Origin of the sequence: Brevibacillus sp. HB1.2 (assembly GCF_013332495.1) — a bacterium.
GTDB lineage: Bacteria > Bacillota > Bacilli > Brevibacillales > Brevibacillaceae > Brevibacillus > Brevibacillus porteri.
Window position 1 is genome coordinate 1 of the sequence record NZ_JABMIU010000017.1, and the last position, 57,671, is coordinate 57,671.

The 57,671-nt window shown below is 48.3% G+C and carries 54 protein-coding genes (1 of these 54 running past the window's edge); 41 read left to right on the forward strand and 13 right to left on the reverse strand.

The window, feature by feature from the left end; translation table 11 throughout:
* Positions 1 to 316 precede the first annotated feature (316 nt).
* Positions 317 to 1,180, reverse strand: a complete 864-nt coding sequence (locus tag HPY28_RS26125; RefSeq protein WP_017250666.1) for a helix-turn-helix transcriptional regulator — start codon at positions 1,178 to 1,180, stop codon at positions 317 to 319.
* Between the two features lie 135 nt (positions 1,181 to 1,315).
* On the opposite strand from HPY28_RS26125, the gene fabF reads away from it, so the two are divergent.
* The 3 genes from fabF (at position 1,316) to HPY28_RS26140 (ending at position 4,270) form a co-directional block, all read left to right on the forward strand.
* Positions 1,316 to 2,548 carry a beta-ketoacyl-ACP synthase II gene (fabF, locus tag HPY28_RS26130; RefSeq protein ID WP_173623792.1) on the forward strand — a complete coding sequence of 411 codons (1,233 nt, stop codon included), beginning with the start codon at positions 1,316 to 1,318 and terminating at the stop codon, positions 2,546 to 2,548.
* A gap of 125 nt (positions 2,549 to 2,673) precedes the next feature.
* Positions 2,674 to 3,222, forward strand: a complete 549-nt coding sequence (locus HPY28_RS26135; RefSeq protein WP_174231705.1) for a sigma-70 family RNA polymerase sigma factor — start codon at positions 2,674 to 2,676, stop codon at positions 3,220 to 3,222.
* A complete protein-coding gene (locus tag HPY28_RS26140; protein ID WP_174231706.1) occupies positions 3,197 to 4,270 on the forward strand; it encodes a DUF4179 domain-containing protein in 1,074 nt (357 codons plus the stop codon). Before HPY28_RS26135 ends, HPY28_RS26140 begins: the two co-directional genes overlap by 26 nt.
* Positions 4,271 to 4,335: 65 nt before the next feature.
* Here HPY28_RS26140 and HPY28_RS26145 read toward each other — a convergent pair whose 3' ends face one another.
* Both HPY28_RS26145 and HPY28_RS26150 read right to left on the reverse strand, forming a co-directional pair.
* A complete protein-coding gene (locus tag HPY28_RS26145) occupies positions 4,336 to 4,566 on the reverse strand; it encodes a DUF1128 domain-containing protein (RefSeq protein WP_007722824.1) in 231 nt (76 codons plus the stop codon).
* 31 nt (positions 4,567 to 4,597) lie between these two features.
* A complete protein-coding gene (locus HPY28_RS26150) occupies positions 4,598 to 7,090 on the reverse strand; it encodes a U32 family peptidase (RefSeq protein WP_017250662.1) in 2,493 nt (830 codons plus the stop codon).
* 182 nt (positions 7,091 to 7,272) lie between these two features.
* Between HPY28_RS26150 and HPY28_RS26155 the strand changes: the two genes are divergently transcribed.
* Genes HPY28_RS26155 through HPY28_RS26165 form a run of 3 tightly spaced genes read left to right on the forward strand, consistent with a single transcriptional unit; the run spans position 7,273 to position 10,414 of the window.
* A complete protein-coding gene (locus HPY28_RS26155; RefSeq protein ID WP_017250661.1) occupies positions 7,273 to 8,601 on the forward strand; it encodes an ATP-binding protein in 1,329 nt (442 codons plus the stop codon).
* Positions 8,561 to 8,734, forward strand: coding sequence for a hypothetical protein (locus HPY28_RS26160; RefSeq protein ID WP_017250660.1), 174 nt, complete (start codon positions 8,561 to 8,563; stop codon positions 8,732 to 8,734). Before HPY28_RS26155 ends, HPY28_RS26160 begins: the two co-directional genes overlap by 41 nt.
* 3 nt (positions 8,735 to 8,737) lie before the next feature.
* The gene (locus HPY28_RS26165) at positions 8,738 to 10,414 is read left to right on the forward strand and encodes a peptide ABC transporter substrate-binding protein (protein WP_174231707.1); all 1,677 of its coding nucleotides are present in this window, start codon (positions 8,738 to 8,740) and stop codon (positions 10,412 to 10,414) included.
* 39 nt (positions 10,415 to 10,453) lie between these two features.
* On the opposite strand, the gene HPY28_RS26170 is transcribed toward HPY28_RS26165, so the two are convergent.
* Complete coding sequence (locus HPY28_RS26170) at positions 10,454 to 11,047, reverse strand: TetR/AcrR family transcriptional regulator (protein WP_017250658.1); 594 nt, start codon at positions 11,045 to 11,047, stop codon at positions 10,454 to 10,456.
* A 200-nt stretch (positions 11,048 to 11,247) separates the two neighbouring features.
* Here HPY28_RS26170 and HPY28_RS26175 point away from each other — a divergent pair, with 200 nt between their 5' ends.
* From HPY28_RS26175 to HPY28_RS26225, 11 genes are all read left to right on the forward strand, one after another.
* Positions 11,248 to 11,721 (forward strand): N-acetyltransferase, encoded by a 474-nt coding sequence (locus HPY28_RS26175; protein WP_007722846.1) that lies wholly within the window; start codon positions 11,248 to 11,250, stop codon positions 11,719 to 11,721.
* A gap of 121 nt (positions 11,722 to 11,842) precedes the next feature.
* Positions 11,843 to 13,924: a methyl-accepting chemotaxis protein gene (locus HPY28_RS26180; protein ID WP_173623787.1), complete on the forward strand. Its 2,082-nt coding sequence runs from the start codon at positions 11,843 to 11,845 to the stop codon at positions 13,922 to 13,924.
* 133 nt (positions 13,925 to 14,057) lie between these two features.
* The gene (locus HPY28_RS26185) at positions 14,058 to 14,789 is read left to right on the forward strand and encodes a GTP pyrophosphokinase (protein ID WP_017250656.1); all 732 of its coding nucleotides are present in this window, start codon (positions 14,058 to 14,060) and stop codon (positions 14,787 to 14,789) included.
* Positions 14,776 to 16,212: a dipeptidase PepV gene (gene pepV, locus HPY28_RS26190; RefSeq protein ID WP_017250655.1), complete on the forward strand. Its 1,437-nt coding sequence runs from the start codon at positions 14,776 to 14,778 to the stop codon at positions 16,210 to 16,212. The genes HPY28_RS26185 and pepV overlap by 14 nt, the downstream gene beginning before the upstream one ends.
* Positions 16,213 to 16,362: 150 nt before the next feature.
* Entirely contained in the window at positions 16,363 to 16,965 is a 603-nt protein-coding gene (locus HPY28_RS26195; protein WP_017250654.1) for a TetR/AcrR family transcriptional regulator, read from the forward strand.
* Between the two features lie 75 nt (positions 16,966 to 17,040).
* Positions 17,041 to 18,342, forward strand: coding sequence for an MFS transporter (locus tag HPY28_RS26200; RefSeq protein ID WP_174231708.1), 1,302 nt, complete (start codon positions 17,041 to 17,043; stop codon positions 18,340 to 18,342).
* A 141-nt stretch (positions 18,343 to 18,483) separates the two neighbouring features.
* Positions 18,484 to 19,560, forward strand: a complete 1,077-nt coding sequence (locus HPY28_RS26205; protein WP_017250653.1) for a M42 family metallopeptidase — start codon at positions 18,484 to 18,486, stop codon at positions 19,558 to 19,560.
* A gap of 284 nt (positions 19,561 to 19,844) precedes the next feature.
* Positions 19,845 to 21,335: a DEAD/DEAH box helicase gene (locus tag HPY28_RS26210; RefSeq protein ID WP_174231709.1), complete on the forward strand. Its 1,491-nt coding sequence runs from the start codon at positions 19,845 to 19,847 to the stop codon at positions 21,333 to 21,335.
* A gap of 624 nt (positions 21,336 to 21,959) precedes the next feature.
* Positions 21,960 to 22,394, forward strand: a complete 435-nt coding sequence (locus tag HPY28_RS26215) for an Lrp/AsnC family transcriptional regulator (protein WP_173623784.1) — start codon at positions 21,960 to 21,962, stop codon at positions 22,392 to 22,394.
* Between the two features lie 5 nt (positions 22,395 to 22,399).
* Positions 22,400 to 23,038, forward strand: coding sequence for a LysE family translocator (locus HPY28_RS26220; RefSeq protein WP_174231710.1), 639 nt, complete (start codon positions 22,400 to 22,402; stop codon positions 23,036 to 23,038).
* A gap of 153 nt (positions 23,039 to 23,191) precedes the next feature.
* Positions 23,192 to 23,437, forward strand: a complete 246-nt coding sequence (locus HPY28_RS26225) for a hypothetical protein (RefSeq protein WP_017250648.1) — start codon at positions 23,192 to 23,194, stop codon at positions 23,435 to 23,437.
* 77 nt (positions 23,438 to 23,514) lie between these two features.
* Here HPY28_RS26225 and HPY28_RS26230 read toward each other — a convergent pair whose 3' ends face one another.
* Complete coding sequence (locus HPY28_RS26230) at positions 23,515 to 24,927, reverse strand: RsmF rRNA methyltransferase first C-terminal domain-containing protein (protein WP_017250647.1); 1,413 nt, start codon at positions 24,925 to 24,927, stop codon at positions 23,515 to 23,517.
* Between the two features lie 84 nt (positions 24,928 to 25,011).
* Here HPY28_RS26230 and HPY28_RS26235 point away from each other — a divergent pair, with 84 nt between their 5' ends.
* A complete protein-coding gene (locus tag HPY28_RS26235; protein ID WP_017250646.1) occupies positions 25,012 to 25,767 on the forward strand; it encodes a hypothetical protein in 756 nt (251 codons plus the stop codon).
* Between the two features lie 24 nt (positions 25,768 to 25,791).
* Positions 25,792 to 26,736, forward strand: a complete 945-nt coding sequence (locus HPY28_RS30580) for a methyl-accepting chemotaxis protein (RefSeq protein WP_174231711.1) — start codon at positions 25,792 to 25,794, stop codon at positions 26,734 to 26,736.
* Between the two features lie 221 nt (positions 26,737 to 26,957).
* Here HPY28_RS30580 and HPY28_RS26245 read toward each other — a convergent pair whose 3' ends face one another.
* Positions 26,958 to 28,631 carry a M14 family metallopeptidase gene (locus tag HPY28_RS26245; protein WP_174231712.1) on the reverse strand — a complete coding sequence of 558 codons (1,674 nt, stop codon included), beginning with the start codon at positions 28,629 to 28,631 and terminating at the stop codon, positions 26,958 to 26,960.
* A gap of 133 nt (positions 28,632 to 28,764) precedes the next feature.
* Between HPY28_RS26245 and HPY28_RS26250 the strand changes: the two genes are divergently transcribed.
* The 6 genes from HPY28_RS26250 (at position 28,765) to HPY28_RS26275 (ending at position 35,644) form a co-directional block, all read left to right on the forward strand.
* The gene (locus HPY28_RS26250) at positions 28,765 to 30,183 is read left to right on the forward strand and encodes a hypothetical protein (RefSeq protein ID WP_017250643.1); all 1,419 of its coding nucleotides are present in this window, start codon (positions 28,765 to 28,767) and stop codon (positions 30,181 to 30,183) included.
* Between the two features lie 157 nt (positions 30,184 to 30,340).
* Entirely contained in the window at positions 30,341 to 31,000 is a 660-nt protein-coding gene (locus HPY28_RS26255; protein WP_017250642.1) for a response regulator transcription factor, read from the forward strand.
* Position 31,001: 1 nt separating this feature from the next.
* Positions 31,002 to 32,444: a sensor histidine kinase gene (locus tag HPY28_RS26260; protein ID WP_174225995.1), complete on the forward strand. Its 1,443-nt coding sequence runs from the start codon at positions 31,002 to 31,004 to the stop codon at positions 32,442 to 32,444.
* 15 nt (positions 32,445 to 32,459) lie between these two features.
* A complete protein-coding gene (locus HPY28_RS26265) occupies positions 32,460 to 32,993 on the forward strand; it encodes a hypothetical protein (protein WP_173623779.1) in 534 nt (177 codons plus the stop codon).
* A 28-nt stretch (positions 32,994 to 33,021) separates the two neighbouring features.
* Positions 33,022 to 34,209, forward strand: a complete 1,188-nt coding sequence (locus HPY28_RS26270; RefSeq protein ID WP_017250639.1) for a hypothetical protein — start codon at positions 33,022 to 33,024, stop codon at positions 34,207 to 34,209.
* Between the two features lie 169 nt (positions 34,210 to 34,378).
* Positions 34,379 to 35,644 (forward strand): hypothetical protein, encoded by a 1,266-nt coding sequence (locus HPY28_RS26275; RefSeq protein WP_174231713.1) that lies wholly within the window; start codon positions 34,379 to 34,381, stop codon positions 35,642 to 35,644.
* 51 nt (positions 35,645 to 35,695) lie between these two features.
* Here HPY28_RS26275 and HPY28_RS26280 read toward each other — a convergent pair whose 3' ends face one another.
* Entirely contained in the window at positions 35,696 to 36,376 is a 681-nt protein-coding gene (locus HPY28_RS26280) for a class I SAM-dependent methyltransferase (RefSeq protein WP_174231732.1), read from the reverse strand.
* An 89-nt stretch (positions 36,377 to 36,465) separates the two neighbouring features.
* Positions 36,466 to 36,882, reverse strand: coding sequence for an RrF2 family transcriptional regulator (locus HPY28_RS26285; protein WP_017250636.1), 417 nt, complete (start codon positions 36,880 to 36,882; stop codon positions 36,466 to 36,468).
* A gap of 290 nt (positions 36,883 to 37,172) precedes the next feature.
* On the opposite strand from HPY28_RS26285, the gene trxA reads away from it, so the two are divergent.
* The 6 genes from trxA (at position 37,173) to HPY28_RS26315 (ending at position 43,095) form a co-directional block, all read left to right on the forward strand.
* Complete coding sequence (gene trxA, locus HPY28_RS26290; protein ID WP_174225992.1) at positions 37,173 to 37,490, forward strand: thioredoxin; 318 nt, start codon at positions 37,173 to 37,175, stop codon at positions 37,488 to 37,490.
* A gap of 225 nt (positions 37,491 to 37,715) precedes the next feature.
* A complete protein-coding gene (gene hppD / locus HPY28_RS26295; RefSeq protein ID WP_017250633.1) occupies positions 37,716 to 38,807 on the forward strand; it encodes a 4-hydroxyphenylpyruvate dioxygenase in 1,092 nt (363 codons plus the stop codon).
* 170 nt (positions 38,808 to 38,977) lie between these two features.
* Positions 38,978 to 39,580, forward strand: coding sequence for an RNA polymerase sigma factor (locus HPY28_RS26300; RefSeq protein ID WP_174231714.1), 603 nt, complete (start codon positions 38,978 to 38,980; stop codon positions 39,578 to 39,580).
* A 42-nt stretch (positions 39,581 to 39,622) separates the two neighbouring features.
* Positions 39,623 to 40,450 (forward strand): GNAT family N-acetyltransferase, encoded by an 828-nt coding sequence (locus tag HPY28_RS26305; protein ID WP_174231715.1) that lies wholly within the window; start codon positions 39,623 to 39,625, stop codon positions 40,448 to 40,450.
* A gap of 160 nt (positions 40,451 to 40,610) precedes the next feature.
* A complete protein-coding gene (locus HPY28_RS26310) occupies positions 40,611 to 42,338 on the forward strand; it encodes a sensor histidine kinase (protein WP_017250630.1) in 1,728 nt (575 codons plus the stop codon).
* Positions 42,313 to 43,095, forward strand: a complete 783-nt coding sequence (locus HPY28_RS26315) for a LytR/AlgR family response regulator transcription factor (protein WP_017250629.1) — start codon at positions 42,313 to 42,315, stop codon at positions 43,093 to 43,095. The genes HPY28_RS26310 and HPY28_RS26315 overlap by 26 nt, the downstream gene beginning before the upstream one ends.
* A 63-nt stretch (positions 43,096 to 43,158) precedes the next feature.
* Here HPY28_RS26315 and HPY28_RS26320 read toward each other — a convergent pair whose 3' ends face one another.
* Positions 43,159 to 43,644: an LPXTG cell wall anchor domain-containing protein gene (locus HPY28_RS26320; protein WP_017250628.1), complete on the reverse strand. Its 486-nt coding sequence runs from the start codon at positions 43,642 to 43,644 to the stop codon at positions 43,159 to 43,161.
* Positions 43,645 to 43,901: 257 nt separating this feature from the next.
* Between HPY28_RS26320 and HPY28_RS26325 the strand changes: the two genes are divergently transcribed.
* The 4 genes from HPY28_RS26325 (at position 43,902) to HPY28_RS26340 (ending at position 48,544) form a co-directional block, all read left to right on the forward strand.
* Complete coding sequence (locus HPY28_RS26325) at positions 43,902 to 45,992, forward strand: carbon starvation CstA family protein (RefSeq protein ID WP_174231716.1); 2,091 nt, start codon at positions 43,902 to 43,904, stop codon at positions 45,990 to 45,992.
* Positions 45,989 to 46,201: a CstA-like transporter-associated (seleno)protein gene (locus tag HPY28_RS26330; RefSeq protein WP_017250626.1), complete on the forward strand. Its 213-nt coding sequence runs from the start codon at positions 45,989 to 45,991 to the stop codon at positions 46,199 to 46,201. Before HPY28_RS26325 ends, HPY28_RS26330 begins: the two co-directional genes overlap by 4 nt.
* Positions 46,202 to 46,469: 268 nt before the next feature.
* Positions 46,470 to 47,294, forward strand: a complete 825-nt coding sequence (locus HPY28_RS26335; RefSeq protein WP_017250625.1) for an inositol monophosphatase family protein — start codon at positions 46,470 to 46,472, stop codon at positions 47,292 to 47,294.
* A gap of 167 nt (positions 47,295 to 47,461) precedes the next feature.
* Positions 47,462 to 48,544 carry a glycoside hydrolase family 15 protein gene (locus tag HPY28_RS26340; RefSeq protein WP_174231717.1) on the forward strand — a complete coding sequence of 361 codons (1,083 nt, stop codon included), beginning with the start codon at positions 47,462 to 47,464 and terminating at the stop codon, positions 48,542 to 48,544.
* A gap of 92 nt (positions 48,545 to 48,636) precedes the next feature.
* Here the strand turns inward: HPY28_RS26340 and HPY28_RS26345 are convergent, their stop codons facing one another.
* On the reverse strand, positions 48,637 to 49,563 hold the full coding sequence (locus tag HPY28_RS26345; RefSeq protein WP_174231718.1) for a helix-turn-helix transcriptional regulator: 927 nt from the start codon (positions 49,561 to 49,563) through the stop codon (positions 48,637 to 48,639).
* A 45-nt stretch (positions 49,564 to 49,608) separates the two neighbouring features.
* Here HPY28_RS26345 and HPY28_RS26350 point away from each other — a divergent pair, with 45 nt between their 5' ends.
* Positions 49,609 to 50,472 carry an alpha/beta fold hydrolase gene (locus tag HPY28_RS26350; protein ID WP_174231719.1) on the forward strand — a complete coding sequence of 288 codons (864 nt, stop codon included), beginning with the start codon at positions 49,609 to 49,611 and terminating at the stop codon, positions 50,470 to 50,472.
* Here HPY28_RS26350 and HPY28_RS26355 read toward each other — a convergent pair.
* Positions 50,437 to 51,339: a DMT family transporter gene (locus tag HPY28_RS26355; RefSeq protein WP_174231720.1), complete on the reverse strand. Its 903-nt coding sequence runs from the start codon at positions 51,337 to 51,339 to the stop codon at positions 50,437 to 50,439. The genes HPY28_RS26350 and HPY28_RS26355 overlap by 36 nt on opposite strands.
* A gap of 165 nt (positions 51,340 to 51,504) precedes the next feature.
* Between HPY28_RS26355 and HPY28_RS26360 the strand changes: the two genes are divergently transcribed.
* Together HPY28_RS26360 and HPY28_RS26365 are read left to right on the forward strand one after the other, a co-directional pair.
* The gene (locus HPY28_RS26360; protein WP_174225985.1) at positions 51,505 to 52,932 is read left to right on the forward strand and encodes an aminotransferase-like domain-containing protein; all 1,428 of its coding nucleotides are present in this window, start codon (positions 51,505 to 51,507) and stop codon (positions 52,930 to 52,932) included.
* Between the two features lie 29 nt (positions 52,933 to 52,961).
* Positions 52,962 to 53,741: a GNAT family N-acetyltransferase gene (locus HPY28_RS26365; RefSeq protein ID WP_017250619.1), complete on the forward strand. Its 780-nt coding sequence runs from the start codon at positions 52,962 to 52,964 to the stop codon at positions 53,739 to 53,741.
* Between the two features lie 21 nt (positions 53,742 to 53,762).
* Here HPY28_RS26365 and HPY28_RS26370 read toward each other — a convergent pair whose 3' ends face one another.
* Complete coding sequence (locus tag HPY28_RS26370) at positions 53,763 to 54,644, reverse strand: LysR family transcriptional regulator (RefSeq protein WP_174231721.1); 882 nt, start codon at positions 54,642 to 54,644, stop codon at positions 53,763 to 53,765.
* 125 nt (positions 54,645 to 54,769) lie between these two features.
* Here HPY28_RS26370 and HPY28_RS26375 point away from each other — a divergent pair, with 125 nt between their 5' ends.
* Positions 54,770 to 55,552, forward strand: coding sequence for a SagB/ThcOx family dehydrogenase (locus HPY28_RS26375; protein ID WP_173623766.1), 783 nt, complete (start codon positions 54,770 to 54,772; stop codon positions 55,550 to 55,552).
* A 45-nt stretch (positions 55,553 to 55,597) separates the two neighbouring features.
* Here the strand turns inward: HPY28_RS26375 and HPY28_RS26380 are convergent, their stop codons facing one another.
* Positions 55,598 to 56,314 carry a GDSL-type esterase/lipase family protein gene (locus HPY28_RS26380; RefSeq protein ID WP_173623765.1) on the reverse strand — a complete coding sequence of 239 codons (717 nt, stop codon included), beginning with the start codon at positions 56,312 to 56,314 and terminating at the stop codon, positions 55,598 to 55,600.
* Between the two features lie 157 nt (positions 56,315 to 56,471).
* On the opposite strand from HPY28_RS26380, the gene HPY28_RS26385 reads away from it, so the two are divergent.
* Positions 56,472 to 57,023 carry a nitroreductase family protein gene (locus HPY28_RS26385; RefSeq protein ID WP_017250615.1) on the forward strand — a complete coding sequence of 184 codons (552 nt, stop codon included), beginning with the start codon at positions 56,472 to 56,474 and terminating at the stop codon, positions 57,021 to 57,023.
* 119 nt (positions 57,024 to 57,142) lie between these two features.
* Positions 57,143 to 57,671 carry the 5' portion of a DUF3841 domain-containing protein gene (locus tag HPY28_RS26390; RefSeq protein ID WP_254613205.1) on the forward strand. The gene runs 104 nt beyond the window's last position, so 529 of the gene's 633 nt are visible here — the first part of the coding sequence; it begins with the start codon at positions 57,143 to 57,145; its stop codon lies off the right edge, out of view.

Here is a 57,671-nt window from a genome sequence, read left to right on the forward strand (position 1 = left end):
TTGCCGTTGGGCTGGTTTTCCTTTTGCGTGCAAGTTTTAGAAGGCCTCGATCTACGGACAAGGCTAGTGAGAAGAAAAAGCACAGGGCTCGCAGACCTTGACAACGCCTACCCAGTCGGAACTTCAAAAAGGGGACCACGCTTGTCGAACACTTCTTCCTCGAGAAACATCCGCCCGTAGGGTGGCTTTGGCTCGACGGTCCCCTTTTTGAAATGGAGACGTCCAGTCAATTCCCCCTGCTGGCGTGTCAGAGTCGAAGAGAACTGTGCTTTTTCTTCTCCTCCACTATGTTAACTCAAACCAGAAAGAGCTTCGGTCACGGTTTGGTAGAAGAACCCGGCCGATCAATCAGCTGCCGCAGCTTTGTCTCCGTTGCAGAATTCGGGTCAGGCGTGTAAATGCTGCACTGCAAATCCGCGCTCCCGGAAACTTGCAGCGAAGTCAGATCAAAGAGCATTTTCCCTGCCTTTGCATGACGGAATTCCAGTAAAACCTCCGGGGCTGAGCTGACGCGGCTTTGCTCCCATAGATCGTGAAAGTCGGGATGAACCTGCCGCATTTCGCTTAAAAACTGCTCATACCACTCATCCTCCACATACTGACCATAATTCGCGCGAAAAATTGCGAGAAAGCCGCTGACGAAATGCTCCCAGTTAACGGCCAGCCGTCGCAATTCCTTTCGCGTAAACACCAGGCGGATCAAATTGCGCTCTTCATAAGGGATTTGTTCAAAATCGAGAAAGACATGTGCAGCTGCCTCGTTCCAGCCGACAATATGACTGCGCCGATCTGAAATGATGGTTGGACACGAGCGCAACTCTTTTAAGATTCGTTTCAGGGCAGGATTGATCTTCGGCGGCTCATCTTTTGGCAAACCTTGCCCGACTCCCGTGCCTGTCTCCAGTGCCAGCGCATACAAATATTTGCGCTCATCGACGGTGAGCTGCAAGGCTCTCGCTACCGCATCCAGAACAGAAGGCGAGACCTTGATGTCGCGGCCTTGTTCCAGCCATGTATACCAGGTGGAGCTGACCCCCGCAAGCTGAGCAACCTCTTCTCTACGTAGCCCGGGTGTTCTTCTGCGAGTCCCAGGAGCCAGCCCGACCGATTGTGGCAGGATTTTGGCGCGCTGCGCTTTCAAGAAAGTAGACAGTGCTTGCAAACGCGTTTGCTGATTCATGGTACACTCTCCATTTCCTCAACTGGTTAAGTTTGTTAGACTAGTACTTATTATACTAGGATAAACAACAACTTGTAATAGGATAACCCGTGTGACAAGATGATTCCCATAAGGCACTCAAATAGGAGGCTTACCATGGAAAAAGTCGTTGTTACAGGTATGGGAGTGATTTCCCCGATAGGGAATACAGTAAAGCAGTTTTGGAACAGTCTCGTCCAAGGGAAGTCTGGAATCTCGCATATTGACACGTTTGATACAGCTCGTAATAAAACGAAAATCGCCGGTTTGGTGCGAGATTTTGATCCGGTAGAGCGGTTTGGGCGCAAAGAGGCGCGACGAATGGATCGCTTTTGCCAGTTTGCCCTTGCTGCGGTAGAAGAAGCGTTAGAGGATGCAGAGCTTCGGCTGGACGAGTTGGACCGCGAGAGAATCGGGGTATATGTAGGTTCTGGCATTGGTGGGGTAGAGACGCTCCTTGAGCAGCATGATGTCCTGCGTGAGCGAGGTCCAGAGCGGATTAGCCCGACGCTAGTTCCCATGCTCATCTCCAACATGGCAGCAGCGATGATCAGCATCAAGTACGGTCTGTACGGACCGACGATGTCCCCTGTTACTGCTTGCTCGATTGGGAATACGTCCATCGGCGAGGCTTTCCGACTCATTCGATCGGGCGGGGCGGATATCGTCATCGCTGGTGGTTCTGAGGCAGCCGTGACGGACATATCTCTCGCCAGCTTTAGCAACGCGACGGCATTGTCCACGAGAAATGATGATCCAGCAGGAGCGAGTCGGCCATTTGATTCCAAGCGGGATGGGTTTGTCATGGCAGAGGGTGCCGGAATTGTGATTTTGGAATCAGAATCACACGCCAAAAAAAGAAACGCCCGCATGTATGCCGAGGTGATTGGCTACGGGGCAAGCTCTGATGCCTATCATATGGTGGCGACACATCCAGAAGGAATCGGTCCCTATCGCGCGATGAAATGGGCCCTCCAGGAAGCAGGGGTGCAAGCGACAGATGTGGATGTCATCAGTGCGCACGCTACCAGCACAGAAATCGGAGATCGCTCCGAGACATTGGCGATCAAAAAGCTGTTTGGCGAGGATGCTTACCGTGTACCGATCACCGCCAACAAATCGATGACTGGTCATATGTTTGGTGCAGCCGGGGGTGCGGAGGCGATCGCCCTGATTAAGAGCTTGCAGGAAGGAATCATTCCCCCGACGATCAATCAGGAGGAGCAAGACCCGGCCTGCGATCTGGACTATGTGCCAAATACAGCCCGCAGAGCTAGTCTCACCATCGGCATGTCCAATTCCTTTGGCTTTGGCGGTCATAACGCAGTCATCGTGTTGAAAAAAGTGTAACGGATAGAGTCTGTTTCCGTAGTCTCCGGTAGACTATGTGAGCAGGCTTTTTTCATTTCGGTAAAAAATGTGAAACGTTTTACAGTCCTGATTTCTCTAACTGGGGAGAAAAGGAGGGGAACAGATTGAACAAAACGCTTGGTCTCGTTGCACGCGCCAAGAACGGTGATTCAGAGGCATTCCAAATGCTCATGCACCAGGAAAAAGCCAATCTGTATAAGATGGCTTTCGTGTACACGCGCAATGAAGAGGATGCACTGGAGGTTTTTCAGGAAACGGTCTATAAAGCTTTGATCTCCATTTCAACCGTAAAGGATGATCAATATTTTACGACATGGCTGACGCGAATTTTGATTAACACGGCGATTGCCTATTTGGCTAAAAAGCGAAAGGTAATTTCGCTGAGTACAGACATGATCGAAAATATACGAGATACAGAAGGGGTAAGGCTGGAAGAACGAATCGACCTTCTGGAAGCAATGGGAGAGCTCGAAGAAAAGTATGTAACGGTTCTCTTGCTGCGATTTTATAAGGACTATTCTGTAAAGCAAATCGCAGCCTTTCTAGATTGCCCGGAAGGCACCGTGAAAACGAACATACACAGAGGTCTTACTCTATTAAGGAAGAAGCTGAAAGGGGAGTATTTCCATGAGAGAAAAAATTCATGCCTATAAAGAGCAAGTAGATCGCATTCCGGTCCCTACAGAGAAGCTGGACGACATTATCACCAAAACGGTTCGAGAAGCAACGCCACAAAGAAAACGCCTAAACAAAACGAAGCTGGTGTATAGCACAGGGGCTGCAGTCGTTGCTCTAGGTATCTTGTTTAGCTCAGCGACTGTCTCACCCGCGATGGCAAACCTAGTCTCCAAGGTGCCTTTGATCGGATCGATATTCGCGACTTACGGTGACAGCGGATTGAAGCAAGCGAGTGAAAAAGGCTTAACAACTGTCATCGGCGAGTCGCAGGACGTGGGTGGCAATGCGATTACCGTCAATGAAGTCTACTATGATGGGACACGCTTTACGATTGGGTACACATTGGAAACGAAGGAGACAGTTGGAGAGCATTATTTAGGCTCCTCACCGGATTTGACAGTGAACGGGGAAGCGTTTGGATACGCAGGAAGCAGCAAGCAAACACAAATCACACCGACGCTTGCGACCGGAATTGTCGATATCGACGCAATGAATGACTTGCCTCAGGAGTTCAAGCTAGGGTTGAGCTTCCAGGGGGAGGACGGCAAGAAGTGGAGCTTCTCCCTACCAATCAGTGAACGTACAGATACGAAACGCATTCCGATTAATCACCAGCAACAAGCTGGAGGCATTGACCTGACCGTTTCGGATGTCACACTGGGTCCAGCGGGGCTGGTTGTGAGCTTCCAGGCAGTAACCGAGGAAATTGGGTATTTATCGAGCTATTTGGAATTCAAGGTCGTTGATGAAAAAGGGAACGAGCTGGGAGCGTACTCAGGTGGCAGCCAAGGCAAAAAGTCCGACGGCAAAGAGTATCTCACGGGTACAAGACGTTTCGACCCAGTGACAGCAGATGTAAAAGAATTAACGATCACGCCATATATGTCATTTCCTACGAACGGTGGCGGTGTCGAAATGGATGGCAAGGGGAAAGAAACACTGATCCAATCAGCAATCGAGACGATACAAAAGCATGGAAAGAACATCAAGTTCCATACGTTTACCATTTCCTTGCAAAAATAAAACCACACAAAAAAGCGTCCCTCCACATACTGGAGCGACGCTTCTTTACTTGATCAGGGCAAAAACTAGGATTGCTTTCTCATCGCACCTAGCTCTTCAACGATGGCGGTCATTTCATTGATACCAAACGCCGCTTTTTTCTGCACCATGTTGTACAGGTACAGCAAATCCTCGTAATGAACGAGATCGAAATCCTCCGGGCGCATCACCGCCGTATTCGCCATGTTCAGCTTTGCTTTGATGCCCTCGATAATAACGGCCAGGTTTTCTACAGTAGGTTGATTCAGGTCAGCCATACTTTCTCTCTCCTCTCATCAAAGCTGGTATTTATTTCGTCAGTTGCCCACGTGTGACGCCCAACTGGTTGGTTGCCTTCAGGGTACGCCATACGTGTGTACCGCTAACTTCTCCGCGCAATGCCTTGCGATACAGACTGATTACTTCTTTCACGCGCTCTGGCTCTTCTTCCAAAAACTCGATGCGGTAGCTGCCGACATTCAGGGAGCGGAACTCGCTCAAGTACTCAGCACCGGACTGGTCAATCGCGTTATAAACGGTATTGCGGCAACCGGTATCCACACGTATAGGGTGAGAGAAACCGACGCGATCTTTCAAAGAAATGCGGGAGGTCTCACATGGAGTTCCGCAGTTTGTATGGTCAGTACCTTCACTCATGAATGTGCAGTATACGCAGTGCTCAGTGTGGAACATCGGCATGTGCTGGTGGATAACCAGCTCCATATTCGCAGCGTTCGAGCGGCTGAGCAGATCGACCATCTGCTGGATGTTCAGATCGTACGATGGCGTAACGCGGTCAAGACCTGTTGCGAGGAACAGCTCAACTGCCTTGTGGTTCGCGACATTCAAGGAGAAATCGCCAATGAGCGGAATGTCGATTTCTTCACGGCGAGACAAGTAGTAATAGAGTGCTCCCGTGTTGCGCACCAAAATAGCGTCTGGCTTGCTTTTCGCGATCAGGGCAAGGACACCGTTTTCATCCGGCATATGAATGCGCATCGTAGCAATCCCGATCTTTTTCCCGTACTTATGGGCCAGCTTGACACCCTCTGGATATTGCTTGACGAATTCAAAGTCAGCGTAGAGGAAGTCCACATCTGTTTGCGCAGCTGCTTCCAATTGCTCAAGCGAGCGGCACAGAGCTGTCAGGAGTGGTTTTTCCACTGGTGTGCTCGTTGGTACGTCCGCGTATACATTGATATCGTGATGGTGGTAAATCGGCGGCTTGGAACGCAGGAACACGAGCTGCTCGACTGCGTCACGGCGCATCCGGTTCAACTCACTGACAGGTACGATGAGATCCCCTTCGAGATCGACAGTCAGATCGTGAGCTTCCAGGTGGAAAATAGTTCCGCCTAGACGGCTGAGTTGATCGTGCAGCAATTCTTTCGTCAGAGGACGCTTCAAAGCAGTCTCCAGCAGCACGTCGGAAGGAACACTGACCGCGTGATTCTCCTGTTTATCCACCCAAGTGACGCTGAGCTTTTCACCCAGCTTGCCGCTTACGTGAACGGACAGCGGGAAGGTGCGATAAGGCTTTTCCGTCTCGAACGTTTTGCGCAGGCGACGATCCAGCTCAGGATCGCTCGTCTTCCATACGCGGTCCCCGACGTGAAGACGTTTCAGATTCACGTCATTGCGTCCCATGACGATTTCGTACATGCCTTTGGAAACTTCGCCTTCTACTTTTTTACTGCGGCTCAAAATATCGTAGATGCGACCGCCTTCTTCTTTTTGCGTGGGGTCACCCGCGTCGAATACAATTCCGTCTCCGCGTTTGACAGGAGCAGTGATGTCCACCAGTACGCCGGTAGGAAGCAGTTTTTTCACGGTTCCCAAAAACACACCGCGGCTTTTCGGGAACGATCCATCTACGAGCTGCTTGTTGTTTGTCCCGGTCAAAAATCCGTGTGTAAACCCGCGAGAGAAGCTTTGTTGCAGCTCGCGTACTTCTACCTCGGATGGTCCTGTATCTTGTCCGGCAAAATAACGCTCGATGGCGGCGTTGTATTTACTCACGACGTTTGCAACGTATTCAGGTGTTTTTAGACGACCTTCAATTTTAAAGGAAGTCACACCAGCTTCGATCAATTCAGGAACCAAATCGATGGCAGCCAAGTCCTTCGGGGACAGCACGTAAGCAATATTTCCCATATCCTTTTGCACACCGTCTACCATCAGGTCATACGGCAAGCGACAGGCTTGGGCACACTCTCCGCGGTTTGCCGAGCGTCCACCCCACATTTCCGAGGTCAGACATTGTCCGGAATAAGAAACGCACAAGGCGCCGTGGACGAATACTTCCATCGGCAGCTTTGCTTTTTCCCCGATTTTTTTGATCTCTTTTAATGAATTTTCACGACCAAGTACGACGCGTTCCATATCAAACGGCTTCGTGAACTCCACCGCTTCCGGCGAAGTAATCGTCATTTGCGTAGAGCCGTGAATCGGGAAGTCTGGAGAAATCTCGCGGATCATCTTTACAAGACCGAGGTCTTGTACGATCACAGCATCTACTCCAGCGTGAATACAGGCGTCTATCAACTCGCGTGCATCTTCTAGTTCATTTTCAAAAACGAGAATATTAAAGGTAAGGAAGCCCTTTACCCCGTACATGTGCAAATAAGCCATAATCTCAGGCAGCTCCGCCATTTGGAAGTTCTCAGCACGCGCACGCGCGTTGAACTTTTCTACCCCAAAAAAGATGGCATTGGCTCCGTTGGCCACGGCTGCCTTCAAACAGTCCCAGTTACCAGCAGGTGCCAACAGCTCGATATCTTCACGCTTTATACCATTTCGCATTTGTATGTCATTACCTCCAAGGTCTTCAAACAAGCTCTTCTTCATCATAGGGAAATGTGCTGGTCACCGCAACAAAAACATCCTTTCTGCCAGATGTTGAAAATGTGCCTTCCAGAAAGACACCTAGAGATGGTGTTCTGTAAGAAAAATCGAAATATTCTAAGAGCCAGGGGAACCGATATATGTTAATCATCAAAGACATTTTGCTGCAGTTACTGTTCGTTATCGTCCCTGTTTTGCTGTATAGAAATGTTTGGCTGGGGCGATCAACCTCGAACAAGATGAGCGTCAAGTCATCAATGGTTATCGTTTGTAGCTCGATCAGCGTCATTTTTGCCATGAGCTTTCCAGTACAACTCAGTAATGGTATGGCGTACGATTTACGCTCGATACCAATCATTATTACCATTTTATACGCTGGGTATATCCCGGGCATTTTGACGATTTTGGTGATGTTTGTCGTAAGGATTGTTCTGGGTGGCGATGGCGTTCTCATAACGATTCTTGGAACGATGGTCTACGCGATCATACCGTTTTTGTTGGTCAATCGTTGGTATGGCTACTCTTTGCGAAAAAAACTAGCGGTCGTTCTCTTAATCGGATGCTTGAAGCAGCTATCCATCATCGGTGGAGGGATGGTTGTTTTGATCTGGAGAGGGTTCCCGTTGTCCATCATTAACGATTATCTGGAGCCGCTAGTGGAAATCGGCTACCTCGCTTTGATCATACTAGGTGGAGCCGTTTATTTCATCGAGTTTATTCGAGAATCTCATATTATCCGTAAGCAGGTCGAACGTTCAGAAAAGCTGAACCTGATCAGCGAGCTGGCAGCCAGTGTCGCCCATGAAGTGCGCAATCCACTCACAGTGGTACGAGGCTTTGTCCAATTGCTGCGTGAGGAGTCGAATCCGAAAAACATTGAATACATCCGATTGGTCTTAAATGAACTCGATCGGGCTGAATTTATTATTTCCGACTATTTAAATCTGGCCAAGCCTCATTCTGAGACGCTGGAGCGACTGGAGATTTCGCATACCGTGAAAGAAGTGACGGCCATCATGTCCTCTTACAGCGTCATGAACCGAGTGGAAATCGCCTGTGAGACCGAGCCGGGCCTATTCGTTGAGAGCAACGCCGTTAAGCTCAAGCAAGCATTGATGAATCTGATGAAAAACGGTATCGAATCGATGGGGCAAGGTGGCGTACTGCACGTCACCGTACAAGCAGCCGGGAACTATCATGTGATTTCCATCAAGGATGAGGGAGAGGGGATGACGCCGGAGCAGATTGAACAGATTGGGCTTCCTTTTTATTCGACAAAGGAAAAAGGGACAGGTCTCGGATTAATGGTAACTTGCCGGATCATCGAGGCGATGCAAGGGACGATCCACTTTCAGAGTGAACGAGGACACGGAACGCAGGTGACAATTGAACTGCCTGCCGTGTATACGACCGAAAAAGGAGGCGAACATGGACAAAGATCAAGAAGTGTGGGAGCGACTCTTTCATGAGTTGGCTGTAATCAGAAGCGAGTTAAAAGCGTTCAAGCTCGAAACACGTGCAGAGCTCTATCAAATCAAAAGCGAGCTGAAAGAATGGCAGCAGAGAGAAGAACAGCGAAGGCTCCCGAGCGAAGGGGAATAAACCATGCGACGTTCCATAAACCGATGGTGGCAACAAACAGGAAAAGCTGTTTTCGCAGCAGGCGTGGCTTTAGCCCTAGCTGCATGCGGACAACCACAGGAAGCAGCAAAGCCTGCCACACAACCAACGACAGAAGCTACGCCGGCTAATGCATCTGTGCAACCCGAACAAATACTTAAACTGAATAACTTTACAGAACCGCTTTCTCTTCATCCCGGACTCATTTCGGATGTTTGGTCATCCAATGTTATTTTTCAGACGTTTGAGGGGCTGACTCGCATTGACGACAAGGGCGTTCCACAGCCCGCCATGGCTCAGGAAATCAAGGCATCAGACGATTTGTTGACGTACACCTTCACGATTCGCGACAATGCGAAGTGGTCGAACGGCGATCCCGTAACCGCGCATGATTTTGAGAACGCCTGGAAATGGGCACTCGATTCCAAAAACGGTTCAGAGTATGCCTATCAGCTGTTTTATGTGAAAAATGCAGAGGCGGCCTTTGCTGGCAAAGCGAAGCCCGAAGAGATCGGGGTCAAGGCAACAGATGACAAGACACTGGTCGTCCAACTGGAAAATCCGACGCCGTTTTTTCTGGAGCTTACTGCTTTTTACAGCTACTTCCCGCTGAATACCAAAGTGGTGAAAGACAAACCGGACTGGGCGAAGGAAGCAGGACCAGCCTACACCTCGAATGGACCGTTCAAACTCGATACGTGGGAGCATAAAACCAAGCTGACGCTTACGAAAAATGAGCATTACTGGGACGCAGACGCTGTCAAGCTGACCAAAATCGAAATGAATATGATTAATGACGCAAATACAGAGCTGTCGATGCTGGAGGGCGGCGATCTCGATTGGGCAGGTGCCCCAACTGGCAATCTGCCACTCGACGCGATGCCGACCTTGAAGGAAAAAGGATTGCTGGTGATCACGCCAAAAGCCGGGACGTATTGGTATGAATTCAACACAGAGCAAAAGCCTTTCCACAACAAAAAAATTCGCCAAGCCTTTTCATACGCGATTAACCGGAAAGACATCGTGGAGAACATCACGCAAGGAGGGGAATTGGTTGCAACAGCCGTAGTGCCGCCTACGATGTTTACTGAGAACGAGCAAGGCTTGTTTCCAGACAACGACATAGAAAAAGCCAAGCAGCTGTTGGCGGAAGGCATGAAGGAAGAAGGGTACGCTAGTGTCGACCAGCTCCCGCCGATTACACTGTCCTATAATACAGAGGAAGCACAGACCAAAATAGCGCAAGCCGTACAGGACATGTGGCAAAAAAACTTGGGTGTGCATGTCAAGCTGGAGAATCAGGAATGGAATGTCTACTATGAAAACGTGAAAAACGGGAAGTACCAAGTAGCGCGGATGGGGTGGACAGGGGATTTCAACGATCCGATCAACTTCCTAGAAATATTCCGAACGAAGGAAGGCAACAACCATACTCGTTGGGAGAATCGTCAATATGCCGATCTATTGGCGGCTTCTGCCAAGGAGAAGGATGCTGCCAAACGAAAAGCGATCTTGCAAGAGGCTGAGAAAATCTTGGTGGACGAAATGCCAGTCATTCCGTTTTATTTCAAGTCTACGGTGTATGCGCAGAACCCCAAGTTGAAAGGCGTAGTTATTTCAGGTTTGGGATATGCACAGTACAAATGGGCGTATTTCGAATAAATCATACAGTAGTCACATTCGAAGGGCTGGTCAGTCGGATTATTCCACGACCAGCCCTTCGAATACGATAGAGACCTTCTCTTCCATGATTTCTTCGAGTGCCCAGGCGCCTTCGCTGCGTACCCAATCATAAAGAGCGTTATAGTAAATGTTTTCCAACATATTCGCAGCGACAAGAGGGTTGAATTTACTTTTCAATTGATTCTTTTCTTGCGCTTCTTCAATCAGGTCAGCGAAAAGTTGACGCAATTCAAAGTACATGTTCTTTTCATTCTCAAGCACTTTCCGATGTTTCATCGAGGATTCTACGACGACTTTGATGAAATCGAAATTGGTGATGGTGACTTCATTCATGATCTTGTAGATCCGGAGCACCTTCGATTTGCATTCGTTACCATAATCCCACTCTTCCCGGCGCTCCTCGATTTCATGCAGACGCTCATATCCCCAGTTAGCGAGAATGGCTTCCTTTGAAGTGAAATGCAGAAAGATCGTACCGCGTGCAACATCCGCTTCTTCGGAAATCATGTCGATTGTGGTTGCTTCAAAGCCGTGCGTTTTGAAAAGCTTGATGGCCGCATTGAAGATTTTTTCGCGTGTTTCGCGCTTTTTCCGTTCCCGTCTCGTCGTCAAGTATGTAGCACCTCCTTATGAACTCGTACGCTTGATTATAACACAACGGTTACCTAACAAAAGAATAGTTCATGCAATTGAGCATAAATTAGGTGAAAAAAGGATAGACTTCTGCGCAGCTCGAATGTATATTTATATACTATAATGAATAAATATTGAATCATGCCAGGCTCGAAATGCATGGGGTGGAGGAGAGTAAAATGGGTGTTGCAAAGGCACTGGCAGTACGTCAGGCTACGATGAAAGACGTGGATGCCATGTTGGAGATTGTTAATGAATATGCACAGCAAGGCTTGATGCTACCACGTACGAAGCTGTCTTTCTTAGAAAACTTGCAATCCTTTATTGTCGCTCATGATGGAGATTCGGTCGTAGGTGTCGCAGGCCTACATATTTTGTGGGAGGATCTGGCTGAGATCCGCTCCTTGGCTATCTCGGAAAAAGCGAAGGGGATGGGCGTAGGGAAACATCTGGTTCTTCATTTGGTTGAGCAATGCCGCCTTCTGGGAATTAAGCGTGTACTGGCGCTGACCTATCAACAAGTGTTTTTTGAAAAGTGCGGGTTTTGGGTGGTTGCCAAGGAAACACTGCCGCAAAAAGCTTGGAAGGATTGTATTAATTGCTCCAAGCTGCCGATGTGCGACGAAATTGCTATGATTTTCGAAACAGCCTGATACTTTGGTCTAGCCTTCCTTTTTCCTTTTCTGGTACTATATTCATATGAATAGTAGAAATATAAATAATATTCTATAAGTATACCAGAAAATGAGATTGAAAAAAATAGGGGGCTCTTCCATGAAATTAGGCGCTCGTATACTGCTCGTACTACTACTGGCAGGAAGTGTACCGCTGACGGCAGCGGGAGTGTTTGCTTATCAGGAATCCAAGCAGGAATTGTTGAACGGAAGCGCCGCTACACTGGAAGCGCTGCGTCACAGCAACAAGGAACAGGTGGAAAATTACTTTCGTGAGCGAGCCAGGAACGTGGATACGCTGGCTGCATCGGGAACAGTAATGTCTGCCCTTTCTTCGTTTGAGGACGTGTGGCGGCAAGGACGAGAATCGCCTACCTACGAAGAAGTGCAAGCGAGGTATACCAACGAATTGAAAATGGAGGTCGCTCGCTACGGCTTCGTAAATGCTTTTCTGTTGAATGCACAAGGGGACATCGTGTACGAGACAAAGCCGCAGGCCGATTTTGGTACCAATCTCCTGACAGGCCCACACGCTGACTCTGTACTTGGCCAGACTGTGCAGCAAGTCAAGAAAACCCAAAGCGCAGAAATGTCAGATCTAGGCATTTACGAGCCATCTGGAGGAGCGCCAGGGGTATACATGGCAGCGCCGATCTACGAGCGAGGTTACATCATCGGGCAAATAGTAGTCGAAGTATCCATGGATTATATTTCTAGAATATTCAATCAACGAGAGGGACTTGGGGAAACCGGGAAGATTTACTTGGTGGGTGGTCCGGACAAGCTCATGCGCTCACAACTGGGCAGTGAGCCAAATACGTTATTACAGCAAAAAGTAGATACGCCCATCGTTGATCAGGTCTTGCTCACCCAACAATCCGAAGGAACGGTCGAAAGCATGGATTACTTAGGACAGCAAGTGCTCGTGTCCTATGATCAGGTCAAAGTGGGGAAGAAGACGTGGGCGATTTTGGCAGAGATGAATATGACCGAAATACTGGAGGGCCCAACCCGCATTCGGGATGCCATGATTGCCTTTAATGGTGTCGTCCTCTTGCTAATCGTCATCATCTCGTTATTTACAGCAAATTGGCTTCGTCGCTCGTTTCGCGGCATGCTTTCCGTGGCAGAGCGGATCGGACATGGGGATTTTTCGCGTGAGATTCCTGACAAGCTATTAAAACGAAAAGATGAATTGGGGGAGCTTGCAGAGTCTCTCGTTACGATGCAGAAGCAACTACGCAAAATTTTGTTTCAGATTCAGCAGGCAGCCGCTTCCGTTTCCGGTGCGGTGCGAAATATCCAGGGAAACACCAGTGAGATTGCCGCTTCCAGTCAGCAAATTGTCCTCGTCGTCGATCAAGTGGCTGCATCTGCTGACAGTCAGGTAGAAAAAATGGGACAAACCTTGAATCTAGCTGTTGATTTGACGAAAGATGTGGCGGTCGTAACGGAAAATGTAGAACGGGTGACTGTATCTGCGGAAGAAATGAAGCAACATGCACACGCAGGCAGACGTGCGATCGCAGATGTGATGGACAGCATGGACGAAATCAATCGTTCGGTAGAAGCTGCAACGGATGTCATTCATGTATTGGAAGGGCGATCGAAGGACATTTCGAGAATTATCTCCGTCATTACAGAAATTGCCCGACAGACCAATCTGCTAGCTTTGAATGCTGCGATCGAAGCAGCCAGAGCAGGAGAGCATGGCAAGGGATTTGCCGTCGTCGCTGGGGAAGTGCGCAAGCTGGCAGAAGATACCAACAGCGCTGCCCAGCAGATCGTAGGCATGATTGGAGACGTACAAAAGGATACGAAGGAAGCAGTCGCCAGGATGGTCGAGGGTGCCCAAACGACCGCCCGCGGCATAAAAACAGCACACCAATCGCAGGAGATGTTCCAACACATCGAGGAAAACATCCTCGGGGTGTCGCAAGAAATTAATGGTGTCAGTGAAGCATTCAAGCGTATGGCGCCAGATGCCCAGCAGGTAGCCGTTGTCGCTGGTGAAGTATCGTCCGCATCGATGCAAGCGGCTGCTGGTGTCCAAAGCATCTCGGCTGCGGTAGAGGAGCAGAGTGCAGCGATGGAGCTTATCGCAGATGCTGCGAATCAGCTGGCCATTCTAGCAGAAGAGCTGAGAAGCTCACTTGCAACCTTTGTTTCGCGCGAAAATTAAGAAAAGAGGGACGGAGCAAAAGCCAGTGACAACTGCCTTTTCTCCCGTCTCTTTTTGTATTTTGGAAGGATATCTCACACAAAATGTTGAATGATAAGGACGATGGAGAGTTTCAAGCCGGAGGGACGTAAGCGTGCACAAACTAGATTGGGAACTATATCTGCTACCGTTCGAACAAGCTGTAGAAGAAATCAAAGTCAAAATTAAAAATATCCGTAACGAGCTGCGCAAACGCAAGGAGCATTCACCGATTGAGTTTGCGGTGGGCAGGGTCAAATCGATCCCGAGTATTTACAACAAGGCAAACCGCTTGCAGTTTCCGATTGATGAGAATATCTGCTGGGAAATTCGAGATATCGCAGGCATCCGCGTCATTTGCCAGTTTATTGATGATATACCTGCAGTCGTTGAGATGATACGCAACCGCGGAGACATGCGTGTGTATTTGGAGAAGGATTATGTCTCTACCCCAAAAGAAAGCGGATATCGCGGCTATCACCTTGCCGTGGAGTATCCGATCATGATGGCGGGTGGGCAAGTGACCATTCCGGTAGAAATTCAGATTCGCACATTGGGAATGAATTTTTGGGCGACGATTGAGCACTCGCTGAATTATAAATACGAGGGAATTATCCCATCCGATATACGGCAAAGATTGTTCGAGGCTGCCAAGGCGTCTTACAAGCTTGATAGCGAAATGAACAACATCCGGGACGAAATTAAAGACGCCCAAGCAGAATTTACGAAAAAAGAAGTGCCAATGGAGTCATTGTTATCGTTGGTGGAGCTGGATCTCGACGTCGATGCGGCAATGGACGAAGGAAGCATGAATGAGAGGACTGGAGAAGAGAATGACAAGCGTTAATTGGCTGGAAGAAACAAAGAAACGCAAGGACGAACTGATTGCGACGACACAACAATTTTTGCAGATTAAAAGTGTATTAGACCCCGAGTCAGCACGGGAAGGTGCCCCTTTTGGAGAAGGGATTCGGCAAGCGCTTGACTTTGCTCTAGGCGTGTGTGAAAAAGCAGGCATGACAACCAAAGACGTCCGCGGGTATGCAGGGCACGCTGAATTCGGACAAGGTGAGGAATTGATCGGCATTCTGAGCCATGTCGATGTCGTGCCGGAAGGCGAGGGCTGGAGTACGCCTCCGTATGCAGCCGAGATCGTGGATGGACGCATGGTGGCCCGTGGTGCGATTGACGACAAGGGACCGACGATGGCGGCCATTTTCGCAGCGAAGATCGTGATGGAGTTGGGATTGCCACTGTCGAAGCGCGTGCGCTTTATTTTCGGTACGGATGAAGAATCGAGCTGGCAGTGTGTGAACACGTATTTTGAAACGGAAGAAATGCCGACGATGGGCTTTACACCAGATGCAGACTTCCCGCTGATCTATGCGGAAAAAGGCTTGACCGATCTGTCATTACGGCAGACGCTTGCATCCTTCCAAAGCCTTGGAATACCTGCTGCGGATAATGTGGCGGCAAAGCTCGTTTCCTTACAGGCTGGCTTGCGGATGAATATGGTTCCAGACAAGGCTGTAGCAACGCTTGCGCCAATCGGCTTGAATAGTGAGGCGATTGCACAAAGTTATCGCCAGCACTTAGAAGCGACTAGCTTGAAAGGCAAAGTGGAGGAGCAGGACGGTCTCGTAGTGCTGCACATGGAGGGCGTTTCGGTTCACGGAATGGACCCGAGCAAAGGTGTCAACGCGGGTACTGAGCTCATTCACTTTTTGCGCACCTTGTCCTTGGATGAACGCGGAGCAGTATTTGTAAGTTTGGCTGATCGTTATTTGCACAAGCAGCATTACGGTGAAGCGATTGGCATCGCGCATGATGATGAAGAAATGGGTGCGCTCACACTGAACACAGGTGTGATCGAGTATGACGAAAAGCAGGATGCGCTTTTCCGTCTGAATATCCGTTACCCACATTCTGTTGCCTTCGAAAAATGGTCGGCCGTTCTTGCTGAACAATTCAGTGAAGGGGCATTTACGCTCGAAGTGGCTGAGCATCTGACACCGCACCGCGTCAACCCGAATCACCCTTTGGTGACGACACTGCAACGCGTGTATACGGAACAAACAGGCGAGGAAGCAGGCATCATTGCAATTGGCGGCGCTACCTACGGCCGTTCGCTGGATGTTGGGGTAGCATTCGGACCGCTTTTCCCAGGTCGTCCTGACAGTGCCCACCAGCGAGATGAATATATTTTCGTGGATGATCTGATCAAAGCGACAGCGATTTACGCGCAAGCGATCTATGAATTAGCGAAGTAGGAATAGCAAGCGGCTGGACACAAGTGCCAGCCGTTTTTATTTTTTGCTGAATCAGGAGAGACAAAACTCTTTGCAAATGCTGGAAGTCAGTACTATAATGCAAGTAACGATTGATCGATTAATCATTCATCAGCAAGGAGCCTGTACAGCATGCCACTTTCAGAAGAACAAGTGCTAAAAATGAAGCAAAAGCGGGAAACGATTCTTCAGCAGGCCGTTCTCTTGTTTGCCGAGCGCGGCTATGATGATACCACCATTGCAAAAGTCGCGAAGGCATCTGGAGTGAGCTTTGGCAGTGTTTTCACGTACTTTGAAAACAAGGATCAGCTCTTTCATGCTGCCGTCACGGAGCCATTACAAGAGCATTCGGTCAAACTGCTTGACTTTGATCCCCAAGCATCTGAGCCATTACTGGAATTAGAGAGAATGGTGACCAATCACATCAAGCTTTTCGCCGCGTTCGATTCGTACTTGCGTCTGGTCGTCCAAGTAGTTGGCTACTACAATCGTTTTGCCCATTCATTTGCTGAGTTAGATGCGTTTCACAACACATTTCGTACGAAAATTGCCGAGCTCTTGATCAATGGACAAGAGAAAGGACTCTTGCATGTCCAAGACCCTAAATACGTGGCGACAGCGTACATGAGTCTGTTAATTGGTCTGCGTGTGAATTTGACCGATGAGCCACAAAGCAACATGTGGGAAAAATTCGTTCCGTTTGCCATGCAGCTTTTTGGACCGAAGAATCGCTAGCATTCTCCATCGGTCTTTTTTTTTAGAATATAAATGATTGATTAATCAATCGTTACGTAAAGAGGAGTGGTCACGATGAGTTTTTGGAAGTTCGACAGCAACATTCAGATCAGGCTGATGTTACAATTTTTGACGACGATGGCGAGCATGACTGTGACCCCGTACTTGATTGTTTTTTTCTCCAAGCAATTGGGGACGGTTGTAACGGGCTTCATGTTTTTAGGCGTGATGGCAGCGAGTGTCGCAGGCTCTTTTGCAGGGGGATATGTGGCAGACAGGATCGGGCGAAAAAAAGTTATCGTTGTGTGTGAGGCGGTCATCTTCCTCAGTTTTCTTGGTGTAGCCTTTGTCAACTCGCCCTGGATTCAGCTGCCTTACGTGACATTTATTTTGTTTCTGTTCAATAACTTTTGTTTGGGGGCGTCAGGTCCTGCATACCAAGCACTCATTATTGATGTGAGTCAGCCTGAGAACAGGCGAGCGATTTTTACGGCTTCCTATTGGTTGAATAATCTGGCGGTAGCGATAGGAGGATTGGTGGGGGCTTTTTTGTTCGACAAGCATTACTTTGCCCTATTTCTCGGTGTGGCTGTAAGCATCGCGATTTCGCTTGCCATTACGATCCTTTTTATCAAGGAAACGTATGTGCCAGAAAAAGGTGCACGCTCAGCGTCTGGCAAACAAAGACAAAAAGATTCGAGTTTTATGGCAGATGTCATGGGAGCTTATAAAGAAGTGCTCAAGCATCGGATTTTTCTGCTGTTTACCATAGCGAATCTGCTCATTATAGCTGTAGAGGAGCAATTGACCAATGTCATAGGCCTTCGTTTAGTGCACGATATCCCGGAGCCTGAGCAGTTATTTTCGTTTCTTGCTATTCAGGTGGATGGGATGAACTTGTTAGGCCTTTTAAAAACAGAAAACACGTTGCTGGTTGTTTGCTTGACCGTTTTAATCTCCTACGTGGTGAAGGGCTTGAGAGATAGGGCCGTGCTCCTGGCAGGCCTGGTCCTGTACTTTTGCGGGTATGCCTGGATTAGCTTCAGCAACTCTCCCGCTGTCTTACTCATTGCCATGTTCTTCGCTACACTGGGTGAAGTGATGCACATTCCGGTAAAACAAGCGCTACTCGCCAATATGGTGCCGGATCATGCGCGGAGCACGTATATGGCTGTACATTCCCTATTTAGCATGGTAGGGGTCAGTAGTGCAGGTTTGTTTATTCTTGTCAGTGCGTGGGTTCCTAACGTTGCGATCACCGGAATTTTTGCAGGGATGGGACTGATTTGTCTCGTGCTATTTCATCGGATTACGAAAAGGGTTGGGCAAGAACAAGAAGCTGCTACGAAGGCCACCCAATCAAATGCGACAGCATGAAGAAGTACTCGAGCGCATTCGGGACACTGGTTGGGGAAACAATAACAAATAGGGTGTCAGTAGTTTGGAAATAAAAGGATTTTGTAAGCGGTTTCCCGAAATCATAAAGAGAATACGTCAGTATCGAAAAGGAGATAAAGGATGGACGATCTCACGAAATTGATCAAGGATTTGACGGAAACGGACGGAGTACCTGGGCACGAGCGCGAAGTCAGGGTGAAGATGGAGGAGTACTTACAGCCTCTCAGTGACGAGTTGGTAAAGGATCGACTGGGTGGGGTACTCGGGAAGAAGACGGGGGTAGAAAACGGTCCGAAAATTTTGCTCGCGGGACATTTGGATGAAGTGGGCTTCATGGTGACTCATATCACGCCAAAAGGGTACTTGCGTTTTATTCAGCTCGGCGGATGGTGGACGCATAATATTCTCTCACAACGCGTGAAGGTCAAGACACGCAAAGGTGAGTATCTCGGGCTCATTGGCTCGAAGGCACCACACGCTCTGGAAAAAGAAGAGCGGGAAAAAGTCATGAAGCTCAAGGATTTGTACATTGACATCGGGGCAAAAGATGAAGCAGATGCGAAGGAAATGGGTGTTCGCCCTGGTGATTGGATTGTTCCTGACAGTGATTTTACGACGATGCGCAACGGAGAGCTGTGGGTCGCAAAGGCGCTCGATAATCGAGCGGGGTGTGCGCTGGCAATCGAGGTGCTGAAACGTTTGCAGTCGGAAGAGCATCCAAATGTGCTATACGCCGGTGCAACCGTTCAAGAAGAGGTTGGGACGCGCGGTGCTGGCACAGTAGCGTCGCTGGTTGAACCGGATATTGCTTTTGCTGTCGATGTTGGACTCGCATATGACACGCCTGGAAATGAATCGTATCCGATGACCTGCAACGTGGGGGACGGTCCGCTCGTTATGTTATTTGATGCCACGATGATTCCACATACCGGATTGCGCGATCTCGTATTCGACACAGCAGAGGAGCTCGGCATCCATATCCAGGTGGATGCCCTCGCAGGAGGCGGAACAGACGCAGCGAAATTCCATACAAGCGGCATTGGCTGCCCGTCGATTGTCGTCGGCTTTGCGACACGGTATATTCACAGCCATAATGCGATTATGGCAAAAAGCGATTTCGAGCAGGCTGCCCAGCTGCTGACAGCTGTCATCAAGAAGCTCGATAAGGAAACGGTTCAACAACTGCTCGATAGATGAGATAGGCGAAACCCTCTCCATGCATGTATCATTGCGATGGAGAGGGTGTTTTTTGTGATGATGGAGAGGTTATGAAATCACGAGCCTCGGAGAAAAATACCCGGGAGTTGAACGGTTTAGTTGTTTTTTCGAGAGTACTCCTTTAGTATAGGTAGGATAGGATTTCGCAAGGGCAACAACCTGCCTAGGATGAATTTGATTGATGAGAGCCGGTTTTATCGCATCCACTGTCCATGCAGTCATGGTGTGGCGAATCGGTTCGCTTGTGAAAGGAAGTGGAAGTTATGGCAAAATCGTTTGCGTCTTTTGGTTTTCGTCCGGAGCTGATGCAAGGGATTCAAGACCTGTATTATAAAGAACCGACACAAATTCAAGAGGAAGCTATTCCTCTCATTATGGAAGGCAAAGATCTAATCGGACAAGCTCAGACAGGTACGGGAAAAACAGCTGCATTCATGCTGCCGATCCTCAACGCTTTGGAAGAGGGAAAACGCGACATTCAAGCGCTCATTCTCACCCCGACACGTGAGCTTTCCATTCAGATTGCCAAAGAAGTAGAAAAGCTGGGTAAGCACCTGAATGTAAACGTGCTGTCTCTGCATGGTGGAACGGATATCGACAAGCAACTTAGCAAATTGAAAGAAACCGTACATGTTGTAGTCGGAACACCAGGGCGCGTGCTGGATCATATGAAGCGCGGATCGCTCCATTTCGGACGCATCTCCACATTGGTGCTGGATGAAGCAGATAAAATGATGGAAATGGGCTTCTTGGAAGATGTGGAGCAAGTGATCGTGCACACGCCTTCCCAGCGTCAGGTGCTGTTGTTCTCTGCTACGATGCCTGATTTGGTGAAAAGACTGGCGCACCGCTTCATGAAGCAGCCACCGCATATCAAGATTGAGGGTAAGCAGAAGACTGTTGAGCGCATTGAACAATTTTACTATGTAGTGAACCAAAGCGATAAGACGGACGCTCTCGTGGATGTGCTGGAGCAAGAGCAGCCGTTCTTGACCATCGTGTTTGCCAATACGCAAGTACGTGTACAGCAGCTTACAGCTCGATTGCAGGAAAATGGCCTCGCTGCGAAAGCACTGTACGGTGATTTGTCCCAAAACAAGCGGGAACAACTGATGAAGCAATTCCGTGAGATTCGTTTCCAATACTTGATCGCGACAGATATCGCGGCTCGTGGACTCGACGTAGAAGGCGTAACACATGTCATCAACTACGATTTGCCGAATGACGTGGATAGCTACATTCACCGCGTTGGACGTACGGGTCGTGCGGGACAAAAAGGTAAAGCCATCTCCCTCATTTCTCCTCGTCAGAAGAACTTGATGGGGCGTTTTGCCAAAGCTACGAAGGCATCGATCGAGGAAAGAATTTTGCAGGAAGGTCGCCATCTGGATGCGGGTCGCCGTCAACGTGCGGAAGAACGGGAAGCTCATTTCATTGAGCTGCGTGCACAACAGGCGAAAGAGCAACAGAAGGAAAAAGACAAAGAGTTCACTCCTGTACGTGAAGCCTTGAAGAAAAAGACGAAGGTAAAACCAGGCTACAAAAGGAAAATGGCGCGTGAGCTGGGTGAATTGCAGACGCAGTATGAGAAAAATCGCAAGAAGGCAGAAGCGATTGCAGCGCGTAAAGCAGGTAAATCTGCGAAGCCAGCCGATGCCAAGAAAGCGGGAAAAGGTGGAGCCGCTCGCTCTGCCAAGGGTGGAAGACCGTTTAGCCAATCCTCATCCGCTGGGAAAACGCGTGGAAATAAGTAAAGATGGTAAGAGAAACTGTCCAGATTCGAAAAGGGTCTGGGCAGTTTTTTTGATTTGGATGTTCTTTTTTTTATGAAGTTTTATGGACGCTTGCAATTCTTTATGTAACAGCCATGGCATGCCCAAGTTCTTATCCTTTGCTCGGGACAAAGTTTATCATACGTCGAACACAATATATATTGTGTTGGTAATGTAACTCAGCATTTTTCTTTATTATGGTAATGAGCTATGAACATAAATGGATTACGTATACACTGTCGGAGGACAGAACTTGCATACAGGATAGTGCTAGCGTGGAAAAAGAAATAGAGAGAATCAAGAGCAAGTATGGATATGAAGCTCTTCTGGAGCAAGGGGCAAAGATTGCGAACTTGAATAAAGAAGAGCAGTAAGGCTCCTAAAAAGGCTTATTCCCACTTCGATCAGGAGGAGGAATAAGCTTTTTTCGTACCTGAAATCGAAGGATGACCTAAATCTGTTAGGAATACGCTCTGAGATTACATGTCGTACAGAAAGAAATGAAGAAATACGGATAAATAGTTAAAAGTATAAGGTTCTTACACCGAATACCTTTCTCTTTGAAAGAAGTTGTTATAATGAATGGAAAACAAGGAGGGAGATCAAATGGATCGGATTGATGAACAAATCCTCCGCTTATTGCGGGAAAATGCCCGAATCACCAGCTCAGACATCAGTAAGCAGGTTCATTTGTCTGTGCCTGCGGTCTCCGAGAGAATACGCAAGCTGGAGGATACAGGACTCATCAAGCAATTCACGGTGAAGCTGGATCGGGAACAGCTAGGGCTTCACCTGATTGCATTTGTGATGGTGGAAATCGAAAAAACGGAGCATATCGCTGGCTTCCGTGAAACGGTCTTGCAGGCAGACTCTGTGCTGGAATGCCATCATATTGCGGGAGCTTACGATTATGTATTGAAGGTTGCTGTAAAAGGGACGGCCGATCTGGAACGATTCATCTCTGAAACATTGAAGCAAATAGATGGTGTAAGCAAGACGAATACGATGATCGTCCTGTCTTCCATGAAAGAGGAGATGTGAACCTGATGGCGATCTGGAACGGTCTATTATTCGGGATGATGCTCCAGCTATCCGTTGGTCCGGTTTGTCTGGGAGTATTGCATCGCTCGATGACTCGGCGATTTCGGGATGCACTCATGATGGTACTGGGGGTTGCACTCGTAGATGCGGTTTATATGGTGGGGGCGGTCGGGGGACTGTCGCTGCTGTTACAAATCCATTGGGTCAAACAGATGGTTTTGATTATGGGAGCTCTGATTTTGACTTGGTTTGGGATTCAAACCTTGCGTGCCATAAAAGGCAGAGGCGTATATGAACAAGCTCCAGTCCAGCATGCTCCATCGGGTCGAAACAGCTTTTGGCACGGCGTGCTTCTGACGCTCGCGAATCCACTGACCATTCTGTTTTGGGCGGGAGTTTTTGGCTCACTATTGGCATCTGGCACTTTTGTTCATTCAACAGAGTTGTTCTTGTTTGCTACAGGCTGTCTGTTATCGACTTTATTGTTCTTGGGGCTGGTAGCTTTGTTGGCCGCGTATTTGGCTCGATTTTTTCGCCCAGGTTGGCTCAACGTTTTTCATGGACTCAGTGGTGTCTTTCTCATTGGGTTTGCGATTGTCCTTTACGCAAAAAGCTGTCTGATGCCTCCATACTGGCCTTTTTAAAGGAGTTCGGAATGACTGCATCGAATTTTAAATAGAATACAGGAATCGCGATCGAAAATAGTGTTTTCCTCCCATGTGATTTGGGTAATAGATAGGAAGATAGAACCCTTTCTTGTGAAAGTACCATAGTACAGGGTGTGAGGAGAACCAGTGATGACGACGGATACGTGCTTGAAATGCGGCAGTCCGATGGGCCGGGGAGAGTACACTTGCCAGGTTTGCGGAGAAAACGAAATACAAGACTACCAGATGATTCGCAATTACGTGAGAAGTTATCCGAATTCAAATGCGATGCAAATAGCCAATGCAACAGGGATATCTGTTTCAAAAATATTGCGTTATATAAGAAATGGCTCGTTGACGGTAGTAGACAATCCGCCCCGCAGAGGGCGATCATAAGAAAAAGAGAAAAGCCCACAAGCAGTCACGAATGCATTTCGTGTAGACTTGTGCGCTTTTTTATTTTTGATGCAAATTTACAACCAGCGTAGACCCTTTGGATAATGATTTTTGAGTTGCCCTTCAGATTGTTTGCCCCAACCGATGGGGAATCCATCTACAGTAACCAGCGTCCAGCCGCTTTCACCATCACGCGTGAGCGCTTCTCCTTTTAAGTACCGCAACATCTCAGGATCGTCTGCGCCATACGGAGCGACACGGACTGCCTCCGCAGGAGAGAGGGAGAGTGCCAAGGCGTGTGCAGGTTCAAATCTGTTCTTTTTTACAGTTCCTAGGTGTAGACCGACGCGCGCGACCTTGAGCTTGTCCCAGTCGAGCTCGGGAGCAGGTGAGTAGTAGAGCTGTTCGCCGAACAAAAGAAAAGCTGATTCATCATCGAATGGTTTGGAGAGCGCCGGGAGTGCTTCATCCGCGAACGTACGCCAAGCTGCCATGGCTTCTTTACGACCTGCCGGAGCCGATTTTGCCGCACGCTTTTCTTTACGCTTCCCGGCAGGTTCATGAACTTCAGTGGTATCACTCTTTTGCAGCTTGGCGAGGTAATGACCTTCTCCCTGTAGACGATGCGGCCACAATCTGGCTGTCTGAGTGAGCTGCTCGTTATACGGCGAGGCCCACTCTGGTTGGCCAGCAGAAAAGCAATCTACATGTGGCAGCGAGACGATCTCAAATTCCGGATGACGTCCCAGGAAGTTAACGAGTGACTGCTCATTTTCCAACGGAGCGAATGTGCAGGTGGAGTAGACCAACGTCCCGCCTGGCTTCAGCATCGCAGCGGCCGCTTCAAGAATATCGCCTTGCATGAGGTGGCACTCGGTTACTTTTGCAGGGCTCCAGTCTTCGATTGCTTCGGGTAGCTTGCGGAACATTCCTTCGCCAGAGCATGGAGCGTCTACTAAAATTCGGTCAAAAAACTGGGGGAATCGCTCCTGTAAGCGTTCAGGCGTTTCGTTGGTCACGACGGCATTGGTCACGCCGCAGCGCTCCAGATTTTCTGACAAGGCTTTTGCACGAACAGGATGGATTTCGTTTGCCACAAGCATTCCTTGTCCACGCAAAAACGCTGCAAGCTGCGTCGATTTCCCTCCTGGCGCTGCACACAGGTCGAGGATGCGCTCATCAGGTTGTGCACCGAGTGCTTCGGCAGCGGACATCGCGCTGGGCTCCTGCAAATAGTACATGCCAGCGGAGTGAAAAGGATGCTTGCCGGGACGATCTGGCTCTTTGTAGCGAAAACCGTTTTCGCACCAAGGGACTGCTTCCAGAGCAAACGGCGAGATTTTCAAAAAATCGTCACGACCCACCTTCAACGGATTGACCCGCAAGCCGTGTGCCACAGGCTGATCATACGAGGAAACAAATGCCTCATAATCGTGTCCGAGCAAGGTTTGCATGCGCTCGGTAAATGGTGTTGGTAAATTTTTTGTCATAACAGCCTCCGTGTCAGATTTTGGCCCCATGTGAAAGGAAAAGATAGAATCATGGCGAATCATAGAGAATGAGGTGAGAGCATTATGGAAGGATCCCGTGCAAAACGCTACCGCTCCCGGCGGAGAAATGACTCGGAAGTAAGCCGGTTTTGGATCATGGGGTTGCTGTTCTCACTGCTGGTGCTCGCTTTTGAATTCTTTATCGAAATACCCGCCGACGCAGATTGGCTGATCGATATGGAGATGGCTTTGTTTTCTGCCAGCTTTACGTTACTTGCCTTTTATCTGCTCGGACTTACCTTTGCCTTTTCACGCCACCAAAAGGCAGGGAAGATCAATCACCAAATCATCATCTATGTATGGTTGGGTGCGATCTTGTTTCACTTGTTCCTGCTCATCAGCAATTTGTCCAATCAGCATGTGTACAAAGCAGGGATCATTCTATTTTTAGGACCATTGTTTTTAACTGTCTACCATTTTATCACGTACTTGGCAGCTTTGCGCGAGGAGCGTGAGGAACAGGAGGCAGCTACGACAGCTACGCTCGAGCGTACGGCCTACCAGATGATTCTGGAGGGTGGACGTGTATACAGTGAGCTGAGTCGCCTGAAAACAGAATATCCAGAAGTGGAGCAAATGCTTCGTGCCAACGATTTTCACGATAAACTGGAGCGCTATGCTTTGGAAATGCAGCAGTATTTGCAGGCGAAGCATTTTGAGCGTAAAGACGTGGAGCTCTTGGAGGGTCACTATTATTTCTTGGAAAACTTGCTGAGCTTGGCGAAACAACATCCGGGAATAATCGAGTCCCGCGTATATAGCCGCCGAGGTGACAATTGATGGGTACAAAGGAGAGGGAAGCGGATGTTTTGGAAAAAAGACAAAGGCCTAGCAGTAAAAGAGACAGCAGCGACGACAGTGGCAACTCCCACAACCACAATGGCAGGACAACAAGACGCTTGGAAACATGAGCTTCGCGGTATTTACGATCAGATGGGTGCGATCCTCACTTCGAACCAAGCGATGAACGCCGAATCCGATCAAATGGTGCGATTGGTGACGAGGATGAAGCGTGTTGTAGATAATATCCAGGGTATTAACGAGCGGGATGATGAGTCTGCGAGTCAGTTGTCGGTTCGAGGAGAGCGCCTGACAGACATCTGTAAACAATCGGTAGCGCGTGCAGATGAAGGCAAGAAGGCCATGACCGACGTTGTAGAAGTCATGAGCCTGCTCGACAAAGAATCGGTCCATACGTCCAAATCCATGAGCCGCTTGGAAGAGCGCTCTTCGGAAATTACGAGCATCGTCAAGGTGATCAGCGACATTGCCAATCAGACCAACCTTCTCGCTTTGAATGCTGCGATAGAAGCGGCACGTGCGGGTGAACAGGGCCGAGGCTTTGCTGTAGTAGCGGATGAAGTACGGAAGCTGGCCGAGATGACCGCGAACTCGACCAAGACGATTGCAGAATTGATCGGCAAGATTCAGGAAGAAACAAAAGAAGCGTTGTCCAACAGTGAAAAAAGCAGCAGTGCGATCAAAAATGGGCTTTCTATCAGCAAGGATGCTGCGGAGAAGACGGATCAGATCGTGAACGCTTTCCAGGTACTGAACGGCGAAGTGTCAGGTGTGATGGAAATCATCGCGCACCAAAAGCGATTTGCTGACGATGTGTCCCAACAGGTAAGTGATGCGAAGGGCTTGCTGGACGAGCTGAATGAAGGCTTGACCAAGCACGTGAGGGACGCCAACGCAGTAGAGCAAATGCTCGCGTCGAGCGTAAAGGATGTCAAAAAGGTATTGTGATCATAAGGAAAAAGAATCAGGAGTCCGTATCCAAGCGATGCGGACTTTTTGGTATTTGTTCACTTTGTTTCACTTCCGTTTTCTGCGACAATGGTCGAAGTGAGCGACAATACGCAAAAGCTGGCAGGGCTTGCCCAAGAAGTGTTTGAAATAAAGTAAGCCCATACATGTAACAAAAATCCCCTCTCAGGAGTCTAACTTTAGAGAGGGGATTTTTTCCTTTAGTTTTTTGGTGTGGTGGGTAGCGATTGCTCCAGCATATAGCGATATACCGGGACTTCATCGCCCTTTTCAACGGGAAAGAAGTTAAACGTGACGTAGCTGTCTACTGATTCCGGTTCCAAGGCCAAAGCAATGAAGTTGGCGTTTGGCTGGGCCATGCTGAACACGTAGCTACCCGCAGGAAAGGTTTTCGTTGTTTCTGTTACATTTGCAGTCACTTGGTTGGTGAAATGCCCATTCTCGTATATCGGATTCACCTTGTTTTCCAAAATGGTGTAGCTTTCTACCGCTATGGTCGTTTCTTTTGATAGCTTGCTTACCGAAACACCGAGCAGTTCCAGCTTGGCTGCAACGTCATGGTAGCCAGGAGGCATAAGATAAGCAGTGGGGCGCTCGCGTTCGAGTACGGGATAGGCATCCGTGGAGCTTACCCAGTCGATGGGGGTAGACACTTTTTTTGCCGTGGCTAGATCGACCACTTCGAGAGATTGACCCGGTACTCGCTTATTCTCACTCAGGATGACGAGTTTGTCGTTGTCGTTTGCTTTTTTGCCTTTTTCCGTGATTTCTGCGCGTGCCTGCGTCACGGAGGACTTGATTGCTTTGGCATTGGCCGCTGTTGATTGGATGACAGCAGCATGAGTTATGGCCTGGCTGTATACACGGCGCTCAAAATCGGCGCGTCCAATGCCGATGCCGCGTGTTTCCACCAAAAACGTCAACGTGTTTTTCAAGCCCAAGGCATTGCGGCCGATTCTCGTCTCTGTGCTGCCTTCTGTTGCGGTCACTTTTCCGTCCTTGCCTTTTGCCAGCGTATAGTATGCGTGATGAGAAAGTTGCTCCTTGTCGAGTGCTTTTTGAACGTCAGCCAAGAGCAGGTTGTCTGACATTTTACGAAGGTTGGCGGGGATATTCAAGTTTTTCGCGGAAGAGATCAGAACGTCGTAGGAAGAGATCGCGCCTTTTTCCCCTACATCGCGAAGCTGGCTGGAAGAGACGCCGTATTCATGGGCGTCAAGCACCACATCAGGTTGATAGGTATTGATCGCCTGGTGAACCGATTGCACCTCTGGATATTCTACCTTCATGTAGTCACGGTTGGCATCCAGCTCTGTCGCGATGTAGCGTTTAAACTGGTAGGAGCCGTCCGGGTTGATGCGAGGAACAATCGCGACGTTTACTTGATCCAGGAGGTCGGGGCCAAGCTTTCCTTCTGCCAGCCATTTGGCGATCACGAGAGCAGATTCACCAGAGGCGGGTTCATTTCCGTGGATTTGTGCCTGTAGCCAGATGAGTGGTTTCTCCTTGTTTTGTTTGAGCTTGTTGTGGTCTTTGCTGAATAGCAGCAGGGGGATGTCGCGACCTTCCAATGATGTACCGATGGATAGCAGCTTGATTTCCTTGTTGCCTGTAGCTAACTTGCTTATGTAAGCCATCATTTCTTCCTGGGATGTAAAAGCTTCTTTTCCTTCTTGGAAGCCGGGTGTCCCAAACTGGATAGTTGGCTTGGGGAACAAGCTCTCAATCTGTGCAGGCTGTACATAGGTTGGCCCTATTCCGTAATAAGGAATGTGGGGTTGTGGTTCAGCTTGGGTGGCATGGATGATTGAGGGGCTGGTGAACAGAGATATTACGAGTGCTGTAGAAACAACGTAGCGTACTTTCTTGTCCATAAATTCCCTCCTGAGAAATAAAATAAGACACCTATGATTAATTTATCAGATTATTATAAAAATAATAATCGCTACGAAATATTCATTTTAAAGTAGGACTTTCGGTTCTCCTTTAATAAAATAGGGGGATGACATGGTCAGAAAAATCAGCAGAATGCTCCTTTTGATGACGGCCATCGCCGTAAGTAGTTTCTTTCCGAGCCATATTTCTGCAAACGAATGGAAAAAACCAACAGAATCGGAGAATGTTAACCACCTGAATGGCGCGATTCACCAAAAACAAGAATTTCGATTCCCAGATGGTGTCACGTATTGGGCCCATAAAATGACAGGCCAGCGCAATATGATGCCTTACGTTTTCACCATTCCGATTCAGGGTAACAGTCAGAACATGATGTTCCGCTATCGAGCCTATGATGAGTCGAAGAAACCGTATTGGAAGGTCGTCACGCTTGATCAAGTCCAGACTCTTCCGCTTGCCTCTGGTTTTGTAGAGACAGAGGGCAGGTATATTTGGTTAGGCAAACCCATTACCTACGTGGATAAAGGCAGAGCCACGATTGAAGAAAAGCCGGCATTGGCGCTACCAGTTGAAGTAAAACAGACGTCTTCTGGTGTCGAGCTTGTGATCAAGCTGCCGATGAAAGCTGGCTTTATCAGCGAAATGTGGGCGCTCGATTCGAGAGATCCACTCGTTCCTTGGGGAGAACAATCGATTGACAGCGTCTGGCTTAACTTGGACGTTACGGAAAAGGCAAAATGGCTGTACGATGGGTATTACTATCAAAGCCCTTCCACGTACGAGCCGACTTCGGAGTCCTCCTTTTGGCGAATTCCTGAAAATTATGTCCTTCGCTCCTTTTTATATACAGGTGGAAGCAAGGCTGCCCGGGATATGGGCTATGTAATGTTGAAAGCGAGCCTGAAGCAGCAGGAGCCTCAGGGATACTGGAAGACACAGCCGCGCTCCTTGTGGTTAAGCGGTGATTACGGGATACCAGAGGGCTTTTACGATACGAGATTCAACACAGGAGCGGCTGATCTGATGCTGCGGGGCTGTGATCAGTACCAAGAAACAGACTTTTGCCAATCGGCGAAAAAATATGCTTCTTACTTTCACAATCACGCAGCCACGAACCGTTTTGTCGTCGCTGGTGTACAGCAAGGGTGGCTGGTTTCTGACTACGCAACAGCAACGAATCCAATGATTCAGACACATGTTTCTTTGAATCATCAGTTGGCCGAAATCAATTTTCTCTACAAAAGCTACCTGCAATTCGGGGACCAGACAGACAGAGACTTAGCAGACATCATGCTCTATGGTGTCGTAAACCTCGGATCGCAGTGGATTCTCGGAAATGGCGATTTGCATTACGCTTATTTTCCGGACGGGACATTCGGCAGACCAGACTATCCGTTCTTGACCTACAATGACTTGGTCGAAACCCAACGTCTGTACCGTCAACTGCATGGAATGGATGAGATGACGCTTGCGATGTTGATTGATAGTAAATTGATGTGGATGCAACTGAATAATATTCAGTACCGTTAAGTAAAAAAGGCGGTAGTCTATATTGAATGTGACCCGTACGATCACTTTATAAAGTAGTGATCGTACGGGTCTTTTTGTTTACGTGTGGAGCTGTATTTTTACATTTTGTTGACAAGAAAACATCGGGAATGTGTAATGATGGTGGAGGTGTAAGGAAATGGCATATTCTATCCTAATCGCTGAAGATGATCCATCCATATCCGAGCTAATCAAAATGACATTAGGCGCCTCGGGCTATGTCTGTAAAGTTTCATCCGACGGTAACACGGCGTTGAACGAACTCGAAGAAAAGGAGTATCACTTGGCGCTCCTTGACATCATGCTGCCTGGAGTTGACGGGTTCACACTGTTGGAATCCTTTAAGAAAAAGAATATCCCGGTCATTTTTGTTACAGCCAAGACAAGTGTTATGGACAAAGTACAAGGTTTGCGTCTTGGTGCTGAGGATTATATTACAAAACCTTTTGATTTGCTGGAGTTGTTGGCACGAGTGGAAGTCGCTCTGAGAAGAAGTCATCAGGTTGTATTGGAAACATTGACCGTAGGCGATGTGACAGTGGATTACCATAGCCGCAAAGTGTACAAAAATAATCAGCTCGTCACGTTAACCCCGAAGGAATATGAGTTGCTTGAGTTTTTGGTGCATAATCCGAATATTGCTTTTTCTCGTGAAAGTTTACTGAATCAGGTCTGGGGTTATGACTTTTATGGCAGCACCCGAACAATTGATACACATGTCTTGAATCTGCGAACAAAACTAGGTTTGTCCGATCATATTCATACTGTGCACAAAATTGGTTATCGAATGGAGTTGTAAGATGCGTGAGAGGATGAAGAAAACGCCTCTGTGGATGCGAATCTATCTCATGGTGTTTGGATTGGTGACAGTGGTCATCGTCTTTGTTTCCTACCGGATCATCGAGGTTTCCATTGAGTACAATCTTCAAAGGGAAATCAGCAGTTCTCTTGAGAACCATAGCATGATCGGGAACTCACTGAAAATGTATGAAAGTACGATTGATGATTACTATCCGACGTTGCTGAAAGACATTTTAACGAAATCTTTTCAAAATTATGGTCAGTATTTTACTGATCAGAGAAGCCATCTTGCCATAACGGGTGAATCTGGTGAAAAGCATTTTAGCAGTATATCGAATGAAGAAGAGAAGGTAATGAGTCTTGTCCCACCCAAAGATGGGAGAAGAAGCTATGTGATTCGAAACATAGATGCGCGCACCGTACTGTTTGTTTCCAGCTGGATGGAAATGGATGACCAACTGCTTCGATTGGATTACGCCCATGACATAACGAGTCTGATCGATGACCAGAAGTCACTCTCCTTACAGATCTCTTCTTGGGTATTGGTTGGTTTGACGGTCTTTGCGGTTGGCTTGTTTGTCCTGATCAGACAAGCCTTGCGTCCACTCGGCATGTTAAGCCAACAGGCTCAAGGGATTGCAAAAGGAAGCTATCAGCATCGCATAACGGTTCAGCATGCCGATGAGATTGGCCAGCTCGCGGTTGACTTCAATTATATGGCGGAGGCGATCCAATCCAACATGGAGCTTCTGCAGAGGGGTGTAACGGAAAGAGAGGCATTTATCGTAAGTCTGGCCCATGAATTCAAAACGCCGCTTACATCCATCATGGGCTATGCCAGCTTGCTTCAGAATTATGACCTGGAAGAAAAAGACGTCGAGCAGGCTCTGCGTTTCATTCAAGCGGAAAGCAAGCGGCTTGACGGTATGTCCAAAAAGCTGTTGGAGCTTTTTCGCCTTGGAAATGGGGAGCCACCCAACAAACGGCAAGTCGATGTTTCTTCCCTCATACAGCAGTTGAAAATCATTTCCCAGTTTACGTTGGACAGAAGGGGGCAAACGCTGGAAGTAGCGTATTCTGTCTCTACCGTAACTGTCGATCCGGAGCTTTATTTGGTGTTGTTAAGCAATTTGGTGGAAAATGCCTCCAAAGCGTCTGAAAACGATACAGTCATAAGACTTGCTGTTTATGCAGAAGACTCTTTTGTTGTTTTTTGCGTGGAAGACCAAGGTTGTGGGGTGCCGGAAGAGCATTTGGCGAATGTATTTCAACCATTTTTTATGCTGGATAGTTCGAGGGATCGAAAAAAGAACGGACACGGTTTAGGGCTGTCTCTGTGCAAAGCGATTGCCACGGCACACCATGGAAGTATTTATATGAAAAGCCGATTAAACGGGGGAACATCGGTTTACACAAAGGTTCCAGTACAAACTTCGACGTAACGGTGGAGGCATCTATTGCGAAATTTCAAGAAAATAAAGATAAAGTCCCATGGCTTCATGCTTAGTCTTGTTGTTATCGGCATACTAGGTGTGGCGGCCTTCTTTTCTCCGGCTGCTTTCGGCCCGGCTGTTCTGGATAGCAAAAAGGATGTCATCATAACGGAAGCTTCTCCACCAGCAAACGTGGAAAACGAAGAAACCACTCTGAAGCAAAATGATGAGAAGAATAAAAACTTCTTTGATCCGTTGACAAAGGAACAGGCGGCTCCCTTTATTCGGATAGCAAGAGAAGCGTTCGTAGCGCAAGGCATGGCCCCCCCTGAAACTGGTTATTGGATCAGCAGCACTGTGACGAAAGGTAGAAATGATGTTGAAATATCCTGGTATCCCAATGGCGTTGTTTTTGGCCAAGAGACTAAGATCAAGGAAAAGGTTTACTACGCATTGTTTTACAACGCTGATGTGGACAAAGGCGTAGGGAAAATGGTTGAACTTGGGGTAGTTTGGAATTACGGTGAATCTAATTGGTATGGCGAAAACGTAGAATAAGAAGCAGAGAGTGTAAGGAGATAGAATTGTGGAAAAACTGACACAAACAAAAATAAAGATGGGATTATGGCTAAGTATTGGAGTGTTGAGCGTGTTAGCCCTCGCTTTGAGCTACTCCCCGACGACATTTGGCTTGGCTGAAATCAATAAAAACAAAGATGTTATCCAAACGGAAACAACAGCGTCAAGCGCTTTTCAACCGAAAGAGGATGAAGAGCAGCAGGAAAAGAAGAAAAACGATAATCCGAAACCCAAAGAAAGTTCAGTGAGTTTAAGTCTTAATGACTTTAGTAAAGAACAGCGAGAGCCCTTCGTCAAGTTGGCAACTGATGCATTTATCGCCAATCATATCGACCTACCTGATAATAATTACGAGCTTGATATTTTCGGTGACATAAGCGAGGAAACAACGACCGCTGAGATATGGTGGCATCCAAAAGTAAAGGCAGGAGCCGAACGACCTTTCAAAGGACTTCAGGAAAGCTATTTTGTCAATTTGACTGATGTGGATTTTAAAAAAGGGACAGGCACAATTAAAGAGATCGAGATTTGTATACGCAGGGACATCGCATCGTTCAAACCAAATACGATGTTCGCCCCATATATTGACCAAGCAAAAAAAGTTTGGAAAGACAAGAATATCAAAATTCCGCAAAGTGGCTACGATCTGGCAGGATGCTTGCTCATAAAGCCCATTACGGAGAAAGAGACGATAGCGCTTGTCGATCTTTACTGGTACCCAATATATACGAGAAGCAATAATGTTTATCAAGCTGTTCATGACAAGCTTTATTACGTGCAATTTTCAGATGTTGATTTAAAAAAAGGAACAGGTACAGTTGAGAACGTAGAAACAGACGAAGAAGAAACGAGAATCGTGCAAGAAAAAGCACCAGAGCCGATTATCAGGCGTGTAAAACTGACACCATCACAGGTAGCCCCTTATATCCAGATGGCAAAAGACGCTTTTCAAGCGAAGCAGGTAAAACTTCCTGAAAGTGGCTATTGGATTAGCAGCACGATTTCGTACTACGATGATCAACCGAAACGACCACCAGAGGTGGATATACGCTGGTATCCCGACGGCGTTGCTGAAGGGACTGATCATGCTTCTATAAAGGATAGGGTTTATATTGCTTCGTTTGATGACGTTGATTTGGACAAAGGAATAGGTGAATTAATGCACCTTGAAGTTAGGAGAAAAGATCCTTCGTAACAAGCTCCTCCTAGCATGTGGACGAAGAACATGGGGAGTCGCGTATAGCGGCTCTTTTGTTTTGACAAAACCTTGACAACCTCCCGATTAAACCATGACAATCAGCAGCTATTCTATGGATGACGAGTAGAAACACTCGATCCAAAGTAAAAACCTTGGAGGTAGTACGATGAAAAAGTCCAAAACGAAAAAAACGGCTGCATGGTTAAATCTCTCTGTTATGAGCGCATTGACAGTGACAGCCATGTTCTCCCCTGTAGCTGCCAGCGCCGCACTCAACGATACGAAGGATAACGTTGCAGCCGAGGCAACAGAGGAGGAATTTGATCTCTTGAAATTGACAGATCAACAGGCGGCTCCGTTTCTTGCAAAAGCAAAAGAAGCATTTCAAGCGAAAAACATTTCTCTCCCAGAAAGTGGTTACAAGGCTCGGAATTATGGTAGCAAAAAGAGCAATACCTTGACTGTCGTATGGCGATCTGAAACCAACGTGAAGGACAAGGCGTATGTCGCCGAATTTGAGGGTATCGATGTAGAGAAAGGAACAGCGACTCTCAAAACGGTAAATGTCATTAATCGTCCAGGTTCCTTCGAAGAGGAGCTGACAGAAAAACATGCTGCTCCGTTTATTGAACAAGCAAAAGAGGCTTTGAAAGCAAAAAATATAGCTCTGCCAGCGAGCGGGTACAAGATGTCAAGCAGCAGCCGTACTTATGACGATGTGCTGGAAAGTGTTCAAATTACCTGGCGTCCTGAGGCGGGGCAAAAGGGAGGAAAGTATTACTCCGTGCGATTTGCAGATGTCGATTTGGAGAAAGGGACGGGGAATATCGATGATGTCTATGTAGACAATTACGATGAGCTCATTGCTTTGGAAGAGGAGGATGAAAAGGAGGCCAAGCAACAAAAAAAGGATTCCTGGAAATTGACAGATCAACAGGCTGCTCCGTTTATTACAAAAGCAAAAGAGGCTTTGAAAGCAGAGAAGATTGAGCTGCCAAAAAATGGATATGAAGTGATGCATTTCGGGAGCAAGAAAGACAAAACCTTAATGGTTCTATGGAGAGATAAAGAGCAATCGAAAGGCTATGTTGTCAACTTTATCGATGTCGATGTCGAGAAAGGGACAGCGACAGTGCAAAATGCAAAAGTGATCAATGAGCTTGGTGTCGTTATGGGACCTCTTCCGCAAGAAAAAGCAGCCCCTTTTATCGAAAAAGCAAAAGAGGCTATGAAAGCGAAGAATTTTACCCCATCGGAAAGTGCTTATAAAATTTCCGCTACGGGTGTGACAGTGGACGATGTATTGCAATTCATTGACGTATACTGGTATCCAAATGGAAATCCGTCGGCGAAATATAAGGTGCACTTTACCGACGTCAATTTGGAGAAAGGAACAGGCACAGTCGAAGATGTCATTGAATATAAGCACTAATGGGAGCATCACTAAAATGATCAAGTAGGAGTCGCGTATGCGGCTCTTTTTTTATTTCCGCAAAGCAAACAAGGTCAAAAAGCTGACAGCCTCCCGCAGCTCTACGCTTAAGCGACCTGCGATATCTGGCGTAATTCCATCTTTGTATACCGGTTCTTCACCCAACAGTGTGAAGCCATTTTCGCTCGCCAACTGCTTGGCTTCCCAGGGCATCATCGTATTTTGGATGGTTGCCTCTTCATAGAGTCTGCGATAGCTATGAGCTCGTGGGCCAGCTGTAGGACCGAGGATACCCAAGACGAGAATTCCTCCAGGAGCGAGCACGCGGTGAAGCTCCTGGAGTGTCTGGAGCGGAGACGGTGTGAATTCCACTACGTTAATCGAGAGCACACCGGCGAATGAATCATTGGCAAAAGGAAGCTCACTGATGTCTCCTGTCTGAAAATGAACAGAGCCTGGGAAGGAAATGACCCGGTCATGAGCGAGACGAATCATTTCCCCGGCAATGTCGATGCCCTCCACCTGATAGCCATGCTCTGCAAGCTTGCAACTGGCATAGCCGTCACCACAGCCTGCATCGAGAACAGGTCCCGATCCGACAGGTACATGCTTCATAAAAAAGGGGAGGATGGTGCTGCGGCTGCCTTTTTCCCACATGTGCTCACTTCGTTTTCGCCAGTCTTCTGCAAATTGATCCCATTGCTTGGCGGCTTGTTCCGTCCATTGGCTCATCATTGTTCACGCCTTTCTCATTGAATGAACGATACCATTATGAAGAAAAACTCCGGTCGAGGCGGCCGGAGCTTTTCAGGGAAGTTGTTTTACGTCAAAGGCTCATGAGGTTGTTTGGGGATATGTGCGACCAAGTCAGCAATTTTTTTACTCTTCAGCGTCTGCATCATTTGCTGCTCAGCGTCTGCCACAACCTGTTGAATCAGACAGGCACTATCATGATGGAAGCTGCATTCAAACAAGGAGGTTGTCCCTTCAATGGCTTGGATAACATCCAGAAACGATATATCATCCTGGTTGCGTTTGAGCTTGTATCCGCCATTTGCGCCAGAGACCGAGTGGATCAACCCAGCCTTAACCAGTTTCGTCAGCATTTTGGATAGGTACGTTTGTGAAACGCCTAGCTTCTCTGCCAAAAGCTGGACACTAACGGGTTTATCAGGCGTTTCTGCCACCAGATAGAGCATCGCATGGAGGGCATAGTCTGTTGCCTGTGAATACTTCATAAGACACCTCAATCATGGACTTAATACATCCATCATAAAGTGAATCGGAAGCATGAGCAAGGGGAAGAGTGATTCGTGCTATCATCTGCACTTTCGATGCCCATTTTAGGAAGGTGCAACTTGACACAAAAAATCTTTAAAGGATATTATGGGTACGATAAGTCTGTAAATAAGTTGTTTGAAATGATCCAAGTACAGCGAGTTATTTTTTTGTCTCCATTGAGGATATTACGGGTCTGTAATGGTCGTTTCGAAAAACTGTTCAACATAAAAAGGGGAGGAAAGTACAAATGAGCATTTGCCACACGACAGACACTACCTTTCAACATGATGTAAAAAGCGAAGGCTATACGCTCGTCAATTTTTGGGCACCTTGGTGCGGGCCATGCCGCTTTTTTGGGCCGATACTCGAATCGTTTGATGGGGAGCATAGCAGCGAAGTGAGAGTCCTAAAGGTCAATGTCGATGAACAAACGGAGATCGCTAATCAGTATGGCATAATGAGTTTGCCAACGACCATCTTGCTAAAAAACGGGGAATTGATCGACAAAGTCGTAGGAGCGGCGCCTCTACCGGAACTGAAACAATTTGTTTTCAAACATAGGTAATAGGAAAACGCAGCGAAAGCCATCGGTCAACTTGATCGGTGGCTTTTTGGTATCCAGTTGTTACTCGCATGCGTACTTTAATAAATGAAAGCGTTTGAGCGTTTTCGCGTTGTTCCGTGCTCTTGCACGAGGAAGCGCTTCCAATGTACTCTCAAGATAACGACAAAATAATCCCAATTAACAAAATAATGTCAATAATTGAAAAAGAAAGCGGAGGGGTAGGCAATGAGCAATACCGATTTTTTCCCGATTCAGGACTGGGACTACCTGGAGTTTTATACAGGGAACGCCAAGCAAGCGATGCACTATTTCACAAATGCGTTTGGATTTGAAGCAGTAGCCTATGCAGGCTTGGAGACAGGTTCTCGGGAAAAGGTTTCCTACGTCTTGAAGCAGAAGCATATGACGTTCGTGATCAGTGGTGCGCTTACGCCTGACAGCCCGATCGCGGAATTTGTGAAAAAGCATGGGGACGGAGTCAAAGACGTTGCCCTGCGTGTAGAGGATTGTGAGCAGGCTTACCGGGAGGCCGTTTCTCGCGGAGCCATTCCGATCATGGAACCGACTGAGTATACCGATGAATTCGGGACGGTCAAAAAAGCGATTATCGGTACGTACGGCGAAAACATTCACTCCTTTATCGAACGGAAAAATTACAACGGACCATTCTTCCCAGGCTTTAAAGCTTACCAATCACAAGTCAAAGGTGAGGGTACAGGTATCATCGGCATCGACCACATCGTTGGTAATGTTGAGGTCATGGATGAGTGGGTGGAATATTACCAAAAGGTCATGGGCTTTACAGCCGTACAAAATTTCAGTGAGGACGACATCTCGACGGAGTATTCTGCGCTCATGTCCAAAGTGATGCAAAGTGGAACGGGACGCATCAAGTTCCCGATCAATGAGCCAGCAGAAGGACGCCGCAAGTCGCAGATTCAGGAGTTTTTGGAGTTCTACAAAGGGCCAGGCGTTCAGCATATTGCCATCCTGACCAACGATATCATCGACACTGTATCAAAGCTGCGTGATAACGGTGTAGATTTCCTCATGGTGCCAGATGCGTACTACGAAGATTTGAAAGAGCGTGTTGGGGAAATTGATGAAGATATCGAGGCGCTGAGAAAGCTGGGTGTCTTGGTCGATAGAGACGACGAAGGTTATCTCTTGCAGCTGTTCAGCAAGCCGATTGTAGACCGTCCGACGTTGTTCATCGAGATTATCCAGCGCAAAGGAGCACGCGGCTTCGGGAATGGCAACTTCAAGGCACTGTTCGAGGCGCTGGAGCGCGAACAGGAGCGCAGAGGTAACCTGTAATTTATTGATGTAACGAGCATGACAAGACCATCTCAAGCTGAAAAAGCTAAAGGAATGGTCTTTTTCTATTTGCGAAGCAGAAAAAATAAAATCTCATGAACCATATGACCGCCTCTATCATCTATACTAGTAGGAACCAAATATTGGAGATAAAAGGAGGTTTATGCAATGTGAGCGTCAAGATGGAAGTTCAGCAAGACATTCAGCTAGCACAGGACGGTAGCGTAGAAGCTTTTGCCAGAGTCATTCAATTGTACGAGCGTACCTTGTATGGTGTGGCACGAACCTATGTCGGGCGGGATGAGGATTGTGCCGATGTGGTGCAGGATACGGTGATGAAAGCATTCAGAGCCATCCGAACGCTGCGAGAGCCTGCTTATTTTAAAACATGGATGATCCAAATTCTCATAAACGAATGTAGACAATGGCAGCGAAAAAAGAAACGAAGTCCAACCGTAGAGCTGTCTCCGCTACAAATAGAGGAAAAATCGATACAGGCTTCCTACGGAGCTATTGAACTAACAGAGGCAGTATGGAAGCTGGAGCATGAGCTGCGCATCGTTGTTTGGCTTCACTATTACGAGGATTTGCCGATCAAGCAAGTCGCCTTGCGAGTAGGTGTCCCAGAAGGCACAGTGAAATCCCGGCTGCACCGGGCTCGTGTGCTGCTTGCAGAAGAGCTGGAATCCTCCCAGGAAAGGAACGTGGACGATGACCCGACTTTCGTGCGGAAGCTGAGTCTGGATGACTTCGCTCCGCTATTAGCCGCATAAGTACACAGATGACCAAAAGAGAGAGAAAGGGCAGAAATTGCGATGATTCGTCGATTGGAACCAAAGGATTATGCAAAAATCAAGACGTTGCTATCACCTGATAACGTAAACGATTTGACCATCCATGCGATTATCAATGGGACAAATCGAGGAGCGATTTACGTAGATGATGTGGAGCAGCCCCGGACAGCATTGGTCGATCAAACCGGCGTGATCAGTATCTTCGTAGGGGATGCTGCCAATGAAGCGTTCACAGTGGATCTGGGTACCTTTATTGAGGGAGAATTGCGCAGATATACGACTGAATCGTGCGGGGGCACTCATTTTCTGGCAGTTGTGCCTGATGAAGCGTGGGAGGAGGCAGTGACCAAAGCGATCTCGCATCGAGAGATAGAAACGGATTGGGAGTATTACTACCAGTTCAATCCCGAGCAATTCCAAGCGCGAAAGATCAGCTACCGTCCTCTTCCTGAAGGATACAGTTTGAAAAAAATTGACGCGGGTGTCATTGAAAACGACCCTGACAACATCTTGATAGAGGTTGTAGAAGAATTCTATCATTCGGTGGATGATTTTTTGCAGTGGGGTGTAGGATTCTGCGTATGTAAAGGAAATACGATTGTGAGTGCTTGCCTGTCTTGCTGTGTCCATGAGCGTGACCATGAAATTAGCGTGGAAACGTACGAGGAAGCCGACATGAACAAAGGCTTTGCTACGCTTGTTTGCGCGGCGTACCTAGAGCATTGCATGGAACATGGACTGACACCGCACTGGACCACTCTGGAAACCAACGAGGAATCGGTACGTCTGGGGACAAAGCTAGGATTTGAGCCTAAGGAAAAGTGTAAAATACTGGAGTTCGAATATTAAAACGATACGCGTATCTATGGGTTGTCGAAATCACTTCGGCAACCTTTTTTGCTAGGAAAGGAGGAGAATCTAAAGGGAAATACGATGTGAAAAGTGAATATTTTGATTAGTTATAGAAACGAACAGGAATCATCGGGCAGCGATTGAGAGGGATCAACCAATGAATATGGCATTAATGGTTCCATTGACGGAGCGGACGGCTGTTTTGATCGTGGTGGCCTTGCTGTTTACACGTGTACGTGCATTCCGCAGCATATTGAACCAGCAAGCGACATGGCGAGAAAAAGCACTAATGGTCGTCATTTTTTCCGCTATTTCCATACTGGGTACATACAATGGCATCTGGTATCAGGATGCGATTGCGAATTCACGTGTGATCGGGACCGTTGTGGCAGGCTTGCTGGCTGGTCCTTGGGTAGGGCTAATGACGGGGCTGATTGCCGGGATACATCGCTATTCTTTGGGGGGCTTTACGGACTTGGCATGTGCCATCTCGACGATAAGCGAGGGCTTGTTTGCGGGATTAATCTATCAGTTCCGCCGTAACCGCAGCAAAAAAATCGGGTGGACGACAGCACTCGTTGTTGGTTTCTTGGCGGAGTGGCTGCAAATGGGAATTGTTTTGCTCATCGCACGTCCTTACGCTGACGCTTTGGCATTGGTGCAGGCTATTAGTGTACCGATGTCTGTCGTCAACTCAGTCGGGATTGCTATTTTGATCATTATTATTGATTTAGCCAAAAAGGAAGAAGATCGGATTGGCGCGCTCCAAGCCCAGCGAACGCTGCAAGTAGCGGACAAAACGCTGTCTTACTTGCGTCAAGGACTGACGTACGACTCGGCTCAAAAGGTAGCGGAGGAAATATTGCGCACGACGCGTGTAGCAGCGGTAGCGATTACTGATACGCGCTCTGTGCTTGCGCATGTTGGCGCAGGCTCGTCCCATCACGTAGTGGGAGAAGGCATAACGACCAAGGCGACCCGTGAAGTTTTATCGACCAAAGAAGTGAAGATTGCGCAGACGAAGGAAGAGATTGGGTGCAGGGAGACGAATTGTTCCTTGCGCTATGCGATCCTTGTCCCCCTGATGCGAAGACGTGAAGTGGCGGGTGTACTCAAGCTGTATCAGGATCGCTCACGCAAATTGTCAGCAGTGGACTTGGAACTCGTACGCGGATTGGGGAACCTCATATCGAGTCAGCTCGAACTGGCTGAGCTGGAGAAGCAGTCCCGCCTGTTGGCAGACGCAGAAATCAGAGCCTTGCATGCGCAGATCAATCCGCATTTCTTGTTCAATGCGCTCAATACGATCGTTTCATTTATTCGCTTCCGTCCCGAACAGGCGCGCGAACTGTTGATTCATTTGGGGGAGTACTTCCGGCGAAATTTGCATGACTCTGGCGGATATGTCAGTCTGGCGCGTGAGCTGGAGCATATCGAAGCGTATCTGGCCATCGAACGTGCGAGGTTCGGAGACAAGCTCCATGTAGAGTACGACATAGAGGATGGCGTAGAGCGGTTTACCGTACCAGGACTGATTTTGCAGCCCCTGGTAGAAAATGCGGTCAAGCACGGGCTGTTGCCCAAGCGCGAAGGGGGAACCGTAGTGATTCGTGCACGCCGCAAAGAAAAGCAAATCGTCGAACTGACAGTGGCAGATAATGGAGTCGGAATGGAAGTGGACCCATTCAAGCCAGCTCTAGCTGAGAAGAGTGCAGGGCGGCAATTATCTGGGATCGGTCTTGCCAATGTAAAAAGCCGTCTCCAATCGATCTACGGAGAACCGTATGGAATCGTGATCGAGAGCAAAAGCGGGAGCGGCACAACATGCACCATACAATTACCGATAGGGGTGAACGTCAGTGCTCAAAGTGTTCATCGTCGATGATGAGACGCCAGCCAGAGAAGAACTGCGGTATTTGCTGGAGCAGTTCTCGGAAGTGTCCGTAGTAGGAGAGGCGGGCAGCGGAGAAGAGGCGTTGGAAGCGGTTCTTCAGACTGAGCCGGATGCGGTTTTTTTGGACATCCATTTGCAGGACAGGGATGGCGTCGATGTGGGGCAGGAGCTTCTGGAATCCATGGTCAATCCACCTGTCATCATCTTTGCAAGTGCGTATGAATTTCATGCGGTTCGAGCATTTGAGGCGGAAGCCGTTGATTATATTGTCAAGCCGTTCAGCGAAATACGTCTGGAAAAGACGATGAATCGGGTACGAAAAATGAGGCGGAAAAGTGAGCCTGCATTGGACGCGTCACCACTGCTGGAGGAAAGGCTACAGTCTCTTCTGCAAAATGTGCTGGTCGATACTCAGCCGCGTCGAGTCCCGGTGGAAAAAAACGGAAAGATCATGTTGATTGATCCAAACGAAATCGTCTATGCCACTTTGGAAGGAAGGTATGCGAGCATTTATACAGCTGGTGAGCAATATGCGACCACGTTTACGCTGCAGGAGCTGGAGAGCAGGCTGTCACGCCAGCAGTTTTTTCGGACGCATCGCGCTTTTATTGTCAATTTATCCAAAACGGCAGAGCTCGTTCCTTGGTTCAAAGGCTCGATTCATCTAGTCATGGAAGATCATCGCAAAACAGAAGTGCCTGTTAGCCGCAATGTCGTGAAGGAATTGAAGAAACGACTGGGGTTTTAAAGGAAACAGACCAATCCTGCGTCCCGTTTGGGAGGGGAGGATTGGTCTGTTTTTTTCGACTGCTTACATGGGATAGTGATCGTTTTTCTTACGCGTCACCATAATTCCGCCCAATACGATCAGCAGCAAGCCAAGGATGCCGCCTACTTGGGTGGACGCCAGATTCGCGATCAAAAACACGATGGCAATGACGGTGAGGATACCAATAGGGATCAAGAGAGCGGGTTTGCGATTGCCGAATATGTACAGCTCGGTAAGCCCAACGGCAGGACCAATGAGAAAAAAGGGCCACGTCGTGCTCATATCACCGCCAAAAAATAGCTGACTGAAAAAGAAGAGCGGAGCGTAGACGAGCAAGATCCCTCCTGGTACAAGTAATCCAGCTCGATTTGGCTGCGGATTCATAAAGAAGAAAATATGAAACCCGATTGCTGGAATGAGAAGAAAGACTGGCCATAGCAAATCTATCGCGAGCGGAATGTTCAGGTAGGTTGCCAGAACAAAAATCGCTCCGATTCCGATAATGATGTAACCCCCGATTCGTCGCATGTGCGTATTCTCCTTTTTGATTTCCATACCAATTTATGTATAACTTTAACATATTGTGGAGGAGTTTGGATCAGACTCGGGGCGGAGACTTTCTACGTCCCAAAATTGAACGCGCTTACACTCAAACGAGGATGGTGCAGCTTGTGCTTGTTTTTGTACGGTTCAGCCATTTTTTATGTTGGGATCTCGTCCGATGTGATACGTTTTTTTAAGGATTTATTGCCTGAATATTACATAAATAGAAGGGGGCGACTCGGATGAAAAAATGGCTTCTTTCCCTCCTGATCTGGGGCGGGATAGCCGCATTGGGTGCTGTCGGATTCGGAATGATAGCGCTCTGGCAAGGGGAATCTGTCAACTCGTTCTGGTTATTGACCGCTGCGTTCTGCACTTATGCTGTAGCTTATCGTTTTTACAGCAAATTCATTGCTCGTAAAATCATGTCGCTCGACGACAATCGCGCCACTCCGGCGGAAGTGAACAACGATGGCAAAGACTTTGTGCCAACGAACAAATGGGTGTTGTTCGGGCACCATTTTGCTGCGATTGCAGGTGCAGGCCCGCTTGTAGGTCCTACGCTGGCTGCGCAAATGGGATATTTGCCGGGAACGATCTGGATTATCGTCGGGGTTGTGATCGGTGGAGCGGTGCAGGACTTCATTATTTTGTTCGGATCGATGCGTCGCAACGGTAAATCTCTTGGTCAAATTGCCAAGGAAGAGATCGGTCCAGTAGGCGGAGCACTCGCGCTGATTGGTATCATTGCCATTATGATTATCCTGATTGCTGTTTTGGCGATGGTTGTTGTGAACGCTCTTGCAGAATCGCCGTGGGCTACCTTCACGATATTCATGACGCTACCCATTGCTATATTGATGGGATTGTATATGCGGTATATACGACCAGGGCAGGTATTAGAGGGCTCGATCATCGGGCTGGCGTTGTTGTTCTTTTCCCTGTGGCTCGGTCAAATCGTAGCTGCATCGCCAACATGGGGACCAGCCTTCACTTTTTCCAAGGTACAGCTTGCTTGGATGATTATTGTGTACGGCTTCATTGCCTCAGTTTTGCCTGTGTGGCTACTCTTGGCACCGCGCGATTATCTCAGCTCATTCTTGAAGGTAGGGACGATTGCGGTATTGGCGGTGGGAATCGTGCTGACACTGCCGCCGTTGCAAATGCCAGCACTGACGAAGTTCATCGATGGAACTGGCCCTGTTTTCGCAGGAAATCTGTTCCCCTTCTTGTTTATTACCATCGCGTGCGGAGCCGTATCGGGATTCCATTCTCTCGTATCATCCGGAACGACGCCGAAGATGATCGCGAAGGAATCGCATGCGCCACTGATTGGTTACGGTGGAATGCTGATGGAGTCTGGCGTCGCGGTTATGGCGATGATTGCAGCGTGCGTGCTGACTCCCGGTGTCTATTTTGCGATCAACTCACCGGCCGCAGCAATTGGCGTGGATGCAGTCCAGGTTGCGACGACGATAACGGGCTGGGGCTATACTGTAACCCCTGACCAATTAACAACGCTCGCCAACGACATTCAGGAAAAGACGATCCTTTCCCGGACGGGCGGAGCGCCGTCACTAGCAATCGGGATGGCGACGATTTTCTCGGGTGTATTAGGTGGCAAGGCATTAATGGCATTCTGGTATCACTTTGCGATCTTGTTTGAGGCAGTCTTTATTTTGACGACGATCGATGCGGGAACGCGTGTCGGCCGATTTATGGTACAAGACATGCTCGGAAATGTCATTCCGAAAATGAAGGAAGTCAACTGGCTGCCGGGTAATCTGATTGGTTCTGGGATCATTACCATCGGATGGGGATACTTCCTGCTCCAAGGTGTCATGGACCCGTTGGGAGGCATTTACACCCTGTGGCCGCTCTTTGGTATTGCCAACCAGATGCTCGCCGCGATTGCGTTTACGGTGGGAACGACGATTATTTTCAAAATGGGCAAAGCCGCCTACTCATGGATCACACTCGTACCGATGGCTTGGCTGACGACGGCTACGTTGACAGCGGGCTGGCAAAAGCTGTTCCATCCTGATCCAAAAATCGGATTCCTCTCGCATGCAGAAGCATTCCAAAAGGCACTGGATGCCGGTACGCTTCCAAAAGGGGTAAAAACGGTGGAAGCTGCACAAAAAATGATCTTCAACGACCAGATCGATGCTGTGGTATGTGCGATCTTCATGGTCATTACGATTGGGATCATTCTCGACGGAGCGCGGGTATGGATCAATATTCTCCGTGGCAAGCACTATCCGTTGCAGGAGTCGCCGTACATCAAGTCCAAAGGAAATGTATTTGACGGGAAAGGGCATCACGTAGCATGAGGCGCAAGCTAAGAGCCATGCGAAAGGCAATGCGCAAAGTGAGCTCGGCTATTAAAACGATTTTCGGAATGCCCGACTATGATCGCTATCTCGCCCATTGGTACGAGACGCATGGGGCGCCAGGTATCTTTCCGATGACAGAGCGTGAGTACTACATGTACGCCTTGACTGAACGCTTTGAAAAAGGCGGCGTAACGCGCTGCTGCTAAAGTAGTCATGTAAAAAAGGGTGTCTCCACAGTCAGATAATGACGAGGGAGACACCTTTTTTCAATCATTCGGGCGTTTTCAGGCGCATTCCTCATGGCTAACGTGTGGTGTAACAGCAGGTAAAGTATGGTACACTAAATAATATAGCATGGCCGTTTTTTAGCACGAGCTGTCTCATCATTTTTAAATAAAACGTCGAAGCCTCTCTTTCTAGGTGAAAGGGGCGTGCTTTGCGAAAAAATAAGTCAAGTTTTAGGTGGCGATACGTGTGCAAGCATCAACACTGGCGGCTCTCAAGGAGCTCGCTTTGCAATGCGCCCGTTCAGCGGGTGAGCTGAGTCTGAAGAGAATGAAGGAGCCTTTTACCGTCGAGTATAAAACATCAGCCTCCGATCTTGTTACAGCCGTAGATAAAGAAGTGGAGAATCACGTCATTCAGATGATTCTTGCACGCTTCCCTGATCACGGCATTCTTGGAGAAGAGAGTGCACATGCGGAGGATTACAAGCAGTATGACACGCTTTGGGTCATCGACCCGATTGATGGCACGACCAATTTTGTTCATCAGCAAATCAATTTTTCCGTTTCCATTGCCGTTTACCATAAAGGAGAGGGAATGGTCGGAGCGGTTTACGATCCTTCCAGAGACGAGTTATTTTATGCGGTAAAAGGGGAAGGGGCTTTTCTCAATGATCGTCCCTTGCAGGTGAATCGAGCAGTAAGCCTGGAACAAGCTTTGTTATGCACGAGTGTATTTTGGAACAAGCGTGCTGAGCAGATTGGCATCGACTTGATCGTGAAAAAGCTTGCTGGGAAGGTTCGCGGAATGCGCCTGCTAGGAAGCGCCGCTCTGGAGATGGCGTATGTGGCTGCGGGTAGACTGGATGGCTACGTCAGTATGCAGCTCAATGCGTGGGATTTCGGGGCAGCTCGCATTATTGTAGAGGAAGCGGGTGGCCGGGTGACGACCATGATGGGGACACCACTGCCGTACGACCAAAAAAGCAGCGTGATGGCTTGCAACCCGACTTTTTATGAGGAGCTGCAGCATTACTTGAAATCCGAACAGACGGATGTACCTTCACAAAATTAAATGTCACAAGAACCCGCTGGATATGCGCATCCAGTGGGTTTTCTTTTGCTATGCATATTGGGTTTTCGTTTGGACGTCGGTTGCATATGCTATAAAAGCATAGCCGGAAGACGAGCAGCGACTGTATTTGTTACGAAGTCGGCTTGTCCGAATAAGGGGGGATAACCATGACCCTGATTGAGGAAAGTGTAAAGTTGATCCTTCAGCATCAAGCGAGTACGGGGGCGTATCTCGCTTCACCCACATTTATTCACTATCAATATGCATGGCTCCGCGATGGAACATTTACGGCCTACGCGATGAACCGTACCGGCAACCATGAGAGCGCCCGCAAGTTTTACCAATGGTGCGATGATGTGATCCGAAAGCATGAGGCAAAGGCAAGAGCAGCCATTTCGGCAGTAAAAAAAGGATTAGACAAAAATGATGCGGGGAACGACCGCTATTTGCATACGCGCTATACAGCGGACGGAGAAGAAGTAGCAGGCGAATGGGGCAGCTTTCAGCTCGATGGCTACGGGACATGGTTGTGGGGGCTGGCTGAGCATGTGCGGATGAGTGGGGAGCATGACTTGATTCACGAGCTGAGGCAATCTATTGAACTGACGATTGACTATGTAGTGGCGTGCTGGCAGCTCCCTAACTTTGATTGCTGGGAAGAGGGAGGAGACCGAATCCACCCAGTAACGCTAGGAGCTATTTATGCCGGGATCAAGGCGATGGAGCCTTATTTGTCCGACCGAGCTTTCGAACTCGCTCAGCAAGGAGAGACCATTCGCCAATTCATACGCGAGCATGGCACAGCCAACAGGCGATTGATAAAGTCCGTTGGGGATCATTCGGTGGATGCGAGTCTTCTCTGGCTGGCCCTGCCGTATGGGATCGTCGACGTGGATGATCCGCTCATGATCCGAACCGTGCAGGCCATAGAAGAGGAGCTGCGAGCAGGATACGGCGTGCATCGCTACCCGACCGATACGTATTATGGCGGGGGGCAGTGGCTGCTATTATCTGCGTGGTTGGGCTGGTATTACGTGAAAACGGGCAGGCGTGAAGAAGCGGAAAAGATAGCAGCGTGGATTGTTTCCCAGCGGCAAGCGAGCGGACTGCCTGAACAAGTGCAGGAGCATTTGCTTTCTCCGGCTCATTATGAGAGGTGGGTGGAGAGGGCAGGCCATCCTGCTGTGCCGCTCCTTTGGTCGCATGCGATGTTTCTCGTGTTGGCGGCAGAGCTCGGCATGCAGTACTAGCCAGGAAGAGAGTCTTCCTGGCTTTTCTTATTACTGACATCGATTGACACCATTTGTTGCTATGCTCATCTCAGGACCGAACAGAGTGGCGTTCAAACGGGATAAAAATGACACAGGGCATGAAGCTCTTTATGCAGCCAGCCGATTAGCTCAGCAGGCTCGTCTACTGTCGCTTCCCTTCCCAGACCGAGTACAAACCGGGCTACCCAATCGATTTCGGAGGGAGCGACAGTGTCGATAATGAAACCGGAACCATCTGCCAGAAGCGTAATCTGATTGCCGAATTGATGGTGGCTTTCGGCTAGTTTGCAGCCTTTTCTCGTCAAACGAATTCGCAGGGGAAGCTGCTCTAGTTCTTCATACTGCGAGACATGCGGATCAGGGACGAAGGTAGGGGTATCCACAATCGTCATGGCTTGGATGCGGTCAACGCGCAGTTTGACCGTGCATCCCCTGAGAAAGCAGAAGCATTTGCAGTACCAGTAGCCATCGAAGGCGTACAAATAATCGGGCTGAATGATGCGGGTGCTTCGTCGATTCAGGGAGTCGTACGCAATTTCCACAGCTTGTTGGGAAAGAGCAGCATCCAAGAGAGGTCGCAAAAAGGGCGCTTCCACACTTCTGCTCGGGTTCGTCACCCGCAGTTTTTTGCGTAGCTGCTCTACTTTAATCAAAGCGTCTGTTGGAAGACTCGAGAGCAGCTTGGCGATCACAGATAGGGTTTCTTTTGCAAATGGCTTGTCCGTGTAGGAGAGAAGAGCTTCATACGACAAAATCAGAGCAACGGCTTCCTCTGTCGTGAGAGCAAGGGGCGCTAGCTGATGGGATCGAATCAGCCTGTAACCGCCGCCAGGACCGGGGGAAGCTTGCAAGGGCGCACCAGCCTCGCTGAGCAAGTGCAAGTCACGCAGCATCGTTCGTTTGGACACAGACAACGTATTGGCTAAATCGCCCACGGTAAAGGTTTTTCCTGTGTGGAAAAGTGCAAGCAGTTCTAGTAAACGACCTGTTCGGTTCATATGTATTCCTCGCTTTAGCTAAAACGAATAAAAGGGTGAGTCAAAGTGAAATCAGTGATGATTTATCAGAAGGGGACGAGGTTACATGTGTTAGAAGGCGCACGAAATGGTGAAACGATTCTGTTCTTGCACCCCCAAGGCGGGAACTCATCTATCTGGAACGACATGTTACCTTATTTTTCAGAGGATTTCCACACCATTTGTATGGATCTGCGTGGGCATGGCCAATCGGAGCATGCGGCTACTGGCTACGATATCGGTACGCAATGTGAGGATATACGGGCAGTACTCGATCATGCTGGGGTAGATAGAGCGCATCTGATTGGCAATTCTCTCGGCGGAGATTTCGCCACCTTTTTTGCAGCGATGTACCCTGACCGTGTGCGATCACTGATTAATCTGGATTCAGGCATGATTGATTTTGTGGGCCCAAATGGCGAGCGGGAAGGATCAAAAGCTGAAATTTTGGAGCAGTATCGCAAGCGTGCAGTGCCAGCGTTCCAGTATCGAGAGGAGTTTGCGTCATACGCGAGGCAGCATTGGTATCCGTGGGACCCGTATTACGAAAAATGGTTTCAGCATGTGACGATCTACCCTCTGTCTGATGGGCTGATCACATACCAGATACCGACTACGATTAACCTTCAAATCATGGAGACAGTCTGTGATTTGCACTATGAAGATGCCTACGCACAAATGAGATGCCCGGTTCTGTTTCTCCCGGCGGAGACTGAGCCAAAGCTCGATGTGAAGCTCTCTCTCATCCAAAAAGTTACGAGGCATCCGCAAAGCAAAACGGTAGTCATTCCAAACGCCAAGCACTTGATGCCGATCGATGCGCCAATAGCGACAAGCATGGAAATACTGGCGTTTCTAAAAGGCTTGGTGCTTGACAGTCCTTCTGGATAACCGCGGCTTCATCGTTGCGAGCAGGACACCGACAAGCGTCACAACGCCACCAGCCATCGTCACAAGCGTAGGACCTTCACCCAGCCACACCCAAGCAATCAGAAAAGCGAGCACTGGCGTCATGTAAAGGGAGGTAGTAGCCTCCGAGGTACCAACGACAGAAGTCACATAGGCGAGGGACAAATAAGCAACAACACTAGGGAAAATGCCCAAATACACAACACTGAGTGTCACATCCCAAGGCGCTTGGGCTATCGCTGTGCCAAGCCCGGGCAGAAAGAAGAGCATACATAAGGTACCTGCCCATAAGGTGTAGGCGGTAAATGCGAAAACGCCGTATTTTTCTACGAGTGGCTTCTGAAACGCAAAGTAAATGCTTTCGCTAATGGTTGCCAATAAAATCAAGAATATTCCGTCTGATATAGGAAGGGTCTCCCCTGTGCCAATCGTGCAGATGGAGACTCCGAGAAAACTGATCAGTGCACCTAGCCAGCCTCTCACCCCGAAATGCTCCCGGAAAAATAGGAGAGCGAGGAGAGCGGAAAAGATCGGCGTCGTCGTGACCAAGAGGCTGGCTACACCTGCACTTACAGTCATCTCCCCGTAGTTGAGCGCTGTATGATAAACGGCGAAACCCAAGCCCCCAAGCATAAAGATAGCTGGGACATCTTTTAACTCTGGCAGACGGATACGGAAAAAGAGTGCGAGTATCCCGAGAAAAAGAGAGCCGATAAGAAAGCGAAGCAGCGAGAGATGCTCCGGCGAGTAAGTTTGCAGCCCAACGCGAATACCAGCAAAGGCCGAGGCCCATAACAAAATGCTGATAGCATGTGCAGCGAAAATACGACTTCTGACATGATGCAACAAGATAACTTCCCTCCTTTGAATGAAAAAACCAACCACCTATTCACTGTTTCTTCTTTCTTTTCTATGGTAATCAAGAAGTGGTAAAATATCTGCAACCACTCGGCTATCAAAAAAACCAACCACTTTTACCTATTAAGATGAGGAAGATGAAGGGGATCGATCAGGTTGCACAGAGAGAAACGGTTGCCGAAATATCGGAAAATTATTGATTTTATCAAAGGAAAAATTTCGACAGGAGAATGGCCGATTGGCAGCAAAATCCCCAGCCAACGCGACTTGGCACAATCGTTCGAAGTCAATCGGAGCACGGTCATTGCAGCATTGGAGGAATTGACCGCAGACGGGTTGATCGAGGGAAAGCTGGGGATGGGCACTGTCGTCGTCAATAACACCTGGACGCTGTTGGCTACGACACGACCTCCGGATTGGAGTGAGTACGTCAGATCTGGATTGCACAAGCCAAGCATGACGGCGGTTCAAGAAATCAATACGCGTGAATTCCAGGCAGACCTGATTCAGTTGAGCAAAGGAGAGCTCTCCCCAGACATGTTTCCAGTCGAAGCGATGAAGCAAGTCATGGAGCGAGTGACGAGGAACCTAAGCGGATTTGGATATGAAGAGCCGAGAGGGTACCTTCCCCTGCGCCAAGCGGTCAGTGATTATGTCGGACGACAAGGAATTACAGCTTCGCCGTCTTCTGTCTTAATCGTGTCTGGTGCATTGCAGGCACTCCAATTAATTTCGGTCGGGTTATTGCATCGAGGTTCAACCGTGTTTTTGGAACAGCCTTCGTATCTCAATTCTTTGCATGTGTTCCAGTCGGCGGGGATGGAGCTTGCGGGATTGCCGATGGATCGTCAGGGGATGATTGCGCAGGCGATCTATGCGAGGCGAAAACAGGAGCAAGGGGCGATTCTGTACACCAATCCGTGCTTTCATAATCCAACAGGCATCCTGATGACAGAGAAACGCCGGCTGGAGCTGCTGCGTGTATGTGAAGAAGAGCGTCTGCCTGTTATCGAGGATGACATTTACCGCGAGCTGTGGACGAATGAGCCTCCACCTCTGCCGCTCAAGGCAAGAGATAAACATGGACATGTCCTGTACATCGGGAGCCTGTCCAAGACACTGACTCCCGGCTTGCGGATTGGATGGGTAGTGGGGCCAGAGCCAGTCATCGAACGCCTGGCCGATATCAAGATGCAGACGGATTACGGGGTTAGCTCGCTATCGCAACGTGTGGCGGAGGAGTGGCTGGCGAGTGGCTTGTATGAGAGGCATATGCACAAGGTCAGAGAGCAGCTAATTACGAGACGAGCGGCTGCCATCCGGGCACTTACGAAGCACATGAGTGAACACGCGACGTGGGAAGTGCCTGCTGGAGGATTTTTCATCTGGCTGAAAATGAACGGAAAGCTCTCGATGATGGAGCTCTTTACAGCAGCCAAACGCCAGGGCATTCTGCTGAATCCGGGCAAGATTTACGGGGAGACGCAAGAAGGATATGTCCGGCTGTCGTATGGGTACTCGTCGATCGCCGATTTTGAATCTGGTATCGAAAGACTGGGTCAAATCGTCCGCGATAGTATATAAAAGCAGAGGAAAGATGGAGGTGGAAGTAAATGGGGTATATAGAAATAACAAAAAAGAATATAGAAACGGAGCACATATGCTGTGCATTAGGTGCAAAACAATACGAACATGAAGTAGCCGAGAAGAAGAAGTGGCTGACAGAGCGAATGGATGAAGGATTGGTGTTTTATCGCTTAGATGAGCGGGCAAAAGTGTTTATTGAATACTTGCCTGCGGAAATGGCCTGGGTTCCAATTGAAGCGCCCAATTATATGTATATCAACTGCTTGTGGGTGTCTGGCAGATATAAAGAGAACGGGTATGCGAAACAATTGTTGCATCATTGCAAGGAGGATGCTATCAAACGTGGCATGGACGGAATCGTTCATATCGTAGGGAAGAACAAGTACCCGTATTTGAGTGAGAGACGTTTTTTTGAACATATGGGGTTTGAGCTGGCAGATCAAGCAGAACCGTATTTTCAATTAGTGGCATGGAAATGGAATGAACAAGCTGCTATACCGTCCTTGAAGAAAACAGGAACGACTTCTTCAAAGGAGAATGGCGTCACCATTTATTACACAGCACAGTGTCCATTTGCTGTTGGTGTTTTGGAAGAATTGAGAAAAGTAGCGGAAGCGAAAAGTGTTCCCTTTCATTCGTACAAGCTGACAACGAGGGAAGCAGCACAGAACGCGCCTGTCATATGGACGACCTTTGGCTTGTTTTATCAGGGTGAATTTATTACACATGAAATCATGAGTGCCAACAAATTTGAAAAATGGCTAACAGAGCTTCTCGCACACCAAAAGCCCCGCCAATCCCAATAGGCGAGGGCTTTGTTCGTGGGGCTACTTGCTCGTTGGCGTGAAGTCCATGCCTTTTACATATTGCTGGCTATGAACGGCGAACTCTGCCGTGAGTGGGGAGATCGACTGCCAGTTGCGCACCGCGAGCACCACTTCCCTTGTAATCGGGGGCGACAGAGGGATCGCGACGACTTTGGGGATGACAGGTGGCATGTACAGCTCAGGCATGATGGTGACGCCGATATACTCCTGCACCATGGTCAAAATCGTATACACCTCACGTACTTCAAACGTAACCGTTGGGATGATGTGATTCTCTTGCAGCATTTTTCGGATGCAGCCATCCTTTGGCATGATAAAACAACGCTCCGCGATTTCGGAAAAACGAAGGGTCTGACTGTCTTTCAGTGGATGGGTATCTGGTAAAATGACCATCATTTCGTCTTGCAAGAGTGGCAACGTTTGCATTTCCTTATCAGGCATTACGGTAAAGGCAATGTCGACAACCGAGCTGTGAAGCCAATTGCTAATTTCATCACTATCGCCTTCCAAAAGCAGGATGTCCACGGCCGGAAACCGCTTGCGAAAGCTGCCCAAAAGTCCGGGCAAGAAGCGGGAGGCGACGCTGGGGATCGAGGCAATACGCAGGGTACCGGACGTAATCCCGCGGGCAACGTTTGCTTCCTCCGTCATGCAGGATGTGATGTTCAAAATGTCGCGAGCGTGCGCAAGCATTCGCTCTCCGATGCTCGTCGGAGTGATCCCGCTGCGACTTCGCTGAAAAAGACTGACGCCGAGCTCTTTTTCCAGGGACTGAATCATTTGCGAGACGGCGGATTGCGTAAAGCCGATTTCTTCTGCTGCCCGCGTGAAGCTTCCAGCTTTTGCTGCGGCGACAAACACTTGCAGTTGGGTAAGCGTCATGTCTCCTCGTTCCTTTTCATTAGTTTTTTCTTATGAAAAATATTATAAATCATTGTTTTACTAATGGAAAAGAGCTTCGTATAGTAAAAGGCATCACTAGTAAGAAAATACGAGGAGGAACATAGATGCATCCCGAATGGCAGCGAATTGCAAATGAATTTATCGAGGCGACCTCTTACCGAGTGGGCGAGCTGGAAAAAGGCTGGGCCTCTCGTTACGATTTTTCCAAAAGACCTGCGACGTATTTGCGTTATGAAGAGGTATTTGCCCGCGTTGATTTAGGCAAGCCACAGTTTCCAGCGTCCGTCGATTTGTGGGAGGTCCTCGCTAATCGAAGATCCAAGCGTAATTTCTTGAAGCAGTCAATGACGCTTAACGAATTGAATCTCCTACTGTGGGGTACACAGGGCATCACAGATGATATGGGTGACTATCAATTACGCACGACGCCGTCTGCCGGTGCCCTGTATCCGATTGAGACGTATCTGATGATTAACAACGTGGAGGGACTGGAGAAAGGCCTGTATCATCTGGATGTACAGAATTGGTGCTTGGAAGGATTGAAGAGAGAAGACACGTCCGAGATCGCCTATCTGTTCACGGAAGAGCAAGAGGTAACGAGACGGGCTGCTGTCAATTTCGTTTGGACAGCGATGGTGGATCGCACGAAAGACAAATACAAAGAACGTGCGTACCGCTATATCTGGTGGGATTCCGGGCACGTGTCGCAGAACCTGCATTTGGTAGCAAACGGACTGGGGCTTGGGGTAACGACAATTGGTCACTGGATGGATCATGACATGAACGAATATTTAGGCATCGATGGCAAGTCCCATTTGTCTATTTTGATGGCATCAGTGGGCAAAATCGCAGGTGGGCATTGGCTAACGGACCGTCGACCGGAATAAGCAGTAAAAAAAGGATGGGCATAAGAAGCCGCATCCTTTTTTTATTCATGATGGTGTGCCAAGTGCGATGTCATGTGCAGAAAGTGTATCGCGGAGAACGGTCGCCATGAGCTGGTAGCCGAGGACATGCGGATGAAGTCCGTCGTCAGCCAATTCCTTGCGCAGTGTGATACCATCTGCGTCCGTCATGCGGGAGTGGTAATCGACATAGAGACAGTCTGTTTGTTCAGCAATCGCTTGAAAACGTTCATTGATCGTGATGACGAGTTGGTTTCGCTCATAGTTGCGTGCGTATCGGTCCATGCATGTAGGCAAAAGGGAACAAAGAATGGGCTGAATGCCTTGCTCGAGAGCCGCATGCACCATTGCTTCTACATCACGGGTCACCTGCTGGTTAATCTCTTGAGGTGTTAGTCGGTCGGAAGGCAAGAATGTATCCAACGCCCACGTATTGTTAATCCCGATCATGATCACCACGTAACGTGGCTTCAATTGAAGGACATCTGCGGCAAAACGTCTGCGGGCCTGTTCGGTTGTGTCACCGCCGATTCCACGATTCACGATGGTCTGACCCGACCGACCAAAAAAGGTAGCGAGATCCCACCAATGCGTGATGGAATCGCCGAAAAAAACAAAATCGACGGGCTGCTGGTGGAAGAGCAGCGCTTCATTATGAAAGTCAAATTCGTTGCGTCGTCTGTCTGCTGGCGCATCGATACTGAAAAATCCGGGCTTTATGAGAGCTGGGCGCTGTTCGTCCAAGCTACATCCCTCCTCGTCCAAAAGTTTACCATATCCCTGTAAGCGTGGTGTGCAGTTTCGTTTACTTCTTACTTGATTTTGCCGAGTGTACACGATAACATATGTTCTGAATAAGATTGATAACCATTATCAAAGTGTGGGAGTCTAAGAGAAGAGGGTGACCGTTGTGTCCATTGCCAAAATCATTCGAGAGCGCCGCTCTATTAAAAAAGACTATAAACCAGATACTGTGTCCGAAGAACTTGTTTTGGAGCTATTGAATGACGCTGTGTACGCGCCGAACCATGGTATTCGTGAGCCTTGGAGATTTCTGTTTGTATCTTCAGAGAAAAAAGAAGCGTTTGTAGAGAAGTTGATCACCTGCTATCCCCCAGAAGCCCATCAGGCACGCAGAGACATGTACAACCAACCGGCAGCCTATTTGGTCGTCATCATGAAAGAAGATCCGCGCCAAAAACAATGGGAAGAAGATTTCAGTGCGACGGCAGCTCTCATTCAAAACTTCCAGTTGCTCGCATGGGAGCGTGGATTAGGCGTAGTCTGGAAAACGAACGCGCACAACTGGGATCCGAAGGCACACGCCATCTTGGGTGTTACGCCAGGAGAGAAAATCGTTGGTTTCCTGCACCTCGGTTTTTTCGATCAGGAAAATGTACCAGCAGCACGCACACGCACATCTGCTGAAGAAAAGTTCACTCGGTTCGAATAAATGGAAAAAAACGAGACCAATCTGAGGTCTCGTTTTTTCGTGATAACTGGACAACTTCCTGCTACACTAGTGCTTGATTATGTTTACGTAACTTGAAATATGCGATTAGGGTGTATGACATGAGGGTTTTTTGGACGTTACAAAACCAAGAAGTGTGGGAATTGGCTCGAGAACGGGGTTTTTTACAAGGGGACAGAAAACATGCGATGTTCCCTAAGGAATACGAATGGATGATTCATCAGATGAAAAAGAGAGTAGCGAAGTATGGGGGAGAATACCCGATTTGGTTATGGGTGGATAAACCTGATTTGAGGCGTACAGGCTATTTTGAAAGTGGAGTCCAGTTCGTTCGAATCAAAGTGGAATTGGATGAACAAGACGTTTTACTCTCTGACTATGATGAGTGGCATATGGTATTAAATAATGACTTCTTAGCTAACAGTGAACAGGAATATGAAGAATATCATCAAGGAAAAGGTACGATTTCAAAAGAGGAAAGCTGGGAGCGTATCTTTGCCTGGAATAGAAAGCGAGATTCCAGTTGGGACGCCTATGAGGATAGAGAATTGCAAGGAACAACGGGGAAAATAGACATAGCGAATGTCAAAAGTGTCGAGTACTTTCTTGCAGGTAAATGTTGCTCACGCT

What these genes read in the sequence shown, in the direction of transcription:
- HPY28_RS26145 (WP_007722824.1), bottom strand. Translation starts at nt 4,566, where the DNA reads ATGGCTGACCTGAATCAACCTACTGTAGAAAACCTGGCCGTTATTATC.
- HPY28_RS26330 (WP_017250626.1), top strand. Translation starts at nt 45,989, where the DNA reads ATGAGGCGCAAGCTAAGAGCCATGCGAAAGGCAATGCGCAAAGTGAGC.
- HPY28_RS26230 (WP_017250647.1), bottom strand. Translation starts at nt 24,927, where the DNA reads ATGACAAAAAATTTACCAACACCATTTACCGAGCGCATGCAAACCTTG.
- pepV (WP_017250655.1), top strand. Translation starts at nt 14,776, where the DNA reads ATGACAAGCGTTAATTGGCTGGAAGAAACAAAGAAACGCAAGGACGAA.
- HPY28_RS26305 (WP_174231715.1), top strand. Translation starts at nt 39,623, where the DNA reads ATGATTCGTCGATTGGAACCAAAGGATTATGCAAAAATCAAGACGTTG.
- HPY28_RS26160 (WP_017250660.1), top strand. Translation starts at nt 8,561, where the DNA reads ATGGACAAAGATCAAGAAGTGTGGGAGCGACTCTTTCATGAGTTGGCT.
- HPY28_RS26215 (WP_173623784.1), top strand. Translation starts at nt 21,960, where the DNA reads ATGGATCGGATTGATGAACAAATCCTCCGCTTATTGCGGGAAAATGCC.
- HPY28_RS30580 (WP_174231711.1), top strand. Translation starts at nt 25,792, where the DNA reads ATGTTTTGGAAAAAAGACAAAGGCCTAGCAGTAAAAGAGACAGCAGCG.
- HPY28_RS26250 (WP_017250643.1), top strand. Translation starts at nt 28,765, where the DNA reads ATGGTCAGAAAAATCAGCAGAATGCTCCTTTTGATGACGGCCATCGCC.
- HPY28_RS26195 (WP_017250654.1), top strand. Translation starts at nt 16,363, where the DNA reads ATGCCACTTTCAGAAGAACAAGTGCTAAAAATGAAGCAAAAGCGGGAA.
- HPY28_RS26125 (WP_017250666.1), bottom strand. Translation starts at nt 1,180, where the DNA reads ATGAATCAGCAAACGCGTTTGCAAGCACTGTCTACTTTCTTGAAAGCG.
- HPY28_RS26255 (WP_017250642.1), top strand. Translation starts at nt 30,341, where the DNA reads ATGGCATATTCTATCCTAATCGCTGAAGATGATCCATCCATATCCGAG.
- HPY28_RS26340 (WP_174231717.1), top strand. Translation starts at nt 47,462, where the DNA reads ATGACCCTGATTGAGGAAAGTGTAAAGTTGATCCTTCAGCATCAAGCG.
- hppD (WP_017250633.1), top strand. Translation starts at nt 37,716, where the DNA reads ATGAGCAATACCGATTTTTTCCCGATTCAGGACTGGGACTACCTGGAG.
- HPY28_RS26235 (WP_017250646.1), top strand. Translation starts at nt 25,012, where the DNA reads ATGGAAGGATCCCGTGCAAAACGCTACCGCTCCCGGCGGAGAAATGAC.
- HPY28_RS26155 (WP_017250661.1), top strand. Translation starts at nt 7,273, where the DNA reads ATGTTAATCATCAAAGACATTTTGCTGCAGTTACTGTTCGTTATCGTC.
- fabF (WP_173623792.1), top strand. Translation starts at nt 1,316, where the DNA reads ATGGAAAAAGTCGTTGTTACAGGTATGGGAGTGATTTCCCCGATAGGG.
- HPY28_RS26205 (WP_017250653.1), top strand. Translation starts at nt 18,484, where the DNA reads ATGGACGATCTCACGAAATTGATCAAGGATTTGACGGAAACGGACGGA.
- HPY28_RS26370 (WP_174231721.1), bottom strand. Translation starts at nt 54,644, where the DNA reads ATGACGCTTACCCAACTGCAAGTGTTTGTCGCCGCAGCAAAAGCTGGA.
- trxA (WP_174225992.1), top strand. Translation starts at nt 37,173, where the DNA reads ATGAGCATTTGCCACACGACAGACACTACCTTTCAACATGATGTAAAA.
- HPY28_RS26165 (WP_174231707.1), top strand. Translation starts at nt 8,738, where the DNA reads ATGCGACGTTCCATAAACCGATGGTGGCAACAAACAGGAAAAGCTGTT.
- HPY28_RS26320 (WP_017250628.1), bottom strand. Translation starts at nt 43,644, where the DNA reads ATGCGACGAATCGGGGGTTACATCATTATCGGAATCGGAGCGATTTTT.
- HPY28_RS26140 (WP_174231706.1), top strand. Translation starts at nt 3,197, where the DNA reads ATGAGAGAAAAAATTCATGCCTATAAAGAGCAAGTAGATCGCATTCCG.
- HPY28_RS26260 (WP_174225995.1), top strand. Translation starts at nt 31,002, where the DNA reads ATGCGTGAGAGGATGAAGAAAACGCCTCTGTGGATGCGAATCTATCTC.
- HPY28_RS26210 (WP_174231709.1), top strand. Translation starts at nt 19,845, where the DNA reads ATGGCAAAATCGTTTGCGTCTTTTGGTTTTCGTCCGGAGCTGATGCAA.
- HPY28_RS26245 (WP_174231712.1), bottom strand. Translation starts at nt 28,631, where the DNA reads ATGGACAAGAAAGTACGCTACGTTGTTTCTACAGCACTCGTAATATCT.
- HPY28_RS26275 (WP_174231713.1), top strand. Translation starts at nt 34,379, where the DNA reads ATGAAAAAGTCCAAAACGAAAAAAACGGCTGCATGGTTAAATCTCTCT.
- HPY28_RS26280 (WP_174231732.1), bottom strand. Translation starts at nt 36,376, where the DNA reads ATGAGCCAATGGACGGAACAAGCCGCCAAGCAATGGGATCAATTTGCA.
- HPY28_RS26345 (WP_174231718.1), bottom strand. Translation starts at nt 49,563, where the DNA reads ATGAACCGAACAGGTCGTTTACTAGAACTGCTTGCACTTTTCCACACA.
- HPY28_RS26285 (WP_017250636.1), bottom strand. Translation starts at nt 36,882, where the DNA reads ATGAAGTATTCACAGGCAACAGACTATGCCCTCCATGCGATGCTCTAT.
- HPY28_RS26375 (WP_173623766.1), top strand. Translation starts at nt 54,770, where the DNA reads ATGCATCCCGAATGGCAGCGAATTGCAAATGAATTTATCGAGGCGACC.
- HPY28_RS26225 (WP_017250648.1), top strand. Translation starts at nt 23,192, where the DNA reads ATGACGACGGATACGTGCTTGAAATGCGGCAGTCCGATGGGCCGGGGA.
- HPY28_RS26325 (WP_174231716.1), top strand. Translation starts at nt 43,902, where the DNA reads ATGAAAAAATGGCTTCTTTCCCTCCTGATCTGGGGCGGGATAGCCGCA.
- HPY28_RS26220 (WP_174231710.1), top strand. Translation starts at nt 22,400, where the DNA reads ATGGCGATCTGGAACGGTCTATTATTCGGGATGATGCTCCAGCTATCC.
- HPY28_RS26150 (WP_017250662.1), bottom strand. Translation starts at nt 7,090, where the DNA reads ATGCGAAATGGTATAAAGCGTGAAGATATCGAGCTGTTGGCACCTGCT.
- HPY28_RS26365 (WP_017250619.1), top strand. Translation starts at nt 52,962, where the DNA reads ATGGGGTATATAGAAATAACAAAAAAGAATATAGAAACGGAGCACATA.
- HPY28_RS26310 (WP_017250630.1), top strand. Translation starts at nt 40,611, where the DNA reads ATGAATATGGCATTAATGGTTCCATTGACGGAGCGGACGGCTGTTTTG.
- HPY28_RS26180 (WP_173623787.1), top strand. Translation starts at nt 11,843, where the DNA reads ATGAAATTAGGCGCTCGTATACTGCTCGTACTACTACTGGCAGGAAGT.
- HPY28_RS26175 (WP_007722846.1), top strand. Translation starts at nt 11,248, where the DNA reads ATGGGTGTTGCAAAGGCACTGGCAGTACGTCAGGCTACGATGAAAGAC.
- HPY28_RS26200 (WP_174231708.1), top strand. Translation starts at nt 17,041, where the DNA reads ATGAGTTTTTGGAAGTTCGACAGCAACATTCAGATCAGGCTGATGTTA.